The 57671-nt window shown below is 34.2% G+C and carries 47 protein-coding genes (1 of these 47 only partly in view); 36 read left to right on the top strand and 11 right to left on the bottom strand.

Annotated elements, in window-relative coordinates; translation table 11 throughout:
* The first annotated feature begins 1320 nt into the window (after positions 1–1320).
* The 6 genes from AC5YGG_RS06105 to AC5YGG_RS06080 all read left to right on the top strand — a co-directional run bounded on the left by AC5YGG_RS06105 (position 1321) and on the right by AC5YGG_RS06080 (position 9240).
* Positions 1321–1983: a hypothetical protein gene (locus tag AC5YGG_RS06105; RefSeq protein WP_496143592.1), complete on the top strand. Its 663-nt coding sequence runs from the start codon at positions 1321–1323 to the stop codon at positions 1981–1983.
* Between the two features lie 386 nt (positions 1984–2369).
* Positions 2370–3005, top strand: a complete 636-nt coding sequence (rsmG, locus tag AC5YGG_RS06100; RefSeq protein ID WP_496143591.1) for a 16S rRNA (guanine(527)-N(7))-methyltransferase RsmG — start codon at positions 2370–2372, stop codon at positions 3003–3005.
* A 62-nt stretch (positions 3006–3067) separates the two neighbouring features.
* Positions 3068–3472 (top strand): hypothetical protein, encoded by a 405-nt coding sequence (locus AC5YGG_RS06095; protein ID WP_496143590.1) that lies wholly within the window; start codon positions 3068–3070, stop codon positions 3470–3472.
* Positions 3472–4008 carry a DUF922 domain-containing protein gene (locus tag AC5YGG_RS06090; RefSeq protein ID WP_496143589.1) on the top strand — a complete coding sequence of 179 codons (537 nt, stop codon included), beginning with the start codon at positions 3472–3474 and terminating at the stop codon, positions 4006–4008. Before AC5YGG_RS06095 ends, AC5YGG_RS06090 begins: the two co-directional genes overlap by 1 nt.
* Positions 4005–6692 (top strand): PD-(D/E)XK nuclease family protein, encoded by a 2688-nt coding sequence (locus tag AC5YGG_RS06085; RefSeq protein ID WP_496143588.1) that lies wholly within the window; start codon positions 4005–4007, stop codon positions 6690–6692. The genes AC5YGG_RS06090 and AC5YGG_RS06085 overlap by 4 nt, the downstream gene beginning before the upstream one ends.
* A 181-nt stretch (positions 6693–6873) precedes the next feature.
* The gene (locus AC5YGG_RS06080; protein WP_496143587.1) at positions 6874–9240 is read left to right on the top strand and encodes a patatin-like phospholipase family protein; all 2367 of its coding nucleotides are present in this window, start codon (positions 6874–6876) and stop codon (positions 9238–9240) included.
* A gap of 100 nt (positions 9241–9340) precedes the next feature.
* Here the strand turns inward: AC5YGG_RS06080 and AC5YGG_RS06075 are convergent, their stop codons facing one another.
* From AC5YGG_RS06075 to AC5YGG_RS06060, 4 genes are all read right to left on the bottom strand, one after another.
* Complete coding sequence (locus tag AC5YGG_RS06075) at positions 9341–11299, bottom strand: T9SS type A sorting domain-containing protein (RefSeq protein WP_496143586.1); 1959 nt, start codon at positions 11297–11299, stop codon at positions 9341–9343.
* 161 nt (positions 11300–11460) lie between these two features.
* On the bottom strand, positions 11461–12639 hold the full coding sequence (locus AC5YGG_RS06070; protein WP_065397571.1) for an acyl-CoA dehydrogenase family protein: 1179 nt from the start codon (positions 12637–12639) through the stop codon (positions 11461–11463).
* A 128-nt stretch (positions 12640–12767) separates the two neighbouring features.
* Entirely contained in the window at positions 12768–13556 is a 789-nt protein-coding gene (locus tag AC5YGG_RS06065; RefSeq protein ID WP_496143585.1) for an NUDIX hydrolase, read from the bottom strand.
* Positions 13557–13572: 16 nt separating this feature from the next.
* On the bottom strand, positions 13573–14766 hold the full coding sequence (locus tag AC5YGG_RS06060) for an MFS transporter (RefSeq protein ID WP_496143584.1): 1194 nt from the start codon (positions 14764–14766) through the stop codon (positions 13573–13575).
* Positions 14767–14943: 177 nt separating this feature from the next.
* Here AC5YGG_RS06060 and AC5YGG_RS06055 point away from each other — a divergent pair, with 177 nt between their 5' ends.
* The 14 genes from AC5YGG_RS06055 (at position 14944) to AC5YGG_RS05990 (ending at position 35157) form a co-directional block, all read left to right on the top strand.
* The gene (locus AC5YGG_RS06055; RefSeq protein ID WP_496143583.1) at positions 14944–17859 is read left to right on the top strand and encodes a SusC/RagA family TonB-linked outer membrane protein; all 2916 of its coding nucleotides are present in this window, start codon (positions 14944–14946) and stop codon (positions 17857–17859) included.
* 11 nt (positions 17860–17870) lie between these two features.
* Entirely contained in the window at positions 17871–19424 is a 1554-nt protein-coding gene (locus AC5YGG_RS06050) for a RagB/SusD family nutrient uptake outer membrane protein (protein ID WP_496143582.1), read from the top strand.
* A gap of 2 nt (positions 19425–19426) precedes the next feature.
* The gene (locus AC5YGG_RS06045) at positions 19427–20851 is read left to right on the top strand and encodes a glycoside hydrolase family 30 protein (RefSeq protein WP_496143581.1); all 1425 of its coding nucleotides are present in this window, start codon (positions 19427–19429) and stop codon (positions 20849–20851) included.
* Positions 20852–20892: 41 nt separating this feature from the next.
* On the top strand, positions 20893–21699 hold the full coding sequence (locus AC5YGG_RS06040) for a glycoside hydrolase family 16 protein (RefSeq protein ID WP_496143579.1): 807 nt from the start codon (positions 20893–20895) through the stop codon (positions 21697–21699).
* A gap of 38 nt (positions 21700–21737) precedes the next feature.
* On the top strand, positions 21738–23180 hold the full coding sequence (locus AC5YGG_RS06035) for a glycoside hydrolase family 30 protein (RefSeq protein ID WP_496143577.1): 1443 nt from the start codon (positions 21738–21740) through the stop codon (positions 23178–23180).
* A 422-nt stretch (positions 23181–23602) separates the two neighbouring features.
* Positions 23603–24061 (top strand): T9SS type A sorting domain-containing protein, encoded by a 459-nt coding sequence (locus tag AC5YGG_RS06030; RefSeq protein ID WP_496143576.1) that lies wholly within the window; start codon positions 23603–23605, stop codon positions 24059–24061.
* Between the two features lie 18 nt (positions 24062–24079).
* Positions 24080–30820, top strand: a complete 6741-nt coding sequence (locus tag AC5YGG_RS06025) for an RHS repeat-associated core domain-containing protein (RefSeq protein WP_496143575.1) — start codon at positions 24080–24082, stop codon at positions 30818–30820.
* On the top strand, positions 30807–31478 hold the full coding sequence (locus AC5YGG_RS06020; protein ID WP_496143574.1) for a hypothetical protein: 672 nt from the start codon (positions 30807–30809) through the stop codon (positions 31476–31478). The genes AC5YGG_RS06025 and AC5YGG_RS06020 overlap by 14 nt, the downstream gene beginning before the upstream one ends.
* 135 nt (positions 31479–31613) lie before the next feature.
* Entirely contained in the window at positions 31614–32129 is a 516-nt protein-coding gene (locus tag AC5YGG_RS06015) for a hypothetical protein (protein ID WP_496143573.1), read from the top strand.
* Positions 32126–32272 carry a hypothetical protein gene (locus AC5YGG_RS06010; protein ID WP_496143572.1) on the top strand — a complete coding sequence of 49 codons (147 nt, stop codon included), beginning with the start codon at positions 32126–32128 and terminating at the stop codon, positions 32270–32272. The genes AC5YGG_RS06015 and AC5YGG_RS06010 overlap by 4 nt, the downstream gene beginning before the upstream one ends.
* A 219-nt stretch (positions 32273–32491) precedes the next feature.
* Positions 32492–32920, top strand: coding sequence for a hypothetical protein (locus AC5YGG_RS06005; RefSeq protein ID WP_496143570.1), 429 nt, complete (start codon positions 32492–32494; stop codon positions 32918–32920).
* 166 nt (positions 32921–33086) lie between these two features.
* The gene (locus AC5YGG_RS06000; protein WP_496143569.1) at positions 33087–33581 is read left to right on the top strand and encodes a hypothetical protein; all 495 of its coding nucleotides are present in this window, start codon (positions 33087–33089) and stop codon (positions 33579–33581) included.
* A 98-nt stretch (positions 33582–33679) separates the two neighbouring features.
* Positions 33680–34105 carry a hypothetical protein gene (locus AC5YGG_RS05995; RefSeq protein WP_496143568.1) on the top strand — a complete coding sequence of 142 codons (426 nt, stop codon included), beginning with the start codon at positions 33680–33682 and terminating at the stop codon, positions 34103–34105.
* Positions 34106–34920: 815 nt separating this feature from the next.
* Entirely contained in the window at positions 34921–35157 is a 237-nt protein-coding gene (locus tag AC5YGG_RS05990; protein ID WP_496143567.1) for a hypothetical protein, read from the top strand.
* 89 nt (positions 35158–35246) lie between these two features.
* On the opposite strand, the gene AC5YGG_RS05985 is transcribed toward AC5YGG_RS05990, so the two are convergent.
* Both AC5YGG_RS05985 and AC5YGG_RS05980 read right to left on the bottom strand, forming a co-directional pair.
* Positions 35247–36056: an enoyl-ACP reductase FabI gene (locus AC5YGG_RS05985; RefSeq protein ID WP_065394672.1), complete on the bottom strand. Its 810-nt coding sequence runs from the start codon at positions 36054–36056 to the stop codon at positions 35247–35249.
* Between the two features lie 120 nt (positions 36057–36176).
* Positions 36177–36476, bottom strand: coding sequence for a DUF883 domain-containing protein (locus AC5YGG_RS05980; protein ID WP_076552300.1), 300 nt, complete (start codon positions 36474–36476; stop codon positions 36177–36179).
* A 136-nt stretch (positions 36477–36612) separates the two neighbouring features.
* Between AC5YGG_RS05980 and AC5YGG_RS05975 the strand changes: the two genes are divergently transcribed.
* From AC5YGG_RS05975 to AC5YGG_RS05960, 4 genes are all read left to right on the top strand, one after another.
* On the top strand, positions 36613–37173 hold the full coding sequence (locus AC5YGG_RS05975; protein ID WP_496143566.1) for a DNA-3-methyladenine glycosylase I: 561 nt from the start codon (positions 36613–36615) through the stop codon (positions 37171–37173).
* Between the two features lie 252 nt (positions 37174–37425).
* Positions 37426–38703 (top strand): phage tail-like protein, encoded by a 1278-nt coding sequence (locus AC5YGG_RS05970; RefSeq protein WP_496143565.1) that lies wholly within the window; start codon positions 37426–37428, stop codon positions 38701–38703.
* A gap of 167 nt (positions 38704–38870) precedes the next feature.
* Positions 38871–39299 (top strand): MarR family winged helix-turn-helix transcriptional regulator, encoded by a 429-nt coding sequence (locus AC5YGG_RS05965; protein WP_496143564.1) that lies wholly within the window; start codon positions 38871–38873, stop codon positions 39297–39299.
* A complete protein-coding gene (locus AC5YGG_RS05960) occupies positions 39296–40066 on the top strand; it encodes a Rossmann-fold NAD(P)-binding domain-containing protein (protein WP_496143563.1) in 771 nt (256 codons plus the stop codon). Before AC5YGG_RS05965 ends, AC5YGG_RS05960 begins: the two co-directional genes overlap by 4 nt.
* A 202-nt stretch (positions 40067–40268) precedes the next feature.
* Here AC5YGG_RS05960 and AC5YGG_RS05955 read toward each other — a convergent pair whose 3' ends face one another.
* On the bottom strand, positions 40269–41123 hold the full coding sequence (locus AC5YGG_RS05955) for a nucleoside phosphorylase (RefSeq protein ID WP_496143562.1): 855 nt from the start codon (positions 41121–41123) through the stop codon (positions 40269–40271).
* A gap of 444 nt (positions 41124–41567) precedes the next feature.
* Between AC5YGG_RS05955 and AC5YGG_RS05950 the strand changes: the two genes are divergently transcribed.
* The 3 genes from AC5YGG_RS05950 (at position 41568) to AC5YGG_RS05940 (ending at position 46911) form a co-directional block, all read left to right on the top strand.
* Positions 41568–43397, top strand: a complete 1830-nt coding sequence (locus AC5YGG_RS05950) for a cytochrome-c peroxidase (RefSeq protein WP_496143561.1) — start codon at positions 41568–41570, stop codon at positions 43395–43397.
* A gap of 313 nt (positions 43398–43710) precedes the next feature.
* A complete protein-coding gene (locus AC5YGG_RS05945) occupies positions 43711–45870 on the top strand; it encodes an alkaline phosphatase PhoX (RefSeq protein ID WP_496143559.1) in 2160 nt (719 codons plus the stop codon).
* Between the two features lie 141 nt (positions 45871–46011).
* Positions 46012–46911 (top strand): leucine-rich repeat domain-containing protein, encoded by a 900-nt coding sequence (locus tag AC5YGG_RS05940; protein WP_496143558.1) that lies wholly within the window; start codon positions 46012–46014, stop codon positions 46909–46911.
* 2 nt (positions 46912–46913) lie between these two features.
* On the opposite strand, the gene AC5YGG_RS05935 is transcribed toward AC5YGG_RS05940, so the two are convergent.
* Positions 46914–47237 (bottom strand): translation initiation factor, encoded by a 324-nt coding sequence (locus AC5YGG_RS05935; protein WP_496143557.1) that lies wholly within the window; start codon positions 47235–47237, stop codon positions 46914–46916.
* 177 nt (positions 47238–47414) lie between these two features.
* On the opposite strand from AC5YGG_RS05935, the gene AC5YGG_RS05930 reads away from it, so the two are divergent.
* The 6 genes from AC5YGG_RS05930 (at position 47415) to AC5YGG_RS05905 (ending at position 53404) form a co-directional block, all read left to right on the top strand.
* Positions 47415–48350, top strand: coding sequence for a DUF2268 domain-containing putative Zn-dependent protease (locus AC5YGG_RS05930; protein WP_496143556.1), 936 nt, complete (start codon positions 47415–47417; stop codon positions 48348–48350).
* Positions 48351–48540: 190 nt separating this feature from the next.
* The gene (gene gpmI / locus AC5YGG_RS05925) at positions 48541–50082 is read left to right on the top strand and encodes a 2,3-bisphosphoglycerate-independent phosphoglycerate mutase (protein WP_496143554.1); all 1542 of its coding nucleotides are present in this window, start codon (positions 48541–48543) and stop codon (positions 50080–50082) included.
* A 150-nt stretch (positions 50083–50232) separates the two neighbouring features.
* Positions 50233–51210 (top strand): acyl-ACP desaturase, encoded by a 978-nt coding sequence (locus tag AC5YGG_RS05920; RefSeq protein WP_068943066.1) that lies wholly within the window; start codon positions 50233–50235, stop codon positions 51208–51210.
* A 99-nt stretch (positions 51211–51309) separates the two neighbouring features.
* Entirely contained in the window at positions 51310–51741 is a 432-nt protein-coding gene (locus AC5YGG_RS05915) for a BT0820 family HAD-type phosphatase (RefSeq protein WP_496143553.1), read from the top strand.
* Between the two features lie 86 nt (positions 51742–51827).
* Positions 51828–52637: a type I methionyl aminopeptidase gene (gene map, locus AC5YGG_RS05910; RefSeq protein ID WP_496143552.1), complete on the top strand. Its 810-nt coding sequence runs from the start codon at positions 51828–51830 to the stop codon at positions 52635–52637.
* Positions 52637–53404, top strand: coding sequence for a class I SAM-dependent methyltransferase (locus AC5YGG_RS05905; protein ID WP_496143551.1), 768 nt, complete (start codon positions 52637–52639; stop codon positions 53402–53404). Before map ends, AC5YGG_RS05905 begins: the two co-directional genes overlap by 1 nt.
* An 89-nt stretch (positions 53405–53493) precedes the next feature.
* Here the strand turns inward: AC5YGG_RS05905 and AC5YGG_RS05900 are convergent, their stop codons facing one another.
* Both AC5YGG_RS05900 and AC5YGG_RS05895 read right to left on the bottom strand, forming a co-directional pair.
* Positions 53494–53826 carry a DMT family transporter gene (locus tag AC5YGG_RS05900; protein WP_496143550.1) on the bottom strand — a complete coding sequence of 111 codons (333 nt, stop codon included), beginning with the start codon at positions 53824–53826 and terminating at the stop codon, positions 53494–53496.
* Positions 53827–54221: 395 nt separating this feature from the next.
* Positions 54222–54785, bottom strand: a complete 564-nt coding sequence (locus AC5YGG_RS05895; protein WP_496143549.1) for a Crp/Fnr family transcriptional regulator — start codon at positions 54783–54785, stop codon at positions 54222–54224.
* 290 nt (positions 54786–55075) lie between these two features.
* Between AC5YGG_RS05895 and era the strand changes: the two genes are divergently transcribed.
* Positions 55076–55951, top strand: a complete 876-nt coding sequence (gene era / locus AC5YGG_RS05890) for a GTPase Era (protein ID WP_496143547.1) — start codon at positions 55076–55078, stop codon at positions 55949–55951.
* A 66-nt stretch (positions 55952–56017) separates the two neighbouring features.
* Positions 56018–56446, top strand: coding sequence for a DoxX family protein (locus AC5YGG_RS05885; RefSeq protein WP_496143546.1), 429 nt, complete (start codon positions 56018–56020; stop codon positions 56444–56446).
* A gap of 54 nt (positions 56447–56500) precedes the next feature.
* Here the strand turns inward: AC5YGG_RS05885 and AC5YGG_RS05880 are convergent, their stop codons facing one another.
* On the bottom strand, positions 56501–56653 hold the full coding sequence (locus tag AC5YGG_RS05880; protein ID WP_496143545.1) for a bacteriocin-like protein: 153 nt from the start codon (positions 56651–56653) through the stop codon (positions 56501–56503).
* A 122-nt stretch (positions 56654–56775) separates the two neighbouring features.
* On the opposite strand from AC5YGG_RS05880, the gene AC5YGG_RS05875 reads away from it, so the two are divergent.
* Positions 56776–57671: the start of an alpha/beta hydrolase family protein gene (locus AC5YGG_RS05875; protein WP_496143544.1), read on the top strand. The gene runs 1507 nt beyond the window's last position; only the first 896 of its 2403 coding nucleotides appear in the window; the start codon lies at positions 56776–56778; its stop codon lies beyond the right edge, outside the window.

Raw genomic sequence — 57671 nt, 5'->3', positions numbered from 1 at the left:
TTACAACATCACCTACATTACAAATTGGGAACATACCACAATACAGAGAATATGAGAAATAAATTACTACCCTTAAACATTATCACCTTCATTATATTGTATCATATTGTATATGAATTAATTGCTTATAGCTCATTTAATAGAGATAAGGGTCTTACACCATTAGGCTATATTTTTCACAAGTTTGATAGGTTCGAAATTTCTTCATTTTTAATAATACTTATAAGCTTTATTATAAATATGGCTGTAAGTGGTGCTTTATTCTACTATCTTTATAAATGGTACAATAAAATTTCTATTTCTTTATTATTCTTTAGATTACTCTTATTCTTTTCAATTATTAGCACTTTGTTATTATTAATATTATTTTTTCTAGCATATATTACCTCAAGCCCTATTTTCTTCTTATTTATATATTACTATTTCCCTATGCCTATTTTGTTTATTTTAATATTACCACTTTTCAAACTTAACAAGTGGATATTGAGAGATAAAAATTAGAATAGTGATATTAAAGTTTGTGCTTGGAATACTTATATGCGAAATATTTTAGATTTCTGGAGCTACAGGAAAGATGATGCAACCTGAAGTCATAAGAACAAAATTTGCTGACTTCAATGCTAATTTTACAACATCACCTACAATACAAATTGGAAATATTCCGCAATACAAAGAATATGAAAAATAAGCTATTTCTCTTAAATATTATCTCCTTTATTATATTGTATCATATTGTATATGAAATTATTTTTCATTTCTTTAATTATAGTGATAACCCGACTCCTTTAGGCTTTTTAATTTTTCATTTTAAAAATACCTCGAAAGATAGATTAGATCTTTTATTCATAACAATCAGTTTTATTATTAATATTTCACTAAGTCTGTTTTTGTGGAGATATACTTACAAATGGTATGGAAAGGTAGCTTCTACAACATTAACTTTTAGGCTTTTACTTATTTTTTTTGATTATTAGTCTATTATTATTGATCATATTTTTCATATTAATGTATTTTACTAAGGGTTTAATTTTCATTATTCTTTACACGCTCTATTTACCAATGGGTATAATGATAATACTAATGGTTCCTCTTTTTAAATTCAATAAAATGATATTGGGAGATAAAAATTAATTAATCAGAAGAAATCGCAGTTGGAAGAAGTATTTTATATTTATCAACTGTCTGAAAAAAGGTAAGTCTTCAATAATTCCCATAATTTTATCAACTATGCCCAAACTGCAAAAAAATATCTTCAAGGCTGGGTCTGTTATAAAAATGGTATATCTACTCAAAGAAATTTTAATATTATAATGACAAAATATGGTGTTAAAACAATTGAATAAAGTAATAATATTGGTGGTCTTTACTATTACTGTAAATGCCTTCTCTCAATTGAAAATGATTGATATAGAAAATAAAAAAATTTCTATTAATCCAAAAACTCAAAAACAGAATCTTATAAAAATATCTGATGATAACAATTATATCATTTATTATATATTAAATAGAGAAGATTTTCTTTTAAAAAAAGGATTAGGAACAAATGGCGTAGCAAAGGTCATCCTCTTTTCTAAAAAATATAATAAAGGGATACTTGCTAATTTTGAACAGACGGTATTTCATACCAAAACAAATATCTATAATTTCAGTTTGCGTACCGGTTCTCACGATAACTATATGTTTGTTTCTTCAATGGCTATACTAGATAAAGATTTCAATTACGAGTATTTTATAAAATATCATTATATGCCACTACCTCCACCAGAAAATGAAGTTTATAAAGCTTGGATTACCATACAAGACGCTCGAAATTATTGTAATTTAATAGACATTGATCTAAAAGGAAATATTGTTTACAAAAATATAGATACTATTTTAGCCTACATTTCTGAAGTTACTAAAAATAGTACAGACAAAAATTGTAGTCCAGTAATTAACAATAAGGATATGAATGTTTTTTTTCCAAAGAAAATAAGTAAGTAATTCTGATATTTCCTCTTTTTAAATTCAATAAAATGATATTGAGAGATAAAAATTAGAATAGTGATATTAAAATTAGTATTTGGAATACTTACCTGCAAAATATTTTAGATTTCATTATTAAACTTGGTGGTACAGGAAAGATGATGGAACCTGAAATTGTTAGAAACAATATTTACAAACGTTAAAGTTCACTTTAATAAAAACAAAAAACTATTAAGAAGTGAAAGCTGTTTGTGGCAAAAGAAATATTACTTTTTATTATGATAATGGATAAAGTAGTTTTAAACTGCTTAAAAATGTTTACAAACAGAGTTTTTAATCAAAAAAAACTTTAAAGTTTGAATAAAGACAATAAAAACTTATTTTTGCAGACTATAATAATTCACATGTCTACATCGTTACTATTAAAATACTTTCCGGATCTTACAGAAACACAGCTAGAACAGTTCGCAAAACTGGAAACACTGTACAATGAATGGAATGAAAAGATCAACGTGATTTCCAGAAAAGATATGGAATCATTGTATGAAAAACATATTCTTCACTCTTTGGGAATCGCAAAAGTAATGGAATTTGCTCCGGGAACAAAAGTATTGGATATCGGAACGGGAGGAGGTTTTCCGGGAATTCCTTTGGCAATCCTTTTTCCTGAAACACAATTCACCCTGATTGATTCTATTGGAAAGAAAATCAGTGTGGTGCAGGCTGTATCAGAAGGAGTTGGGCTGGAAAATGTGACAGCAATTCACGGAAGAGCAGAAAAACTGAAAGAAAAGTTCCACTTTATCGTTAGTAGAGCAGTAACTCAGATGCCGGAATTCTTAAGATGGCTGAAGGGAAAATTTGAAAAAGAACAGTTTAATCCTAAACATAATGGAATTTTATATTTAAAAGGCGGAGATCTTGCTGAAGAACTTGCCGGACTTAAATGTGAAATTTTTAACTTAAAACACTATTTTGATGGAGAATTTTTTGATACTAAGAAAGTTGTCTATGTATCAAAAGGTAATTTTAATTCCTAATTTACACTGATTAGGGAATAATTTTTGCTAAATGTTTATTAATAATCACAAAATTAAAGGTTATGAAAAAACTTTTAAATATAGGATTGGCAACAGTATTGTTTGGTTTCACGATGATATCTTGTAATGATGATGATTACGAGACCATAGAATCCATTGATAAAATCAAAATAGACAGTGTAAAAATTGTAAATGATACCATGGATGTCTTTGCACTTCAGAGTATAAAAACATATTCCACGTATCCATCTCAGTGTCAGGGTTTTTATGGGTATGATTATATTTATAATAATAATCTTGAGAGAACGGTTACTGCCTACAAATACATTACCAATGGTCCTTGTGCGCAAAACAGCTATACGGGAGCTAATCAGATTAATTTCAGCCCGAGACAGAAAGGAAAATATACTTTCAAATTCTGGAATGGAGGAGATCATTGGATTACCAAAACCATTGTGGTAAAATAATGAAACTGATTAATATATTTTGCTTACTGACTGCCAATCTCATGTTCGGACAGAAAATTTTCTGGCAGGAAGGGCAAAAGCTGGATTGGAGTAATTTTAAAAGTCCGGTTAACAGAAAGAATAATCCTGATGTTGCTGCTTATACAAATTGCGGTTGGGAATATTCCGTAGTGAAATCTTCCAATCCAAAGTCACCGGTAAAGATTGAGATCAAGACCGTTTTTCACGAAGAGAAATCATGGAAGGATGTTAAAAAAATCAACGATTATATTCTTTTACATGAACAGAAACACTTTGATATTACAGAACTTTTTGTAAGGAAATTCAGAAAAGCGATTGATGAAAAGATCAGAAATTCCGGAGATTACGATAAGTTATTTAAATCAATTTATAGCGATATTTCCAATCAATATAAAAACTTTCAGATGTCCTATGACAAAGATACCCGTCATGGGATTGATAAAGAAAAACAGGCAGAGTATAATGCTGCGATTTCCACAGAACTAGAAAACCTTAAAAGCTACCAAGCCCTTTGAAATTCCTCAATAAGATCATCCACGAACTGTTAGCGCAAAACCCGGATCTTTCTGCGTTTAATATTATCCTGCCGGGAAAACGTCCGATTGTGTTTATCAGGCAGATTCTGGAGGAAAATAATTATTCGGGACTGTTACCGAATTTCTTTACGATTGAAGAGCTGATTAATAAAATTGCAGATAGGCAGGTTATTCAGGGAATTCCGTTGTGGCTTTTTTCATTTGATGTATACCGAAGTCTGAATTTAATTCCCAGAGACGATTTCTCAGATTTTTTGAAATGGTTTCCCACCTTACAGAAGGATTGGGATGATATTCTTAAATTTTCTGATAGTGATGTTGCAGTTTTGCAGTATATGTTTGATGAAGAAAGAATCAAAGAGTGGGCTCAGGATCTGGGTGAAGATGATGATGTTCCAAGAAAGAAATTCCTTAATTTTTGGCAAAATATGAATATTTTCCTTCCTGAATTAAAAAGCAGATTGCAGGAAAAGAATTGGGCTACGTCAGGAATGATTCACGAGGCTGCTAAAGCAAGTATCTCTGATTTTGCGAGGAATACCTCGGAACAATTTGTTTTCTGTGGATTTAATGCCTTTACACCGGTTGAAGAAAAGCTGGTGAGAAGTCTTTTACAATGGAATAAGGCGCAATGTTTCTTTCAGGCAGACCGTTATTATTTTAATGATGAAAGGCAGGAAGCAGGAAAGTTTCTCAGAAACCATAAAACATGGAAAGAATTTGATGATAACAGGGTTTTTGAATGGATTGAGGATGATTTTAACCAACCCAAAAAGATTAAGGTCTATGAAGTCTCCGGAAATGTAACGCAAACCAAAGTATTGCCGGAAATTTTTAAGGAAATCAATAATAAAACCTATTCCAATACAGCTGTTGTTCTTTTAGACGAAAATCTCCTGCCTGCAAGTCTTGATGTGATGCATGGCGTAGAAAATCTGAATATTACGATGGGGTTTCCTTTAAAAAACCTCTCTTTTTCCAACGCTGTTAAACGATTGTTTTATTTACAGAAACAACTGGAAAAGAATAAAACATCCTATTACTACAGAGATATATTCCCGATTCTGGAAGAACTTCCGAAGTCTGCTAAAGATGAATTGATTATCAATGAATTTAAGGCGAAAATAGAGGAGAGGAATATTGTTTATATTTCTAAAAAGCTTCTGAATGAACTTTTGAGTGAACTGTCTTATTTCGGGCTTTTGCAGAAAGCTGTAAGCACTAATGCTTATCTGGATATATTGATTTCATTTTGTCATCAGGTAAAGTGGCTGGAAATAGATGATATTCAATATGAAAATGTTTCTCACTTTGAAAATGCTTTCAGGATCATTAAAAACCAGTTAACGCCTTACAGCATTGAGATCAAAATGGAAACGCTGGAGATTTTGATCAATCAGCACATCAACTCCGAGAGTATAGACTTTCAGGGTGAGCCGCTGCGAGGATTGCAGATCATGGGATTGCTGGAAACCCGTTTGCTGAACTTTGAAAACGTAATTCTGCTTTCCGTGAACGAAGGAAAGCTGCCGTTGGGAAATTCACAGAATACTTATATTCCTTTTGATATCCGTAGGTTTTTTGATCTTCATACTTTCCTGGAAAATGACAGTATTTATGCCTATCACTTTTACCGACTAATTCAGGATGCTCAGAATGTTCACTTGTTGTACAATGCATTAAGTTCCGGAGTGAATACAGGAGAGAAAAGCCGTTTCATTACTCAGATTGAAATGGAAAGTTCCCACGAGATCGAGCATCTGATCATTGAGAACTCTTCTGAGCCTATTATGACCCGACCTATTGAAATTTCTAAAACGGAAATTGTAAGAGAACGTCTTCAGAAATGGAAAGGAAAAGTCTCAGCTTCACATCTTACAAGCTACCTTTATAATCCCATAGATTTTTACTTATCAAAGATTTTGAATACTTCGGAAACGGACGAAATCGAAGAAGAATTATCAGTAAAAAATTATGGAAACCTGGTGCATTATTCACTTCAAGAAGTTTATGAAATGCTTAAGGGTAAAGTTTTAAAGGAAAGTGATTTAACGAAATCAATTAAAGCAATAGATCAATATATAAATATAGCGATTGAAAAGCTTAAGCATCAGCCGGAGTTCTACGAAAAAGGAATGAACTATATCCATAAAGCCATTGCAAAAAAGGTAATTGAAAATGTGCTGAATCATGATCTTGAACTGATAAAACAAGGGAATACTTTAGAGATTGTAGATATTGAAAGGAGGTTCGAAAATATAGAATTTTACCTTGATGGAAATGATAAAATTTCTTTCATGGGATTCATTGACAGAATTGATAAGTTGAACGGAACTTTAAGAATCATTGACTATAAAACTGCCAAAATTAAAAACCTGACAGTAAAAATTGATGAAGATAATGTAGCGGAATATTTCCATAACAGTGACCGAAAACAGGCTTTACAACTTTGTATTTATCATTATGTGGTGCAGCATCTTCCCGAGTTTTGGGGATATCCTATTGAAACGGGAATCTGGAGCTTTGCCGATGCCAAAAAAGGAATGGTTTCTCTACAGTTTGACAAAGGAGATATTGATGATGCGATGAAGGCTGTAAAAAACCTTATTCTTGAAATCCTGAATCCTGATGTTAACTTTATAGAAAGCGTAAAGTCGTATTAAATTTAGCAGCAACATAAGACAACCTTAAGAGTTAAAACCTCCCTCATTAAAATCAATTTTCCTTCTATTTCTATGTTTAAGATCTTCTTGAATAGGGAAATAGATGATATTTTTTGTGGATTTTTATGGTATAATTGTATCTTTACTTTAAAATTCTGCACATTCTAAACTGGTTTTCCTTATGAAAAAGCTTCTGATATTTGTAACCATTGTTTTATCTCTTTTTCTCAAATCTCAGCAAGTAAATGACTCTCTCAAGATCAGACTGCAAAATGTTTCTAAGGATACTAAATTTGGATTAGCATTAAGCGGAGGTGGAGCTAAAGGCTTTGCGCATATTGGTATTTTGAAAATGATTGATTCTCTCGGAATTAAGGTAGATTATATTACCGGAACCAGTATGGGAGGGATTTTGGGTGGTTTATATGCTATGGGATATGATGCTGACCAATTAAAGAAAACCATCTATAAAGTAGATTGGAACAGAATTCTGAGTAATAAAATCCCTTATAGCAAAGTTAATATCAGTGAAAAGGATGAATATGATAAATACATTCTTGAGTTTCCTGTAATAAAGGGAGTTCCAACGCTTCCAAGCTCTTATATTGAAGGACAGTATATGGGAGAAGTTCTGAATACACTTACTTTTAATGCCAAACATATTAATGACTTCAGCCAATTAAGAATTCCGGTACAGCTTACTTCTTCGGATATTGAAAACGGAGGATTGATTATGCAGAAAAAAGGCTCTTTGCCATTGGCTATTCGTTCTACACTTGCTATTCCTGCAGCTTTTGCACCTGTTTATATCGACGGAAAGCTATTGGTAGACGGAGGGTTAGACCGTAATTATCCGGCGAATGAGGTGCGTCAGATGGGAGCGGATTTTGTTATTGGAGGTTATACTGGATTCAGACTTTTTACCAAAAAAGAAATTGAAAATCCCATGAAAATGATCTATCAGACCCATGCAATACGCTCTGTAGAAGATTTTAAACATCAGAAAGCATTATCCAATATTCTTGTGGATTTTGTTGACCCGTTGGGAGATATAACCACAAAGGATTTTGCAAGATTTAGAAAAATCATTAAAATTGGTGAAACAGAAGCCAGAAAACACCTTCCTGAATTTGTTGCTTTAGCAGAAGCTCAAAAAAAGCTCGGCATTACATATGAGCATAAAATGATTGAAGAAGTAAAGCTACCTACCACAAAATTTACCTTTAATGAAGAGGATGGAACACCGCTTACAGATGACGTTGAAGTTTCTGTAATCAAAAGAGAATTGGGACTTACAGAAGGGAAGTATTATGATGTGAAAACAGTAAATGAAGCGATAGACAGAGTATTCGGGATGCGACAATATGAAAAGGTATATTATACGTATACCAATGCTGGAGATGGACTTATCATGAATATTTTCGTTAAAAAAGCAAAGAAAGGAGCATTCAAACTGGCGCTTCATTATGATACGGAACAGTCTGTAGGGATCATTGTGAATTATACTTACAGAAATATTCTTGCTAACAGATCGAGGTTTTTGGCTACAATTGATATTTCAGAGCGTTTCAAAGCCAGATTGGCATATCAGCGTTTTTTGGGAAGCGGCGATCACTGGTGGGTAGATCTTGAAGCAAAAATGGTTCATCTTAAAAGTAATGATTTGACTTTTAGAGTGTTTAGTTATGAGGGTGGTGACTACAATACCAATTTTCCCAATCACATTTATAGGAATATAACGGGCAAAATTGCACTGAACTATAATATCAATCCCAATGCTTTTATTTCTGTCGGAACCGAATTCAGTACAGAAAGAATGTACAGCTTACTGGATAAAGTGGATCAGTCTAAAGTGGATAATTACAGTAAAAAACTTTATAATCACAGTAATTTTAACACATTCATTAAGTTTGAACAGAATAACCTCAATAAGAGATACTTCTTTACCAAAGGGAATCATTTACAGGTAAGTACGAGATTTTACTATGGTGACCAATATCAACTGTATGATCTTGAAACGGTACAACCTCAGTTATATCCTATTTTAAACCCTAAAGATTCTTATTATTCTTTACCTGAAAATCTGGTATCCTTTACTGTGAATGAAAATTTTGCCTATCCGATTACAAGAAGGCTTGCTGTAAAGGCTAATCTTTTTCTGGGGACAAGCTTTGGTCCGAAAAGGGAGGATACCGTTCCTTATCTTTTCCTGAATCAAAAGTATAATCTGGGAGGAAGCGAGTACAATTATGATGTATTAAACCCTGAATTTAACGGGCTTCGTCAAAAAGAACTTCCCATGAATTCCGTTGCAAAAGCAGGAATCTCACTTCAGTACAGAATCATGAAAAAGCTTTACATAACACCATCTTTCAGCTATGGGAAAGTAAGTGAAGAGTTTTCACCTTTTAATGATAGTTTTGAAATGTTTGGATATGGAGTGAATTTAGGGTATGAATCTTTGCTGGGTCCTATTAATCTTAATATTTCCAGAAACAATCAGCTTGATTTTTCAAGGATCTATTTCAGTATAGGATTTAAGTTTTAGTAAGCTCCAGCCTCCTTTTTCCTAACTTAAACATAAAAAAGCACTCCATTGCTGAAGTGCCAAAATTAACTTGAAATGATATTTATAAAAAGGATTGATGTTACAGCTTTACTTTTTTATTAATTGCTTTTCTATTTGAAAGCGTCATTTGTACAATATAAACTCCAGGCTCCAGAACTTTTGATTCAAATTGAGTTTTGTTGATCTCTTGTTGTAAAATCAGGGCTCCAGAAATACTGTAAATACTTATATTTTTAATGTCACCGTTAGATCTTGCTTTAATTTGTTTGTTTTGAGCATAGATATCTGTACTATTTTCCAAATTTTGCCCTCCAATGGCTTTGGTAAACTGTAGGTTATAATAAGAAGTTACTATTTCAAATGTATATTTCTGAGAATCCAGCCCTTGCAGATCTATCCCATTATTTTCTTTGTACTGAACTTTAGAAATGCTTTTAATCAAATTCTTATTTTCGTCAAAAATGTTTACAGCGGAAAGCTCCTCCTGATCAATTTTTAATTTTAAAAGAGTAGTATTTTCAGATTGTATGATCTCGTTTTCAGCAACTTCTTTCGGTGTGCTTTTTACAAACGGAATCATCTTGTTTTCATTGTTTTCCGATACCTTTAACAGATATACACCGTCTTTTAAAGAGGTCAGAGTGTTTTCTCTCACTAATCTGGCGGTAGATTTTTCCTGGTTGAAATCAGTTATTTCAAGCAATTGCATCTTGCCGAGATCAGGTTTAATCTGTGAAGAAAAGAGTGGGGTAGATTCCTGTAAAGATGAGTCTGAAGCCTGTCTTCCAAAAACAGATCCCAATGCAGCCCATTGATTAAAGAATCCTCCGCTTCTCAGTGTATTGAATTTAGCATTAGAAGCAAGAACAAATGGCAAAGCTCCACCTACGTGACCAATAGGTCCCCAATAAAAGGAATCTAATTTATATTTGTTTAAATCCCACCATGCATAATAACCACGCTGTACATCAATGGTTTTAGATGTATTTTCCGGCGGAATGGCAAGATCAATCGTAGAATGTCCTAAAGTCATTGGAGTTTTATTATACCAATCATAGACATCTTTAGGCTTCAGACATTGTCTGAATTTATGATTGGGATTGTTGGTTACCTCATTGATAAAATTAGTTGTGAAAAGCTTTCGCCACAGGACTGGTCCCCACAGAAGACCTCCGTTATCCTGAACAACATGATAATTGTATTTTTCAAGATATTCTGAGGAAATAACTTCTGAAATATTATTGGTATAAGTTTTATAACCTGTATTGTTGCAGCTATGAAGAACATTGGCTAAAAATGAACTAAAAGGGTAAATATCTTTTTCTAATACACCCTTTTTTAAAGTTGTTTCTGACATGTCATAAGGACCGTCTCCCATGTAGGCGTATTTAAAGTTTAAGTTGTTGGGATTAGAAACACTTAATCTTTTTAAAGTAGACATTGCAGCGTGTGCTCCCTGGGAATATCCGGTAAGGAAATACTCATCGTAGCGTTTTACGCCCTGCTGAGCCAGAACTTTATTGGCTGCTGTTACAAAATCAATGGTAGCACCAGCTTCGGTAGCATAATCTACATACGGATGCACGCCTTCTCCGTCTCCCATACCTACATAATCCGGAGCCATCAAAATATAACCATTGAGTACATAGGAAAGCTCAAGAGCAAATCCGATGGTTAAAATTCCTTTCAGGTTAGAAGGTACATTGTGTCTGCTGTCTGTAGTTCCGTGATCTGATACAACCGTGGAAAGTTTCATGTTGACATTTGGATACATAAGAAGTCCTGTAGCTTTTACAAGAACATCTTTTTCATTCTTTGTGTAGTAGGTAATTTTGTACCCTTTTAGCCCCAGATTGAAATTATTGAGGTAGCTTACAAAATCAGGATTGTTTTCATCCCCCAGACTATTGGAGATCAGTTGAATGACTCCTTGCGGTGTTAAATTAAGCTTTTGTTCTACACTTACAAGATCGCCGGCTTGCTGGGCAAAATAGACAGGTGCTGCAAGTCCTAATAAAAAAGTCGTGATTTTTTTCATATTTCAATGGTTTTTTGTGATCTTAAGGTAGGAACTTTAATGAATTTTCAAAAACTTTATGATATTAATAATTATTCATTGAATATAAATTCTCTTGAAAGTGAGTAAAATAAAAGAGTCTGATCTAAAGACCAGACTCTCTCAATATATTTTACTTTAAATTAAAAAGCGTTGATTCCCGTAATATCTAAACCGGTGATTAACAAGTGTACGTCATGAGTTCCTTCATATGTGATTACAGACTCCAGGTTTGCTGCGTGTCTCATCATCGGGAATTCACCCATGATTCCCATACCACCAAGGATCTGTCTTGATTCTCTTGCAATATCAATCGCCATTTTCACGTTGTTACGTTTTGCCATTGAAATCTGTGCAGGAGTTGCCTTATGATCATTTTTAAGGTTTCCTAACTGAAGACATAATAACTGAGCTTTTGTAATTTCCGTTAAGAATTCAGCCAGTTTTTTCTGTTGAAGCTGGTAAGAACCGATTGGTTTTCCAAACTGTTTTCTTTCTTTAGAATACTGAACAGCTGTACAATAGCAGTCGATAGCAGCACCTATTACCCCCCAGGAAATACCATATCTGGCAGAGTTCAGACAAGATAAAGGTCCTTTCAATCCTGTAACTCCCGGAAGTAGGTTTTCTTTCGGTACTTTTACATCATTGAATACCAATTCCCCTGTTTTAGAAGCTCTTAAGCTCCATTTATTATGTGTTTCCGGAGTAGTGAAGCCTTCCATTCCTCTTTCTACGATTAATCCCTGTACTTTACCTTCTTCATTTTTTGCCCATACTACTGCAATATCGCAAAGCGGAGAGTTGGTGATCCACATTTTAGCCCCATTTAAAAGGTAATGATCACCCATATCTTTAAAATAGGTTTCCATAGAACCCGGATCAGAACCATGATTAGGCTCAGTTAATCCAAAAGAACCAATCATTTCTCCTGCTGCAAGCTTTGGAAGATATTTCTTTTTCTGCTCCTCAGAACCGAATTCATTAATAGGAAACATTACCAGAGAACTTTGTACTGAAGCAGCAGAACGTACTGCAGAATCTCCTCTTTCCAGCTCCTGCATGATAAGACCGTAAGAAATCTGATCTAATCCGGAACCGCCATACTCAACAGGAATATACGGACCTAAAGCCCCGATTTTTCCTAATTCTCTCATTAAACCCGGTAGATCTGTATGATTTTGGGCTGCCTGATCAATCTGCGGCATTACAAAACTTTCCACCCAATCTCTTACAGATTGACGGATCAGTTTGTGTTCTTCAGTAAGTAAAGCATCAATTCCATAGTAATCAGGAATGCTTGTAAGAGGATAATATGACATGATTTTTTGATTTTGTTAAAAATAACATTTTTCGTGGTGTTTGAGAAATTTTTTTGAAAACTTATCTAAATGCTGGTTTTCAAACAGATAATGTAGAATTTTCCTGTTTAAGGGATAAATTTCATATTTTAAGTCTCCTCATCATTGGAGATTGGGTACTGATTGGTCGCATTATGTACTTTAGACTTGAACTTATACAGGTACGGAGCTTTGTTTGCAGAACCATCATATAATTTTTCCAATCGGTCCAGAATGTTAAGACTTAATATTTTTCGCTGGAAGTTATTTCTTCTGAATTTTTGCCCTAAAATGGTTTCATAAAGTGCCTGAAGATCCTTCATAGTAAATTTTTCAGGAAGAAGATTACTGGCTGCCACTTCGGTATTGATATTCATTCTCAGGTATTCCAGCCCCGTTTCTATGATTCTGTCGTGATCGAATGCCATTTTCGGTAATTTGCTCACTTCAAACCATTCGCAGCTTTCATTAAAGGCATCAGGAAATGTATTCGCCATGGAGAAGTCAATAAGGCTGCAATATCCTACCGTAATAAACCTTTGAAAGATCCAGTGATCCTCAGGAACTTCAATGCCTTTATTTCTGAGAAGAATTTGGTGAACATTATTTTCTGTGCGGTCAATCCTTCCAAACGTATGGAACTGTTTTAAAAACAGATCTTTAAGCTGTGTTCTTTCATAGAGCACTCTTTCCGCTGCTTCGCGAAGATCCTCATCATTGAAAACAAAACCTCCCGGAAGTGACCATAAATCCAGATCATGATACTTTAATAAAAGAACTTTCAGAATATTGTTATGAAAGCCGAATATAGTACAGTCTACAGAGATATGGGCAACGAAATCCTTTGTGTCAATTAATTCCCGGAGTGTTTCTTTGCTTTTTGTGTCTTTGATTTTCATGGTTGTAAAAATAAAACTATTTTCTATATTTTCTTTTTGAGACGTTAAAATACATTAAACTGATTACAAAAAGAAGACTTACAGAAAATAAAATATATAATGGATAAAAGTTTAATAATTGTTTTCCAAAGAGTATCGCCATAATAATTGAGCTTACAGAGCTTCCCAATGAAGAAAAAATAACAATAAGAGAAGTGAACAGATTTACTTTCTCTTTTTCTACCTGCGCAATCATTCTTGAATTGATAACAGGGTAGAGTGGTGAAAGAAACAGACCTACCACAGGAAAAAGGAAAAGAATAAGTCTGGAATCTTCCGAATCAAAATATTGAACCCCCAAAATAATCAGCAATAGAGCAATGATCAAAGAGATACAGGTGATGTAATACTTTGAAAGCTCAAACCTGCGGATGATATTTGCTGTAACAGTTCTTCCCGCATATGAAAAAATGGAAAGAAAAGAGGTCGACTGAAGTGCAAAGAATGAATTAACATTCAAGTGGTTTTTATAAAAAGACGGAAGCCAGGAGTTGAAACCCTGTTCCACAAATACAATAAAAAATACAACTGTCAGAAAAAAGGCTATTGACGGTGTTGTAAAACCCGATAGTTCCGAAAATACATTTTTGCTTTCCAAAGGTTTAGATTCCGAAATTGGTGCTTTTGAAAGTAGGAATATGGTAACCGCAGATAAAACGGCAATCATGAGAAATCCAAATTTCCAGAATTCGGAATATTGGCTGGAGATCAGCCATCCAAACCCTGTATTCACTACAAAAATTCCTATCATGAAGGACGCTTCTACACTGTTCATTGTTTTGGCAAGCGATTTTTCATCCGAAATATTATTCCTTATGATCCCGAATACACATATTTTTCCAATCCCGAAACAAGCTCCGATGATGGCAAACCACAATTTATAAAACCAGAAATCTGCAATAAAAGGAAGAAGACATGAACAGAATCCTACAATAGATAATGCTAAGATCAAAGCTTTCTTTGAACCTGTTTTATTAATGAAACCTACCGCAAAAAGTGAGATGAATGCAATGGGAAGATCTTTAAAGGACTCCAGAAATCCCAGTTCTCCATACGTGATATTGTCGTCTGCAAGCTGAAGGATAATAAGTCCCATACAGTTCAATACCATTGAAAAAATAAGAAAGGTCAATTTTAGCGGAAGAGAAATTTTTGAAAGCTTAGCGGTCATTTTCGGGGTTGACTTTATTGAATTTTTATAAGTTTTTATGAATTATCGGTGCGAAGATATGGCTTTTAACCCTCAGAAATAAACGAAATATTAAAATATTTATTAATCTAATGTTAATTAATTGAAAAAAAATATATTTTTATTGTCTCAATTTGAGAATTAAAACAATGACTGTATATGAACATAAGAATACCAACAAGCTTGGGAGTAATAGCCGCCCTTTATTTCACGGCTAATTTCAATGCCCAGACAAAGAAAGATACACTTTCTAAAGAAAACAAGATTGACGAGATTGTAGTGATCGGGTACGGGACTCAGAAAAAGAGTAATGTAACCGGAGCTATCGCAAGTATTAAATCCAGTGATATAGAGAATATACCGGCGGGGAAACCGGAACAGGTATTGCAGGGGAGAGCTGCGGGGGTTTCTGTAGTCACGAATTCCGGGCAGCCAGGTGCCGCTGCAACAGTTCGTGTGAGGGGAATTACCAGTTTCGGTGCAGGAAGCAACAGCCCTTTGTGGGTAGTGGATGGTATTGTGGTAGATAATATCGGATGGCTTAATCAATCTGATATTGAAAGTATCGAGGTACTGAAAGATGGAGCTTCATCTGCAATCTATGGTGTTTCTGCTGCAAAAGGTGTAATTCTGGTTACCACGAAAAAAGGAAAAAAAGGGAAGCTTACTCTTTCTTATAACGGCTTTTATGGTTTCTCAAATACAGCGAAAAAGCTAGATCTTTTAGATGCTAGTCAATACGCAAAGATTATCAATGAAGGATTTACGAATGACGGAAAGGCTCCTAAATTTGCTAATCCTGATTCATTCGGAAAAGGAACCAATTGGCAGAATACTATTTTCGGAACAGGTGAAAAATCTTCGCATGAGGTAAGTATTACCGGAGGAAATGAAAAATCAAGCTACTATACCTCATTTGGTTATTTTGATCAGACAGGTATCGTAATGACTGATATGTCATATTATAAAAGAATTAATGCCAGATTCAACTCTACCCATAAGGTAACAGATTATCTGACATTAGGACAAACTTTTGCTTATACACATACAAAATCTCAGGGAGTAAGTGCCAATGAAGAATTTGGAGGACCTCTTGCTTCTGCGGTTAATCTTGATCCGATCACTCCAGAGGTGGTGACAGATTGGTCAATGGTAGATCCAAGTGGTTACACTAACCCTTATATCATTCGCGATCCTTATGGTAATCCTTATGGAATTTCCCGTTATGTAAACAACGAAATGACCAATCCGAGAGCTTTCCGTGAAATTCAGAGAGGGAACTACAGCTGGTCTGATGATTTTGTAGGAAACGTGTTTGCAGAGCTTAAGTTTCTTGAACATTTTACATTCAAAACAAGTCTGAACGGTAAAAAATCTTATTGGGGAAGCCGTTCTTTTACCCCGAAATATTATTTAAGTCCTAACTTCAGCAATACAGGTTTCAACAGCCTAAACAAAGTAGACGAAAATAAGTTCGAATGGAGCATGGAAAATACGCTGACTTATCAGAATAAGTTTGGAAACCATAGCATAAACATCATGGTAGGTCAGGGAGTATACCGATATAATATATCAGGAGGAACAAGTCTCACATACAGTAATCTTCCTATTGACCATTGGTATGATGCATCTTTCAATTTTGATATTCCTCAGGATGATATTACTGCAAAAGGCTGGGACGGAATTCAGACCCGTAAAGCGTCCTATTTTGGTAGAATTATTTACGATTATGCAGATAAATATTTGTTTACAGGAACAATTCGTAGAGATGGTTCGTCGAAATTCGCTACCAATCAGCATTGGGGAACTTTCCCGTCTATGTCCTTAGGATGGAATGTTCATAAAGAAGACTTCTGGGTGGACAATAAAGTTGTCAATAGCTTAAAGCTGAGAGGAGGCTACGGTGTTTTAGGAAATGATGAAATGGAAAACTTCAGGTTTGCGAATTTTATGGTTTCAGGAAGTAACTATACGAACTCCGGGAATAATATCATCATTGGTTATGCTCCGAGTACATTAGCAAATCCACACCTGAAATGGGAACAGACCAGCCAGTTGAATATTGCCGCTGATTTTAAATTGTTCAACAATTTCACATTTACCGCAGACTGGTACAAAAAGAAAACAACGGATATTTTAAGACAGATCAATATTCCGGGATATGTAGGAATGCCGAATTTGCCTTGGTCCAACGTAGGAGATATGGAAAACTCCGGTTTGGAACTAGAATTAGGTTACAAAAAGAACTGGAACGACTTCAGTATATCGGTAAACGGGAACTTTGCCACGATCAAGAACAAGGTTTTACGATTAGAAGATGATATCGATTATTTCAATCTGGCTTCTTTCCAGACTATGGGTCCTATCTCAAGAGTGGCGGTGGGACAACCTTACGGATCATTCTATGGACAGACGTATAGCGGTGTTTTCCAGAATCAGGCACAGATTGACAGCTATGTAAATGCAAATGGAGACAGATTGTTACCTAATGCAAGACCGGGAGATTTTATCTGGCAGGACAATAATGGTGACGGTAAAATTGATGAGGAAGATAAAGTAAACCTAGGAAACTCTATTCCCAAGTATACTTTCGGACTTACTGTAAATTTAAATTACAAGAACTTCGATTTTATGGTGTTTGCACAAGGGCAGGCAGGAAATAAAATATTCCAGGGGTTAAGAAGACTGGATTTACTTGATGCGAATTATCAGACAAAAATTCTCGACAGATGGACAGGTGAAGGTTCTACCAATGAAAATCCAAGAGTGACAAGAAATGACCCTAACCATAATTATTCCTGGATGTCCAGCTACTACCTTCAGAAGGGAGATTATATACGTGTAAAGCTTATTCAGCTAGGATATACACTTCCTAAAGATGTGACGAGCCGTTTTGGGATGAGCAAAGTGAGACTGTATATTACAGGAGAAAACCTATTCACTTTCACGAAATACACAGGTTATGATCCTGAAATTGCAGGAAGAAACAATTCCGAACAGGATATTGTAGGAGTTGACAGAGCTTACTATCCACAGGCAAGAACATTCCTGCTTGGTGCCAATATTCAATTTTAAAACGTAATAACATGAAAAATAAAAGATTTATATATAAAGGACTTGCTGTTACATTATTGGCAGGTTTAAGTTTGGGTAATGTAGCATGTAGTGGTTCTTATCTTGATGAGGTAGAAAATTCCGGAGCCTTTAAAACAGAGGATTATTTTAAAAATCAGCAACAATCATTCAGTGCGTTGGTTTCTGTATATGATGTGTTAAGAAAATATTCAGGAGGTTTTGAGAATACCGTTACTTTTTTCAATGCAGGATCTGATGATTTCTATTCAGGAGGCGGACATTCTAATGATGGAGCAGGTATTCAGGGAATTAATAATTATTCATTGAATCCTAATACTATGCCCGCAAGTTACTGGAGAGATTATTATCAGGGAATAGCACGTGCCACTCTTTTAATAGAAAGAGTTCCGGGAGCTTCTATGGATGAAAACCTTAAAAAAAGATACATTGCGGAAGCAAAAGTTTTGCGTTCATTGTATTATTTTGAACTTGTAAGAATGTTTGGGAATATTCCTTTAGTTCTTAAGACAATAAAATATGATGATGATTACTGGAATATACCACAGGCAAAGCGAAGCGAAGTATATGCACAGATAGAAAGTGATATCAATGCAGCGATTCCTGATCTGATGCTGGTAGCAACGGGGAATGATAAAGGAAGAATTACTCAGGGAACAGCGAGGGCGATTTTAGGTAAAATCTATCTTTATGATAAGAAAATGCCTGAAGCAGCGGCTCAGTTTGCAGAAGTAAACGGGACACCAGGTGAAGCCAGCCAATATGGATATAAACTTGTTGAAAAGTATGAAGACCTATTCAAAGTAGGACCGGAAACGAGCGATCCTTATAAATTCTCAACAGAATCTATCCTTGAAGTAATGCACACCAACAAAGGAAATTCCGACTGGGGATTCTGGGGACAGGGTAAAGATGAAGGAAATTCTATCAACGCCATGCTGGGACCACGTTCTTATACTTTAGTTAAAAGTTTTCCTGACAATGATGCACCAGACCTTTATGCAGGGTGGGCATTTAATACCGTAACAGAAGATCTTGTTAATTTCATGCAGGGAGATCCAAGATTAAAAACAACTGTTTTCAATGCTAGACAATTTGAAACAGAAGGTAAAATTACTTATAGCCCTGCATTTGCAGACACAGGTTATTTCCTGAATAAATATTTACCCACAAACGACCTAAAAAGTTCACTTCCCGGACCAACTGAACTGAATTTCAGACAAAACTACGTTGCCATAAGACTTGCCGATACTTATCTGATGGAAGCTGAAGCTTTAGGAGCAGCAGGAGGAAGAGCCCAGGCATTACTGGATGCTGTAAGAAAAAGAGTAGGTTTATCTCCGGTACCGGTTTCTTTACAAGCGATCAAAGATGAACGAAGAAGAGAACTGGCTGGTGAAGGGCACCGTTGGTTCGACCTTGTGAGATGGGGTGATGCCCCTTCAAAACTTGCATTTAAAGGATTTAAAGCTAATAAAAACGAGATTCTGCCAATTCCTTACAACGAATTGCCGAATACCGCTATGCATCAAAATCCTGGATATTAAATATGGAGTTTCACAACTTATATAGTTTCTTTAAAGGTACTGCACTGCTATGCGGTGTAGTACTTTTTCCTTTATCATGTACATCCGTTGTTCAGAGTAAAGATCATGAAGTTCAGTACTGGCTGACAAAAGGAGATGAAAGTGTAAAATTACAACAACAGACCTCTATCAGATTTGTAAATACAACCAATAGCTTTCAGAATATTGAAATTGATGACACTCAAAAGTTTCAATATATTGATGGCTTTGGTTATACATTGACGGGAGGAAGTGTTGAGGTAATCAATCGTCTGTCATCTTCCAATAGGAAAGCATTATTGAATGAACTTTTTGGAAACAATAAAAATTCTGTTTCAATCAGTTACCTGAGACTGAGCATTGGAGCATCAGACCTTGATGGGGAAGTTTTTTCTTATGACGATCTTCCGGAAGGACAGACCGATGCTTCACTTTCAAAATTCAGTTTAGAAAAGGATAAAGCACTCATTGCAATGCTGAAAGATATTTTAGCAATAAATCCTGACATTAAAATCATTGCAGCTCCCTGGTCGCCACCAGTCTGGATGAAAGATAACGGAAAATCAAAAGGAGGAAGCCTGAAACCTGAATTTTACAGTACTTACGCAGATTATTTTGTAAAATATATTCAGGGAATGAAGAAAGAAGGAATCACCATTGATGCTGTGACTCCCCAGAATGAACCATTACACCCCGGAAATAATCCGAGTTTGTATATGCCGTCCGATCAGCAGAGAGATTTTATCAAAGGGTATTTAGGTCCTGTTTTTAAAAACAATAATCTTAAAACCAGAATCGTCGTGTACGACCACAATTGCAATAAACCCGAATATGCTCTTGATATCCTGAAAGATCCTCAAGCTTACCAATATATTGATGGTTCAGCGTTTCATCTGTATGAAGGGGATATTTCCGCATTAAGTACAGTTCACAATGCCTTTCCTGATAAAAATCTTTATTTTACTGAACAGTGGACAGGTTCTAAAGGAACTTTCAATGAAGATCTGAACTGGCATATGAAAAATGTGATCATCGGTTCCATGAGAAACTGGAGCAAAACTGCTTTAGAATGGAACCTTGCTAATGATCTGAAGTATGGTCCCCACACAGATGGAGGCTGCACAGAATGCAAAGGAGCCATTACAGTTTCAGATAGTGGAGATTTTACAAGAAATGTAGCCTATTATATTATAGCTCATGCATCTAAGTTTATTCCAACAGGTTCACAGCGTATTGCTTCAACACAAACAAAATATTTATCAACGGCAGCTTTTAAGACGCCAGCAGGAAAAACAGTGTTGATTGTTCAGAACGATCATAAGGATGTTGAAAATTTTAATATTAAATTTGCCGGGAAAACAGCTGTAATAAGCATTCCTGGGAAAGCTGCAGCAACCTATGTTTTTTAGAATGAAAAAAAAATGCAAAATCTAATATCCCTTACTTTAATATGAAGTTTATACGCCGAAATACCATTCGATTTTGTGCAGCTGTCATCGCGTTGTCTGCAGTAAGTTGTATCTCAACCAAAGCGGATTCTGGCAGAAAACTGATCTGGAATGATGAATTTAATGGTAAGGGACTTCCGGATTCTACAAAGTGGAATTATGATACGGGAGGAAGCGGATTCGGAAATGAAGAGTCTCAGTTTTATACAAAAAACAGACTTGAAAATGCCCGCATGGAAAAGGGAAATCTTGTTATTGAAGCCAGAAAAGAAAATTGGGAAGAAAATAAATATACTTCAGCGAGGCTTTTAACCAAAGGGAAATTTTCATTCCAGTACGGAACGGTGGAAGTCCGTGCAAAACTTCCAAAAGGCAGAGGAACATGGCCAGCCATCTGGATGATGAGTGAAAATATGAAAAAATGGCCTGATGATGGTGAACTTGATATTATGGAGCATGTAGGATTCAATCAAGGTTATATCCATGCGTCGGTACATACAAAAAAATATAATCACATTCATGGAACACAAAAAACAGATACGTTGTTTGTAAAAGATGCAAGCGAAAAGTTCCATGTATATAAAGCAGAGTGGAGCCCTGAAAAAATTGATATCTATATTGATGATAAGAAATTTTTCACCTATGAAAATAAGGAAAAAACTGGTGAGGCATGGCCGTTTGACCGTCCTTATTTTATCATTTTAAATCTCGCCATTGGAGGTATGTGGGGTGGAAAAGAAGGTATAGATGACAGCATCTTTCCACAAAAGTATTATATAGACTATGTGCGGGTCTATCAAAATAAATAATGAAAAAGAGGACATCGTAGTCCAAAAACAAAAAAATCATGAGAAAACTAATCGTAAGTTGTTTTGTTATGGGAATTGCCGTAAGTGTCAGTGCCCAGCAGAGTTATTGGAAAAAAAATGCAGGAAAAACAGCTAAAGTGATCCTTACTAATTCTAAGGTAAATGAAAGAATGACGGATAAAGGTTCCGTGAAATTTGAGCAGTTCGGACAGCCAAAAGAAACGGAAGCCTGTATTTTTGTTGCTCCTGATTTTAAATATCAAAAGCTGATAGGGATTGGGGGCGCTATTACAGATGCCTCTGCAGAAACATTCTACAAGATGTCAAAGAACAAGCAAAAAGAAATTCTGGATGCTTATTTTGGAAAAAATGGACTGGGATATACCGTTGTTCGTACCAATATGAACTCCTGCGACTTTTCCAGTGATTCATATACCTACGTGCAGGATAACGATACATCTTTAAAGACATTCAACCTTGCCCACGATGAAAAATATAAGATTCCAATGATCAGGGAAGCTCAGAAAGCTATCGGAAATAATTTTACCTTTTACTTCTCCCCATGGAGTCCCCCAGCTTGGATGAAATCAAACAAAAGCCTTTACAAAGGGGGACGACTTGAAAACCAATATTACCAGACCTGGGCAGACTATTATATTAAATTTATCAAGGAATACGAAAAAAGAGGAATTAATGTTTGGGGATTAACCGTTCAGAATGAGCCGATGGCAACCCAATCATGGGAATCATGTATCTACACCGCAGAGGAAGAAGGAGAGTTCCTGAAGAACAATCTTGGTCCGACACTTTGGAAAAACGGATATAAAGATAAAAAAGTAATGATCTGGGATCACAACAGAGATTTGATCTACCAAAGAGCAACCACTACGCTCAGCGATCCGGAAACTTCAAAATATGCAAGTGGAATAGGGTATCATTGGTATGAAACATGGAATAACAAAACTCAGCTTTTTGACAACCTTGCAGAAACGCATAGAGCTTTTCCGGATAAATTCCTCGCATTTACAGAAGGCTGTAAAGAACAATTTGCGATGGACAGAATCTATGATGTAAGCCTTGGTGAGCTTTATGGTAAGAATATGCTGAATGATTTCAATAAAGGAAATGCCATGTGGACAGACTGGAATATTTTACTGGATGAAACGGGTGGACCCAACCACAAAGGAAACTTCTGCTTTGCCCCGATCATTGCAGACACCAAAACAGGAGAGGTGTTCTATACTTATGAATATTATTATATAGGACATGTTTCAAAATATATCAAACCTAATGCACAAAGAATTGGATCTTCTTCAAACAGAGCTGCTTTAACGTCTTCAGCCTTCATGAATGAAAACGGACAATTGGTAACCGTAATTATGAACGATTCTGATAATGATATTGAAACCAACCTTTGGATCGAAGGGATGGCTGCAAAATTAAATGCTCCTGCCCATTCTATACAGACCGTAATTTTATAACATCATATTAATATTATTTTAAGTGGGATCGGCGGGCTCTAAAGAGCCCGCCGATTATTTTTTGTTTATATATGTTGTTTTCTTACAAAATTTTTTTCTAATTCTTTCGAAATAGGTTTTATCTCAAGTATAATGTTAAAAAAATGACTGTTTTAATGAATGAATAACTTAATAAAGATTGTAAAAAATTAAATTGACTCTGTTTTATTGTGAAAAATATATTGCTATTGTATTTAATTTGAATATTTTATAATTTTATTTTTTTTATTTTGAATGAGTTTTTAATTATATATTAATTTGATTTTCATGATATTGAGTTTTATTTTGTAGTATTTTTATATAGTTTCCGTGAAAATACGGTGTTTGGAATTGTTGTTAAATATTTAAATTAACGATGAAAAAAATAATATTTCAAAACAACAATGAAAAAAAACTATTTCGGTGCATTATTCTTATGCACTTCTTTAGGCGTATCAGCCCAACAAACAGAAGTCTATTTTAAATATGATGAAGCAGGTAATCAAAGGTATCGTGGCTTTAGTGCAAGTGCAAGACAAGAACCTGAATCTTTGGTAAAAACAGGTGACACTAACTCTCTATCTATCATGGATGAAAAAACATTCTGGAAGCAGATCCGTTTATATCCAGTGCCTGTTAATGATGTGCTGACAATTGATTGGACAGATGAAGTAAATGAACTCATAGAATCTGTTTCATTATACCAGCACAGCACGATACATTGGAAATTTCAGCAACAGATCATTCCGGAGCTTAATAAGCAGCTTAAGATCAATATGACAGGCTATGATTGGGGAGTATATGTACTTCGTTTTACTCTAAGGGATGGGCAGATTTTGAGTAAAAACATTACCAAAAGATAATCTTAAAAACACAAATTAATGAATTTTAATAGCAGAAAAATAAAATTATTTTCGAACTTGCTGTTATCCTTTATTTCGATAATAGGATTTTCACAGAATACACAAACACAGAAATTCCATGATACAAAAGGAAATATAGAGGTTACCTCAGCAGGACAGCTTCAGTATACTTTAGCTATTGAAACTCCACCTGGTATAAAAAATATGGTGCCCGATGTTAATCTTACCTATGTAAGCGGTGCCGGAAATGGACTTGCCGGTTATGGATGGAATATTTCCGGGATAGCATCTATTTCAAGAACAGGTAAAAATCTTGAAAAGGATGGAGTTATGAAAGGAATACAGTTAGATTATTCAGATTACTATAGTTTCGGTGGGCAAAGACTCATTTTAAAATCAGGAGAATATGGTAAAGACAGTGCAGAATATGTAACTGAAAAATACTCCAATATAAAGATTAAGTCAGTGGGAGCTATTGCAGGGCAGTCATGGCAGGGTCCTGAATATTGGGAGGTTACTCTTGAAAATGGTTCTCAGGTATGGTATGGTGCGACATCTTCGGGGAATAGTAATGCAAGAACTCCTTTAGATTATTATATTGTAAAATCAAAAGATACCAACGGTAACTATATTACTTATGATTATATACTGGAAAATAATGTTGCTGTCATCAATAATATTGAATGGGGAGGAAATGAAACTCAAAATACTCCGTCTATTAATAAAATGATGTTCACCTTCCAAGCAAGACCTAAGTCAGAGACAGCCTATATACAAGGGAGTGAATTTTCTCAGTCCAAATTACTTGAATCTATTACTGTTACTACAAAAGGAAAACAACATAAAAAGTATAAGCTAATCTATAAAACAGATTTTCAGAAAACTCTTTATAGGTATCTGGAAAAAATAACCGTTTTAAACAGTGATGATGAAGAAACTACCCCAGCTCATTTCATTTACGAAAAATCATATAATCCGTATACTGCAAATCTGCATGATTGGAAAGGGGGAGCAACACTAAAGCCTAATAGTGATACTGATGTAATAGGGGATTTTGATGGAGATGGCAATCTTGATTTATTAAGGTATCATTCCGTAACAACTGATAAAATACTACAAAAAGGGTTATATCTCTATAAAAATTTCTATTCACTTACCCTTGATGTTTCTAATAATATTCCACAATTTATAGAGAGTACTTTATTAGGGTTAAAAGACGCAATAGCTGTGAACTTAAAAAAAGAGAATTTAATCCATAATAGACAAGGATTTGTCATATATCAAAAAGTTAAAAATTCAACTACGTCCAAATTTGATCTTGAGCTATTATTTTATAGTATTGGAGAAAATAATCAATTGGTTTTAAACCATAGAAAAGTTATAGCGAATTCGGATTATGACAATACTTATGGAATTTCAATAGATGGGACAGTTACGACTATTAATAATCTGAAGAATATAGATTTTAATGGGGATGGCTTAAGTGAGTTAGTATTAATGCTTAATGACAAATCTTGTGAAATTTTAGAAGGACCGAATAAAAGACCAACAAAATGTGATGAACATAAACGTTATTATGTAATTGATCTAGATGAAACCATTCAGGGGAATAACTGGTTTTATCCCTTGCATCTTTCTTTTGATTATGATAAAAGAGATCAGGATGTATTTGAAATTTATAAAACTGGAGATTTCAATGGAGATGGATTGTTTGATTTCCTAAGAGTAGATTCAAATAAAAAACCATTTTTAATCACTTTTCAGAAAAATACCTCAGGGAAATATACTTCTAGTTTATCTCCTTTTAATCCTTCCAACAATGAAATCATTAAAGGAGTATGGGAAGACAGTTTAGTTGGTGATTTTAATGGCGATGGACTTAGTGATCTTATGATGACAGCTGATGTTACTTCTGCCTTGTGGTATCTCTATACATCAAAGGGAAATGGCTTTAAAGAAGAAATGATAGCTTTTGAGCGACAGGCAAAAACTCGTCAGATAATTACGGAGTCTAATGAAAATATTAAAGTTTATAATCCCCGAACATTTGTAGCATACGATATTAATAATGACGGAAAAACAGATCTTATTAACCTTCAATCTCAAAGATTTTATAACAGATATTGGGCAGGAGACAATACTTTTGGAGCAGCTTATAAAGAAGAAATAAGGTTAACATTTAAGGTTTTTTCAATTTTTGAAGGTGAATATAGTACAGTAAACGATATTTATGGATATAGCGATTATAACACGTATTTTACTGCTAATAACTATGCTCAGCAATTAGCTGTTGGTAAATCAGACTTTATAGGAGTTCCTGCTGACCTGTGGACAGGAGCGATGTTAAAAAAAATTGCGATGGGATCTATTGGAGAAGTTGATCTTGATTACGGTAAAGGGCAATATACAAAGTCATGCAATTTCTTTGATATTTCAATGGAGGGACGTATTAAGAGTATCATACAAGGAGGAATTACTACTGATATTACTTACAAGCAATTAGATAAAATGAAGAATCCAGGATTATATGACGGGGTTAAATCTGAAAACTATCCTTATGTTGAAATTAATCAATCAACAGGAATGTATGTTGTTTCAGAACTTACTCAATCTACTAATTCAGATAAGAAACTAAAACAGGATTTCAGGTATCGAGGGCTTACTTCTAATATTCTTGGAAGAGGAATGATAGGATTTAGAAAAGCAGCACGCTCATCATGGTATGCAGAAGGATTTGAAAATACAAAAGTATGGTCAGGGGTAGAGATTGATCCTGCCAATGAAGGTGTTCCTGTGAAAGAGTGGAAAATCAAGACTAATGAGGAATCCAAAATATTTCCGGAAGACCTTTCTGAAAATAACTTACAATTATTGAGTCTTTCAACCATAATTTACCAAAAGGATAAACTTTTAAACGGTGAGGTGGTAGAAAACATATCAGATGCTGACAAAGCTAAGACAGTTATATCTCTTCTTCCAAAAATAAACAGAAGTAAAGACTTTTTGACGAATGTTATTACTGAAAACACAATTACTTATGGAGAGTATTATTTGCCTTCTATTTCAAGAATTTCTGTTAATGGAGATTTCGGTGTATCAAGTCAGCAATTTGGATACGCTAACAATCCTTCCGGGCAAGGTAAAGATTATTATATAGGAAGAGTTACTATTAAAGTAAACGAGAACAATGCATATTCTGATAATCATAGAACAATGGAATTATACACTTACGAAAATAATCTTGTGAAAACGGTTGGGATTATTCCAGAAGCAAATATTCATGCTCTAAATAATGGTATAACGAATGAGTTTATGTATGATGGATTTGGAAATATTATTAAAAAGACAATCAAAATAGGTAATAACAATGCTATCAATGTAAATGATGGCCCCATACAAACTGAAAGCTCAGAATTTGATTCTACTGGTAGATTTGTTATAAAGAAAACTGATAAGTTGGGACTGGAAACAAATTTCACCTATAATGATTTAGGGCAGATATTAACACAAACAGACCCATTGGGGAATATCATTACAAATACATATGATAATTGGGGTAAACTTTTAATCTCGACCAATAATTTGAAAGGAACAAGTACTTATATGTATGATAAGGATACTAATTATAATGTTACTATTACCCAGAATGAATCCGATGGAAATATTACGAAAGTATTTACTAATAAACTGGGGCAAGAGTATCGGACTTCTACAAAAGCTTTTGAGCAAGGAAAATTTATATCTAAAGATACTCAGTATGATATATTGGGAAGAAAAACAAAAGAATCTGAACCTTATTTTGAAGGACAGAGCGCAAACCAATGGAACACTATTATTTATGATGATTCTGTATTCCCTGCCAAAGTTACGACTACAGCTTTTAATGGTAAACAAACAGAAACTATGGTCTCAGGTTTGGCAACAACTGTTAAAGAGCTTAATATTAATGGATACCAGAGAACAACCTCCAAAACAGCAGATGCTTTAGGTAATATCATTGCCACTACAGATAAAGGAGGAACAATACATTTTTCCTATAATGCCATCGGAAAGCAAATTCAGGCTAAGTATGGAGAAAATATAGTGACTACAAAATATGATAAGTGGGGAAGAAAATCTGAGTTTAATGACCCTTCAAATGGGCTATACAAATATCAGTATAATGGGTTTGGTCAGCCTGCCAAGATCATAAGCCCTAAAGGAACTAAAGAATATATCTATAACAAATCAGGACAGTTGATTTCTCAAAAAGAACTTTCTATAGCAGACGCAGGACAAGCAACCAATAAAACTATTTCTTTTGTATATAATTCTAAAGGTCTGCTTATTAAAAAATCTGGTATTGCACAGGGACAGGAGTTTAGTTCTGATTTTACATATGATCCTCAGGGAAGATTGATATCAACTTCAGAAAATAGTTACGGAAGAAAGTATACTCAAAAAGGAATTATCTATGACGATAAAGGGAGGATCATTTCCTTTGAAAAAGAATTACAGGGAGGTGTAATTACCAAGGCTACTATAGAAAATGTTTACAGCGCATGGAACGGAGAGCTTTATCAGGTCAAAGATAAAAATTCTGGTAAAGTCTTATGGGAGCTTAAAGAAACTAATGTTAAAGGTCAGGCGTTAAAAACAAAATTAGGAGAAGCAGAAATTAAGAATTCTTATGATGTAAATGGTTTCTTAACCGATACGAATCATTCATCAGCTATTAAGCCTTCCATTCTTCAATTGTCTTATTCTTTTGATGCTATAAAGAACGAGTTGAGAGCCAGAACAACAAGCGGAGACTTTAATATTACTGAATCTTTTGATTATGATGATAATAATCGCCTTATCAACTGGAGTAACCCAATAACCGGAATTAAACCATCTTCAGATAGAAATGTTTATGATGTTAAGGGAAGAATTACCCAAAATGATCAGATAGGAAATATTAAGTTTGAAAATTCTGATAAAATTTACCAACCAACGGGTATGACTTTAAATACGGCAGGAACGCAAAATTATAATGGTGATTTGATTCAAACCATTACTTATAATGAAAATAACGATCCGGTACAGATAAATGGAGAAAAAGCCCGTATTAATTTTGGTTATGGACTAGAAAGTATGAGACAGAAGGTAAATATTATTGAATTAAAAATGTCTCCAATGCCCTCTGGTAAACCACAGTTTACATGGCAAGATACTTTTACTAAATTTTATAGTGAAGACGGTAGTTTTGAGATAGTAATAGATCTTATTAACCAAAAAGAAAAGCACATTTTATATATCGAGGGAAGTCCTTATGAATCAAACATCGTATATTTGAAGGACTTTGGTCAGACAGAAGGATCTTATAAATTTCTTCACAAAGACTATTTAGGAAGTATCCTCGCTATAAGTGATGAATCAGGGAATAGGCTTGAGCAGAGACACTTCGATGCCTGGGGAAATCTTACACATTTACAGTACGGAAACACACCTGTTATCACTGATAAAAATGTTATTGACAATACCTTATTATTAGTTGACCGTGGCTATACCGGTCATGAACACTTTGTAGAGGTAGGGATTATTCACATGAATGGCAGGTTGTATGATCCATTATTAAGAAGATTCCTAAATGCAGATGAGAATATACAAGACCCTACCAATACCCAGAATTATAATAAGTACGGATATGTGATGAATAATCCGTTAATGTACAACGATCCTGATGGAGAATTCTGGATGTGGTTAGCAGGAGCATTAGTAGGAGGGTATTTAAATGGTGTAGCTGCCAATAATGGTAACTGGAATCCTACAAAATGGAATTGGCAGAAGTCATGGAGTGCAGTAGTGGGAGGCGCTATTGGTGGGGCGGCAATTGGAGGTACTATAGGTAATATATCCAATAATGCAGGAGCTATTAAGAATTACTTACCAGGAATTGTTTCAGGAGGATTAAATTCTGCTTTTAGTGGAGGAAATTTCTTGGGTGGTGCTATTGGAGGTTTATCTTATACTGGCAATCTATCTGGTAATAGTGTAACTTCCACTAATGTCGGGTATAAGTATATTGTTTCTCCTGATGAAAATACATCAGGTGGTGGATGGGATGATCTGACAAAGAATATATTGCTCAATTATGTAAAGGATAATTTTTGTGCTGCTTGTTCTTATGGAGCATTACAACAAATGGCAGGTACTAAATTTGAAAATGCTTTTAATGCAATTATGGGTGCAGACTTGGCTTCATTTAATTATATAGGTAATGATAAAAGAATTGCCGGTATGTATAAAGGTAGGCCAAGAAATACAATTCCAGACGGAGTGTACGATCTGGTACGGGATGAGATGGAATATAGAAAGGATAATTTCAAGATTGGTCCTTTTAATATCCGTATCCCAATTCCTACAGGATTGAATACAAGAAGATATTCTGGTGTACAATATGCGGAAGTAAAAGCAATAGATGGTACACTATATACTAGCTCCAATCAAGGTCAATTGTCTGCCATGATTACTTCCATGCACACAAATAATGGTGTTAATAGTTATGGTGGACAGTTTTTAATAGGGACTACTTCAGACACTGTTATATCACCTAGTATTTATACACTAGGAGCAAGCTTTGGAAAAAGTGCAATTAGCATATGCAGGTCAGATTTTCTCAAGGATGGGGTCGTGTTACAAGTACAGCTTATATTAAATAATTTAAATTATGAAGAATTTATTAGTCTTCTCAATATTTTTTATTTTAAAAACAAATATTATAATGGCACAGAATAATTTTAAGATTTTAACAAAAGTTGAAGAGCAAGGAAGTTATAATCTAAGAGATTTAAGGTTTTACAAGATGTCATCTTATAATGAGAGTATTGCGTATTTCATTGATGATTCTAATTTGCTAGTGCAACCGAATGTTCCTGCGGCTGAACATTCTTTGATACTTAGTCTATCTGATTTTAATAATGATAAATTTCCCCTATTGCCAGAAAACGACACTCCTTATTATAGATATAAGGAATTAATGAATAAAGAGGGTTTTTCAAAAGAAAACATGTTGAAAATATTAATTGAATTAAATTTCAATTATCAAGAAGATACATTTTATGCAGATGCAGAAAAATTTGTAAAGACACTCTCTTTAGATGATAAAAAGAAGTTTTTTATTCCAGTGCTATTTTTTATAGGTGAGGATTTACACAAACTTTGTCCTAATGCAGAATGGGATTTTAATGTTCTGTATTATTTTCATCCATTTTCTGACGTAGGTCTTTATTATGAGAAACGAAATTTTTCATTCTATGATTTAAATCTATTATTAGAGGGCAAGCTGTTCAATAATAAGAATATAACATTTAAAAGTATTTATCATAAAATTGAAAAAAAATTAATGAAAGATAAAGAGTTATGGTGGGACTTTGGAAATATTAAAGGTGATTAATATGAAAACTAATCTCTTTCAATATAGAGTAAGCAAAAGCAGGAATTCCTGCTTTTGTTATCTTTATTACACAGGAATTATGAAAAACATATTATTTCTTAATTTAGTAATATGATGTGCCAGAAATATGTAATAATGGATAAAGTTGAAGCCTTTAATAAATATCCTTTGGAAACATTAAGAAAAGTAGAGAAACAATCAAAATTTAATCTTGCCACAGCAACCAAGGTTGAAGATAATCTTTATTTAATAGAACCTATGGAGGGAGACAAAAGTATTTTTGCACCTAAAGAAGTGTATGAGGAAATATTTTCTAAAAATTGTTTTCCTGTATTTCATGATAATGATACCCCTTATTATAGATATAAGGAATTGATGAATAAAGAAGGCTTTAAAAAGGAAAATATGTTAGCTATATTAAATGAGTTAAATTTTGATTATTATCAAGACTCATTTTATGCAGATGCTGAAAAATTTGTAGAGACGCTTTCATTAGATGATAAAATGAAGTTTTTTATTCCAGCACTATTGAGGATTTACATAAGCTTTGCCCAAATGCATAATGGGATTTTAATCTTCTGTATTATTTCCAGCCATTTGCCGAAGCTGGTTTGCATTATGATAAGTATAATTTTTCTTTTTATGATTTGAATATATTCTTAGAAGATAAGCTATTGAAGAACAAAAGCATCAAATTCAAAGATATTTATAAACGTCTTGAAAAGAAGTTTAATAAGGAAAAGTATGACTGGAATTATACTATTGAGTTGGTTCCAAAAAGTAAGGACGAATAAATAAATATTAACTAAAAGTAGGACGGTTTCTGCTTTTGGTTTCTTTATTATAAAGGAGCTTCATTGCTCGTGGGTAATACCGGACATTACAAGGGAATATCCACATGAATAGAAGATTGTAATTCAGATGGCAGCTGTGGTGCTTTGACAAAGAGTATATTGCGTAACTATGTAAAGGATAATTGTTCCTATGGATAATTGCAGCAAAAAGCAGGTACAATGTTTGAGAATGCATTTCATTCAATATTGGGGACTGATTACTCAACTTTGAACTATGAAAGTAATGTAAAGAAATTTCCAGGATTTTATAAAGGCAGAGCTAGAAATACAATACCTGATGGTGTTTACGATTTGATAAGAGATAATTATTATTCATGGGAAATTGGAAACTTAGTGATACCAACACCAATTCGTAAAAGTAGTATAACTTTTACAGGGGTTCAGTTTGCCGAAGTTAAAGCCATGGATGGTACTCTATATAGTAGTTCAAATCAGGGACAACTTTCTTCGATGCTTTATTCAATGAGTAAAAATCCTGGAGTTAGTAAATATGGTGGACAATTCATTATTGGAACAACTTCAGACACAGTAATTTCACCAAGCTTATTGCACAAGGATTGTTATATAAAATACAATTTATCCAAATGACTGCTCAGTATAGAATGATAAGAGGATTAATGGAAATGAGATTATATAATCACGGTGCAAGCCCAAGTACCAGTTTTGTTAAATAAAACTAAAATATAAAATGAAAAATACCTTAATTTTAATATTTGTCTTTATGAACACTTTCTTATTTTGTCAAAATAATAAAATGAATGAACAATTACGAAAACTATTTTTGGATTTAGAATTAGCTGGAAATCCTCACGAAATTGCAAAAAAATCAAAGCTAAAGTTTGAATCCGGGACTAATCGAACTATAAGTTGGGGACGTTCTGATGATATTTCCGATTACGTAGTAAGTTTTGATAAAAATCCTTTTATTGAATCCAAAATAAAAAAAGGGATATTGACAATTATACTCAAAACTTCGGATATTAGAAATAATGTTTTCTCAGTAAATGAAAGAATTTGGCTTTATAATGTAGACGACATGCAGAAAGAATTTATAAAAATAGGCTCGATATTTGAAAAATTAGCATTAAGAGTTAAAAATACTGCTATTCAGAATGAAAATTTTGAAACAGTATCTGAAAGTACTGAAATCAAATTTGATACTAACCAGAAGCTAACAATCGGTTATCATCTACCTGTTAATAATGAAAAGAATAAGGAGTATTCTATAGTATTCATATATGATAACTAGTAATCTTTGATTGATAAAATTGCAAGAGCTGTTGCTAAGCCCAAGGACTACTGGATTACTATTAAGTGGATTCAAACAATTATTATAAAAAATAAAGAATGGGAAAGATTACAATAATTTTAATGCTATTTCTAATTATCAGTTGTGATAGGAGCAATAGTTATTCAAAAAATAATAAGAATTTAGGCGTATTTGTTAAGGAAAATACATTTATTAACTCGCCTGGAATATATTATTTCAGAGATTTTAATATTGTTGTAAAAGAATTCAAGGATGATACAATTATTTATGGGGTTTTCGACTATTACAATAATTTATTATATCAAAGAAATATTAATATTCCAATTAGTAATTATATGAAATGGACTATTTATATTGATAATCAAGGTAAAGTATGGTTCTATAATGCAGATTATCAAGAAACTAATGTCTTTGTTGTAGAAGGGGATAAAACAACTTTTATTAAAGATTTGAGAGAACTACCTCCAATACCGGATGAACTTTCAAAATTTATAAAGGAGTAAAATGAGGGCTGTCAAAAAAGGCAACCCTTTCTTAAAGATAATATTCAAGAATATTTTTAAACTTAATTTCAGAAAGCTAAATCTATAGCATAGCCTACAATCATTAAATTTAAATTATGAAAAAAATTGTTATACCACCTTTTTGTCTTTTGTTTATTTATTGCTCGAATCAAATTAAATTGAATAAGGAAAAAGATGTTGATATTATATTTCTATTAACCCACATTGATTCCCAATCACAGAGGTCATAGAGGAGATTATAAAAAATAATACTAATAATACCTATATTATTGATCCTTTAGGTTTTTATGGTAAATCTTTTGTTCTGGAAAATGGGAAAATATTAGATCCATATCTGTATTTTAAAAATGGGTATTATTCTAGAAACGATACATCATGTCGTGAAGATTTGATTATTTTAAATCCATTTCAAACAATAAATCATTCAATAATCTTCGATAAAAACAATCGAGCTGTTTTTAAATATACTAATTCGAATAAGTACGAGCAGATTATTAAATCTTTTCATAACAGATATAATGCAATAATTTTAGGTTGTGATTATTATATTAAGGAATTAGAGTCTAAGGGATACAAAGTTTTAGAAGATAGTATAGTAACTAAAATTCCTTTAAAACCTTAGGGAATACATCCTTAATTAGTATGAAAGCATTTATTTTTCTATATACTGTAAATGAAACTATATATGAAAAATCTTATTTAAAAAGTAAATATTATGCAGGCTATAAAATAAAAGTTTCTAATAACATTTGGCTACTTTGTTATTTACATCATTTTGATTTACATAGTGAGAATTGCTTTGGACAATTTATGATTCCCGGAATAAAGTAATAAAATCAAATTTAGTAATTGCAAGTTGGAATGAATCTACTGAAAAAAAGATTAATTATTTTGACGGTAAACATATTTCAATAACAAGTTCATACGGAAGAAATTTTAAAGATGGAATAGAGGAAGATAATAGTATACCTATCGAAGTATCTGAAATTTTTGAAATTGATAAAGAGTATCGATTCAGGGAAATAAAATAATTTTAATACTATCGGATTCCATAAAACAAACCCGCAATACATTTTAATAATGTATTGCGGGTTTAATTTATTTAATATATTGAAAAATATTATTCAGCGTCATATTTACTGATCACTTTCTGAGTAACACCTGTACTGCTGAAACCTCCATCATGGAAAAGATTCTGCATTGTTACTTTCTTGGTAAGATCAGAGAATAAAGTTACACAGTAGTTGGCACAGTCTAAAGCTGTAGCATTTCCTAGTGGAGACATATCATCAGCATATCCAAGGAATCCTCCGAAACCTTTCACTCCGCTACCGGCTGTAGTAGGAGTAGGAGACTGAGAAACCGTGTTTACACGTACTTTTCTTTCACCCCAGTAGTTCCCGAAAGTTCTAGCAATACTTTCAAGATAAGCTTTATTGTCAGACATATCATTATAGTCAGGGAATGTTCTCTGAGCCGCAATATAAGTAAGAGCAAGGATGCTTCCCCATTCATTCATACAGTCTTTTTCCCAAGCTACACGCATTACTTTGTGGAATGATACAGCAGAAACGTCCCAGCCTTTTTCCAACCAGTCGTAATTCATTTCTGTATAATGTTTCCCTTTTCTTACATTTACGGACATTCCTATAGAATGAAGAATAAAGTCTATTTTACCAAATTTAGCAACAGCAGCATCAAAAAGCTTCTCAAGATCTTCTATAGAAGTAGCATCTGCACCTATTACTTCAGATCCTGTTTTTTCAGCTAAAGCATTAAGTTCTCCCATTCTCATAGCGATAGGAGCGTTTGATAAGATAAACTCCGCGCCTTCTTCATGACATCTTTCAGCAACTTTCCATGCGATAGATTGTTCATTAAGAGCTCCAAATATAATTCCCTTTTTGCCTTTAAGTAAACCGTATGACATAATTTTTTAATGTTTATTGAACTACAAATGTAGGAATAATTGTAGTTATGACATAATAAAAATGGAGCCTTATCTATGATAAGCTCCATTTATCTTGAAAATATTTATATGACTGAAATTTTAATTGGTTTTCTTATTCCATTCCGCCTTTACATCCTCTGCAGCATCTTTGGTTTTTTCCCATGCCTCATCAGCTTTATCCTTAATATCTTCCCAGGCATCTGATACATTAGCTTTTACCCTGTCCAGCCAATCCTCCTGACTTGCTTCCTGGTCATTATTTCGTTTTTCATTGATGTAGTCCTTGGCTTTGTCTGCCAATTCATTGATTTTCCATTTCGTGTTATCCGCTGCATTCTGTAAAGAGTTTTCTACATTGTTTACTGCATTTTCCGCTTTGTTGTAATCTGAATTGTTCATAATATTATAAATTAGGTTTGGTAGTATTGATTAAACAATAACCATTCCTAAAATCGGCGAGCTTTGTTAAACTTTTCATAATCTTTTGTTATCTTTTTCTAAATCAGCTTACCTTTATCTGGTAAATCTGATAATTATGGAAAAAATACGTTGTGGCTGGTGCGAGAAGGATGACCTTTACAGAAAGTATCATGACGAAGAATGGGGGAAACCTGTATATGATGATGAAACATTATTTGAGTTCCTTGTTCTTGAAAGCTTTCAGGCAGGTTTGAGCTGGTATACTATTTTATCTAAAAGAGAAAACTTCAGAGAAGCATTTGATCATTTTGATTATCAAAAAATTGCTGCTTATTCAGACCAAAAAATTGCACAGTTAATGGACAATGCAGGAATTATCAGAAACAGGCTCAAGATTCTGGCAACTGTTACCAATGCTCAAAAGTTCATGGAAATTCAAAAAGAATTCGGCAGTTTTTCAAAATACATCTGGGATTTCATTGATGGAAAACCATTAGACAACACACCTAATACATTAAAAGAAATTCCGGCTACTACAGAAATCTCCGATATAATCTCTAAAGACCTTAAAAAAAGAGGATTCAAATTTGTAGGTTCTACAGTTGTTTATGCTCATATGCAGGCTACAGGAATGATAAATGATCACATTGAAAGCTGTTTTACAAGGAAAAAATAAATTGTATTTTATTCTTTTTATGGTGATTTTTTTATGGATTATATAATTGTTGATTATTAAATATATATGGCTTGATTCGTTCAAACACTTATCATGAAAAGAGTTTTTAAATCATTGTAAATTAGTATTTTTCATCTTTCGGTGAGTATTGGATTGTTTACTCACCTTGAAGTGTTTTAAATTATTGAATTTTTAATAAAAATAGGTGATTATTGAAAATTTTGTATATTTGCATCCTCAAAAAACACACTGATGCAGAAAAAATACAAACAATATTTACGCCTTCTTTTTTTATTATTTACTATGATGATGAATGCTCAGATTGGGATTGGATTACCAAGTCCTGATCGTTCAGCAATGCTTCATGTAGATGCTAAAGATAAAGGAGTGCTTCTGCCAAGTATTGCTTTAACATCGGCAACGGATAATACTACAATTTCATCTCCGGCAGATGGTCTTATTGTATGGAACAACGGGAAAGCCGCACTTACAGAAGCCGGTTTTTATTATTGGTATGAATCAAAATGGAATAAAATATCTACTGCTTCCAATACAACGAATAAAACCGATAACGCGACAGGATGGAATACCACAGGAGAGAACAGCGGAAATTATAGCGGATCAAATACAGCCTTGTCATTGGGAACAAAGACAATGGATGACCTGATTTTTAAAGTAAACGCTTCCATCGCAGGAAGATTGGGAGTAGATAACTCTGTAAGTTTTGGATTGGGAGCCAATGCCGGACAAAATGGTATTGCTATCGGAAGTTCCAGTTCTGCTTTTCAGGGAATCTCTATTGGGAGTGCAGCTGCAGTTACTGCAAATGATGCCTTAGCAATAGGGAATAAATCGACTGCGGGAGCTTTTAAATCAACTGCAATCGGATACAATGCCCAAACGAGTAAAAATGAATCAACTGCAATCGGAAATAATGCGTCTGCAGGAGGCTTTCAATCTATCGCATTGGGATATAATGCGAAAACAAATACAAATAGTGAAACAGCGTTAGGATATAATACTGTAACCAATAAAGAAAATTCAACTGCTGTAGGCTCAGAAGCTAATGCTTTGGGACAATATTCTACAGCTATAGGATATGGAGCTGCCACCTCACAAGCCAATGCCATTGTTTTGGGGAATAATAATGCGAATGTAGGTATTGGCACTGGTGCTCCGAATACTTCTGCAAAGCTGGATGTAAGCGGACAATATAAACTTGGTGAAAAGGGAAGTGTACAGAAAAATCAGATTACTTTTGAAGTATGGGCTGATGTTTCTATTAATAATTTGCCGCCGGGAAAATCTAAAACACTTGAAGTTGCTGTTCCGGCAGGATTTCAACCAGGTTCTACAAGAGCGGTAGTCGTAGTTTCTCCGGCAGGAGATTTTGCAGGAAATACAACGTTTTCCATTTCCAATCCAAGGCTGACATCTACTTCGAGTATTGCCCTCAATCTTACCAATATCTCAGGTAGTGCCAATAGTTTATACTCAAGTCATTTTTATGTGATGATCAATGAGTTTTAATTTGATAATAAGTTTTATTATAGTTGATATGGTGTTAAGGCTTCCTGCTTGGGAAGTCTTTTTTTATTTTTTATAGATTAATACGAGCCGAATAGATCGTAAAAATATTTGAAACAAATATATCGTGCACAAAGTAATTTGAGTATTTTTGTACTTTAAAATAATTTATGATAGCCTTCTCAGAACATTTATGCTTTAAAACCTATGCTGTTTCAAGGTATATTACAGGATTATACAAGCCTTATCTGGATGAGGTTTCCCTCACATATCCTCAATATCTCGTGATGCTGATTTTATGGGAAAACGGAGAAATGAATATCAGTAAAATCGGTGAACATCTTCATTTGGATAACGGAACATTAACTCCTTTGCTAAAAAGGATGGAGAAAAACGGACTGCTCAACAGAACCCGAAATATAGATGATGAAAGAGTAGTGCTCATCAATGTAACAGAAAAAGGAAAAATGCTTAAAGAAAAGGTAAAGCATATCCCAGAAGCAGTTCAGAGCAGTTTTCATCTCGATGGAGATCAAAGAAAAGAATTCATGAATACTTTGGACGAAATATTATTAATGCAAAATCAATCAGAAATATGAAAAAAATAGGGATAATAGGCTATGGATGGCTTGGAGAGAGAATTGCAGATTCTTTGTCCGGTAAATTTTTCATATATACTACTACAACTTCTCATGAAAAATCAGAGCAAATCAATGCAAAAGGATTGAACGCGACTGTAGCAAGTTTCCCGGATTATCAACTGTCTGATCCTATTTCAAGATGGAATGTACTGGATGACATTGATATTTTAATTATTACCATTCCGATTTCTGGGAAAAGATGTTGTGCAAGCTCTTTATACAATAGAATTCAAAATTTGTCAGCATTTATCGGTGATTTTCAAGGACAGATGTTTTTAATGAGTTCTACAGGCGTATATCCGGATCTTTCAAAAGACTTTACAGAAGAAGATGTTCCTGTAGAGCAAGTTTCAGGAGAAAGAATGATGAAGAATAAATATCCGCATATCAATATTTTAAGATTAGGCGGGTTGATGGGGGATAACAGACTTCTGAAGAACTATAATATTAGCAATCCTGATCATGTGGTTAATCACATTCACTATAAAGATATTTCCGGTAGTATCTTAAAGATGATTGAAAAAGGAAGTAGTCACAAACTATACAATATCACTGCCCCCATTCATCCAGTAAAATCGCAGGTGATGAATGCCCAGAAAAATATTGAAGATCCAGAAGAAATAACAGCAATGAAAGGAAAGAAAATTTTATCCTCGAAGCTTATCAAAGAACTGGAATATGTTTTTCAATATCCGGATCCGAGGAAATTTCATGAGATTTTATAAATTGAAAGATTGAAGCCTTTATAAACCCAAACCCAAAAATAAAATCTGCGTTATCAGCAAGGTCTGTGTGAATAAATATTCAATAGGTGCTGACTTTAGCCCGCTCAAAAGAAAAATAAAAACCATTGGCTTTAGCCAAACGTAATAAAAAAAGCTATCCTCACCTAAGAGAATAGCCTTTATTATATATTGATTTCTGTAATTACTTAATAATTCTGTCAAGTACCCATTCAATAAGTTTTTTCTCAGAATTATGGTGGTCTGCAGAGAACTCTCCACGTCTTCTGTTGGCAATTACGTTATTTACAGTAATCGCTTTGTGACCTAATAATTTTGAAAGAGCATAGATTGCAGAAGTTTCCATTTCGAAGTTGGTAACACCAAGGTCGTTCAATGTTTCAAGGAATTTATCATCTACAGCCTTTAGACGAAGCTGTCTTCCCTGTGGAGCATAGAATCCTGGGAAAGTAGCTGTATTTCCGTGATATTTTGCATCCTTGTAATATTCACCCATTTCTTCAGCCCAGTCTGCAAAATAAAGCATTGGCTTGATTTTTTCGTAAGGGAATTTTTCCATGAAACTTCTTGAGAAATCATTTTCGAAGTTGTAATCCTGATAGAAATGCATAAGACCATCTAATCCTACTACATTTTGAGTTACAAGCATATTATCAACCTGTACGTCAGGATTTACACTGCCACAAGTTCCCATACGGAATAGTTCAAGAGCTTTGTGTTCCGTTTTAAACTCTTTGTTTTTAAGATCGATGTTTACCAAAGCATCCAGCTCATTCATTACGATATCGATGTTCTCAGTTCCGATACCTGTAGACATTACCGTGATTCTTTCTCCACGAAGAGTCCCTGTATGAGTGTAAAATTCTCTCTTGTTTTTTTTGATCTCTACAGTATCAAAATATTTTGAAACCTTTGCCACTCTGTCCGGGTCACCCACAAGGATGATTTTGTCAGCAATATCTTCAGGTAAAAGATTTAAGTGGTATACACTTCCGTCTTCATTCAGAACAAGTTCTGAAGCAGCAAGTTTGTTTAGCATAATTTATATTTTTTTGTTTTAATTAATGAAAAATTGCCTCTCTATAAGAGAAACCATAAGTTGATTTAACGATTTTTTATTTGTGATGTGATGGTTTGGAAATGATTATTTATTAAACACAAAGATTATTCCTGATTCCTGTTTTTCTGTTGAAAAAATTCAGTAAAAGAAAGAAAACCTGCTGTAGCAGCAAACAATAATTTTGTTTTCATAATACTATTTTAATTTGATGTGTTGAATTTAATTAAAAATAATCCTCCTCCCAATAACCTCTCGCCATTATTTTGCCGGTATTTCAGAATAAACCGTTCTCCTAAGAATAATGAATCTGATTTCGGGGTTTAAAATTAGTGAAAAATTATTGTACGGGAAATATAAACATTATTTAATCTGCTATTAAAGTTAGGATAATATTTGATTAATAGTTTTGCCGCTAAAAAATTCATGAGATCTTATCCACTGCTTATTGTTGCCCTTCTTATAGGATTTGCAGTAATGTCTTTTAATCCTGTTTACAAAGGAAAAGAAAGTGAGAATACATTTATTAATAAAGGTTTAGCTGACTTCAAAACAAAGCTTGAACGGTTAAAATCAGATGTTCATCAGTTTTCCGAAGACCGTATTTCTCTTGAAGAATTACAGAAATCACTGAGCAGTACCAGAAATTCATTTAAAGAAATAGAGTTTTATATCGCTTATCATTATCCGGAATTTACCAAAACTCACCTTAACGCAGCTCCTTTATTCCATATTGAAGCGGCAGGAACTTCGGCTTACACTCTTCCGCCGGAAGGATTGCAGGTATTGGATGAACTGATTTTCTCAGAAGATGCTTCCAATGAAAAAGAAAAGATCAAAACCATTACTGATTTTTTACATAACAGCTATTCAGGTTTTTATTTAAGTGCTGTAAAAAATGGGTTGAGTAAAGGAAATAATAAAACATTACCATTGCGAATAGAGCTGATCAGGATATACAGTCTTGGAGTAACAGGTTTTGATACGCCAGGGTCTCTTAATATTGCAGAAGAAGCGAGCCATGCTCTTTCGGGGATGAGAAAATACATCAATGATGATCCCTATTTTAAAAATTATAATACCCAAAAAGCAAATCAGACCTTAGCGGAAGCTGTTGATTATCTTTCAAAGAATACCAATTTTGAATCTTTTGACAGAATTGAATTTTATAAAAAATATATTCAACCCTTATATGAAGAATTGGGGAAATGGGACGGAAGACCTGATGATCTGAAAGAGTTTTCAGGTTGGAATGTCAATAACAAAGACTTTTTCAGCAGTGATTTTTTAGACCCTTATTTCTATACTTTATTGAAAGCTTCAGAGGATAATCCTGATCTTCGAAACCTTGGGAAATCTATTTTCTATGATCAGAACTTAAGTGGTAACGGAAAAATGAGTTGTGCCAGCTGTCATCTTCCTGAGAATGCTTTTACAGATCTTAAAGCTAAATCCCAAAGTAATGTTGAAGGAAAAACAGTGTTGAGAAACTCTCCCTCTTTATATAATGCAGTTTTTGCCAAAAGATTTTTCTATGATCTGAGAGCTTTTTATCTGGAACAGCAGGCTGAACATGTTATTTATAATGAAGAAGAGTTTAATACAAGCTATGAAGACATCATTCAAAAGCTTAAAACCAGTCCTGACTATAAAAAAGCATTCCGTTCTGCCTTTAAAGATGGAAAAATAAACAAAGAAAATTTTTCTAAAGCTTTAAGTTCTTATGTGGCTTCGCTATATTCTTTTGATAGTGATTTTGACCGTTTTATGAGAAATGAGAAAAACGTTTCCGATGATGTGAAAAAAGGTTTCAATCTGTTTATGGGGAAAGCGAATTGTGCAACCTGTCATTTTGCACCACATTTTTCAGGTTTGGTTCCTCCTTTTTTTAATGAAAATGAATCTGAAGTGCTGGGCGTAACCACAAAGCCGATCAAACAGCTTCCTATAGAGCTTGATCAGGACCTTGGAAGAGGAAACAGCCCTGTGAAAAAGGAAAAATCATGGATCTATGATTATTCATTTAAAACGGTGACGGTTAGAAATATTGCGCTTACAAAACCTTATTTCCATAACGGAGCTTTTAATACATTAGAAGAGGTTCTAGATTTTTACAATGAAGGTGGAGGAGAAGGTTTGGGATTACAAATGAAAAACCAGACGCTTGCTCCGGATAAATTAAACCTTACCCAGACAGAAATGAATCAGATAATTGCTTTTTTAAATGCACTTACGGACGTGAGTAAAGCGAAGTAGGCGGCATTTATATTTCAGGATACAGAAGCTGTACAATATTTTTAAACTATATCTAAATTCATAATTAAACCTAACAGGTTTCTAAAACCTGTTAGGTTTTTTGTATACGAAATAGAGTCTTCATAATAATAAATATCCTTTCTGTTTATATCTCAATAATTATTAATAAATGGCTGCTATTTAACAAAAACTTAATCCCCTTAACATTCGGTTTTAAATTAATTAATATTCCTCTAATTATATTTAAAATCCTATTAACAGACAAAAAGCCTTTAAAAAATAGATTTGCAAAGTCTAATAAATCAAAATTAAAATGAAGAAAAAACTACTAACAATTGGAGCTTTGGCTCTGCTTGCAACTTCTGGTATCAAGGCGCAGCAAACAATCTTATTTGATAAAGGTGCCTCTTGGAGCTATAAAGATAACAATCAGGCAGAACCGGATACCTGGAAAACAAAAACCTACGATATTTCAACCTGGGCGGTTGGGAACGGACCATTAGGATACGGAGATCCTGTAACCACTACGATTAATTCCGGACTTTACGCAGCCTATTTTGCCAAAGATATCAATGTAGATCTTGCTACTCTTTCTGATACTATGGAACTTGGAGTGATGAGAGATGATGGGATCGTAGTATATCTGAACGGGGAAGAAGTGGTAAGAGATAATATGCCTGCGGGTAATATTACTTTTAATACATTCTCAAGTACTATAATTGACGGTGCGGCAGAAAATGTATATAATATTTTTTCTATTCCTAAATCAAAATTCGTAAACGGAACAAATAGAATTTCTATTGAATTGCATAACAGAAGTGTAACAAGCTCAGATCTTAGAATTGATGCTTATCTGAAAACACCTTCTAATATAACACCACCAGTTGTAAACTGTAACGGAACCCACATCAGCTGTTTTACTTCAATTGTCCCTACTGCACAAACCAATAAACTGATTATTCCTGCTGAGCATAAATATCAGCTTATCTTAAAAGAAGGAGATAATTATACAGAAGGAGGCGGTTTAGTGGGCGGACAGAATGACTTTACAGCTTACGTGGGAAAAGCGGGAAGCAGCACAAACGGATATCTTTCGGTAAACCATGAAACCAATCCTGGTGGAGTTACTATGGCGGAAATTAATTATAATCCGTCTTCAAAACTTTGGCAGCTGACAAAATCAAGAGCAGTAAGCTTCTCAGATCCTAGTTTGGTACAGACCATAAGAAACTGTTCAGGAGGAATAACCCCTTGGGGAACTATAGTAACGGCAGAAGAATCTGTTACGGCTAACGATATAAATGGTGACGGATACAAAGATTACGGATGGCTTGTAGAAATTGACCCTGCTACAGCTCAGGTTGTTTCTAAAAACCCTGACGGTTCTAAAGGTAAACTTTGGCAAATGGGAATCATGAACCATGAGAACGTAGTCATTAATAATACGGGAACTGTAGCATATTACGGAGAAGACGGAGGTACTCATATGGTATACAAATATGTAATGGATACCCCGAACAACCTTTCATCAGGAAACCTTTATGTGCTAAAACTGGATCAGGGATTAACAGTGGCAGGTGATCCGGCAGGGACTACGGCAACATGGGTTCCGGTTCCGAATAAAACCAAAGCAGATCAGAATAACACAGCAAACCTTGCACAATCTGTAGGAGGAACTAGATTCAATGGAGTAGAAGATGTGGATATCAGTCCATTAGATGGGAAAATTTACTTTACGGCAAAAGGATTAGACAGAGTTTACCGATTAAAAGATGACGGAACAACAGCTTCACAGGTAGAAACATTTGTGGGTGGAGGTTCTACGGTATATTCATTCAATACTCCGCAGGGACCGAAAACGGAAGCTTGGGGAGATGGAAATGATAACCTTACATTTGATGAACTTGGAAACCTTTGGGTACTTCAGGATGGTGGTAAAAACTATATCTGGGTAATTGCTCCGGATCACACGCAGGCAAACCCTAAAGTAAGATTGTTTGCTTCTATGCCGGCAGGATCTGAGCCTACAGGTTTAACGTTTACTCCGGATCATAAATTTGGATTCTTCTCTATTCAGCATCCGGATGCTACAATATCTACAGATGTTGATGCAACAGGAAATACAATTGATTACAGAGGAAAATCGGCAACTGTAGTTATTGCTCTTAAAGCAAACCTTGGAACAGAAAGTTCTCTTGGAACTATTGAAAACAAAGCAGCCGAAAATACAGTCACTGTAGCTCCAAATCCAACTTCAGGAATTGTGAAGATCAATTCAGTAAAAGGACTGAAAGATATTTCAGTAACTGCTTACAGCATGGATGGGAAAATTGTGTATACTAAAAAGTTCAATGGTACAAACAAAGCCCTGGATCTTGATTTTACACAGCAATTGGAAGTATCTCGTATCTTACTGTTGAATATTGAAGCAGAAGGAGGTTTCCAGAAGACGGTAAAACTTTTAAAAAAATAAATTATTTATAATTCCTGTCTGTCGGTAGCTTTTGTTGCCGGCAGACATTTTTTATTTATGAAATTTCCATCATTGGTAAACCTAAACATTGATTTAGAGGGTGCAATTGCATATGATCTTTAAAACATTAAACATTTTCACATGAAAAAACTTTTCCTTCTTATTTCCATAGTGTCACTGGCTGAGGTTAATGCTCAGATTGATCCTGTTAAATATCCTACATTTACGAATATTGATGAGGCGTTGAACAGTAAAAAAGCCGTTTACAGTATGAGTTTCAGAGAGAAAAGACTATTTAACCTTCCTCCTGAGATTGTAAAGCTGGATTCTTTGTTCTTTTTAAATATTATGGCAAATAAACTTGAAAAAATGGATCAGGAGTTATTTGAACTAAAAGAACTTGAATATTTAAATGTAAACGAAAATAGCATCAAATACATCCCTGATGAAATAAGCAAGCTTACAAAGCTCACCTCTTTCTCCATGAATTTGAATAGTTTGACAAGCATTAATCCAAATTTTGCAAAACTTCAAAGCCTTAAGGTCGCCCTTTTTGATGCCAATAACCTGAATACTTTTCCCGAAGCATTAATGGAAATTCCTGCATTGGAAGAGATTAATTTACAGGGAAACCAGATCAGTTTCATTGCAGACCGATTAGATAGGATCAAAAACCTGAAATTTTTAAACCTTTCCAATAACCAGATCAATGACATGGGAAACCTGTCATTTCCAAAAAATATAAAATATCTTGAATTACAGCAGAACGCCATTATAAAGCTCCCTGAAAACCTTTTTAAAGCTCAGCAGCTCGAATTTCTGAATGTAAGCGATAACAATATCACAGAAATTTCATCCGGGATAAAAGGATTGAAAAATATCGTCAGCATGAACCTTGCTAACAATAATCTGAAAGATATTCCTGTAGAAATCAGTCAGCTGAAAAATCTCAAAACCCTGATTCTTACAGGAAATCCTATAGAAAAATCTAAAATTGAAAAATTAAAAACCTTACTGCCGGAAACCCAGGTTTATTTCTAATCCTATCCGCCAACACGTTTGGTTTTATAGCCCATATCTTTAAGGATAGTCATTATTTTATCACGGTTATCCCCCTGAATGATAATCGTTCCATCCTTCTCAGAACCGCCTATTCCTAAGGTGGTTTTTATTTTCTTTGAGATCTTTTTCAGATCTTCATCGCTCCCTTCCCAGCCCTCAACAATAGTAACAGGTTTACCGTTTCTTCCTTTCTTCTCAAATTTGCATACCAAAGGCTCTTTCTGCTTGAATTGTTCTTGAGGCATTTCAAAATCCTGCTCTTCATGTTCAGGAAAAAGATTCTTCAATTGATCACGTAAGTCCATAAAGCAAAATTAAAAAAGAATTATGGAATTACAGAAGAAATGCTTTCAAAATTATAAAACCTTTCCATTTACTTATTGTAAAACAGTATGTTTCTTTTTCCCGCTAAAAATAATTTTTTAAAACCTATATTATATTCCTGTTTTTCATATTTTAGCTTGCTAATTTTTAAAACTGATATGAAAACCAAAATTATTCTACCAGCCTTATTTCTGGCTTTCGGAATTACAAATGCTCAAACAGGTTTTTCAGGAGATCCGCTTCATGCAGTCTTTGAAACAAAAGATACAGACAGCTTCTGGAAAGCATTCGATAAAATGGAAACTTCAAAGCAAAACCCTTTTTCAGATTATGTAAAAGAAGGAACTGCAGGAGTTCAGGGGTTTATGAAAAACAGAATAATCAATGCAGATTCATTATACTCAGTAGTAAAAAGGAGAAAAGAAGATTATCTTAAAAGCCGTAACGTACTAGCTGGGATCAATCAAAAGGAAAAAAGAACAAGAGCAAGTTATACAGCTTTAAAATACTGGTATCCTGAAGCAAAATTTCCACCTGTATATTTTGTATACGGAAGATTTAATTCAGGCGGAACCATTTCTAAAGACGGAATCATTATCGGAACAGAGAAGTTGACCAATCTTGATGGCATTGTACCTCTTATTGCACACGAGCTGATTCATTTCCAGCAAGAAAATGTAGGAAAAGATATTCTGATAAAGTATGTTCTGAAAGAAGGAAGTGCCGATTTTATCAGTGAATTGATCTCAGGAGATACCACGAATACAAGCACTCCGTACTACCAATATGGTGCAGCTCATTCTGATAAATTATACAGAGAATTTGTAACGGCATTAAAAACAGCTGATTCTGTAGACTGGCTTTACGGAACCAGCAAAAAAGATGACCGTCCCAATGATTTAGGATATTGGATGGGATATAAAATTACAGAAGCCTATTTCAACAAACAGTCAGATAAGCATAAAGCTATCCACGATATTTTGAATATCACCGATCCTTTATTATTCTTAAAAGAAAGTGGGTTCTTAGATGCTTACATAAAAGAATATACAAATAAGAATAATATAAAATTTGATGACTTTTTTAAAGGATAGAATAACCTTTTAAATAATGTAGAACAAATTATAAATCTGCGAAATCAGCAAGATCTGCGGGAATACTATAACTCTCAGATTATGCAGGTAACGCAGATTTTTTCTTTTTGGTCTGAATAATAAAATTCAGAACTTCAAATTCGTCTATTCATCGGAAATTCGATAAATTTGTATACTAAAGTTTTACAAAATGTCAAAAAAAGCAATATTAGCAATCCTTGACGGATGGGGACTAGGAACAAACCCTGACGTTTCTGCCATAGACAAAGCCAATACACCATTTATAGATAGCTGTTATCAAAAATTTCCTCATACGACCCTTGAAGCAAGCGGTTTAGCTGTAGGTCTTCCTGCAGGACAGATGGGAAATTCTGAAGTAGGACACATGAACCTTGGAGCCGGAAGAGTAGTTTACCAAAACCTGGTAAAACTGAATATGGCAGTTGAAAACGGAACCCTGGGACAGGAAAAAGTAATTCAGGACGCTTTTGAATACGCTAAAAGAGAAAATAAAAAAGTACATTTCATCGGATTGGTTTCCAATGGAGGAGTACATTCACATATCAATCACCTGAAAGGATTACTGACTGCAGCCAAAGAATTCGGTTTAAATGAAAATGTTTTCGTACATGCATTTACAGACGGAAGAGACTGTGATCCACACTCAGGATTAGGTTTCATTGAAGAGCTTCAGAATCACATGGAAGCTACTACCGGAAAACTGGCTACTGTTGTAGGCAGATACTACGCAATGGACAGAGATAAAAGATGGGAGCGTGTGAAACTAGCCTATGATGCCCTTGTAGAAGGAGTAGGTCTTGAAACTACAGACGCTTTAGCTGCTATTAAAGATTCATATAATAATAATGTAACGGATGAATTCCTTAAACCAATCATTTTAGTTAATACCACCGCTACAGGAAACGTTGTGCCGGTAGCAAAAATTATTGATAATGATGTAGTAATCTGTTTCAATTTCCGTACAGACAGAGGTAGAGAAATTACGGAAGTTCTTTCCCAAAAGGATTTCCCGGAATATTCTATGAAAAAACTGAACCTTTATTATATTACATTAACCAATTACGATAAAACATTCCAGAATGTTCAGGTAGTTTTTGACGAAAATGTTTTAACGGAAACAATGGGTGAAGTTCTTGAAAAGAACGGCAAAACTCAGATCAGAATCGCTGAAACAGAAAAATATCCACACGTTACTTTCTTTTTCTCTGGAGGGAGAGAAGAAGAGTTTAATGGTGAGAAAAGATTATTATGCCCAAGTCCGAAGGACGTTCCTACTTATGATTTAAAACCCGAAATGTCCGCTTATGATATCACCAATGCCATTGTACCGGAATTAGAGAACGGAACGGCTGATTTTGTATGCTTAAACTTTGCCAATACAGATATGGTAGGACATACAGGCGTATTTGAAGCTGCAGTAAAAGCCGCAGAAACAGTAGATGCTTGTATCGAAAAAGTTGCTACAGCAGCCTATGAAAACGGATATGCAGTATTTATTCTTGCTGACCACGGAAATTCAGATGTCATGTTAAATCCTGACGGAACACCAAATACCCAGCATTCAACAAATTTAGTTCCTTTTATTGTAATGGATAAAGACCATACATGGAGCTTAAAGCCTGGAAAACTGGGCGATGTAGCACCTACCATTTTAAAGGTAATGGGCGTTGAAATACCAAATGCAATGACAGGAGATATTTTAATTAAATAAAATTCAATAATATTGTTAAAAAAATGCCGTTATAACTATATATCGGCATTTTTTTATGATTTATGTCAGATAAGGTATGAGTTGCATACTTTATTATGCGTTAAATAATAAATAAATCATATCTTTGCTAATTAAAAACTGAATATAAAAATGTATCAAAAGCTTGTTAGGAAAGAAGTAATGGGAATATTGGAAAAGGAAGTAGGTTCTTTTCTTGATAAATTTTTAACGCCAATTGAAAAAATTTGGCAGCCTTCAGATTATCTACCAGATCCTTCAAGCGAAGAATTTAAACATGATTTAGAAGAAATTCAGACTTTTGCCCGTGAAATGCCTTATGATCTGTTTGTAACATTGATCGGCGACTGTATCACGGAAGAAGCACTTCCTTCATATGAGTCTTGGTTAATGGGAGTTGACGGTATCAACCAGGAGGAAAAATTAGGTTGGGCAAATTGGGTGAGAGCCTGGACAGCAGAAGAAAACAGACACGGAGATTTATTAAACAAATATCTTTATCTGTGTGGTAGAGTAAACATGAGAGAAGTGGAAATCACTACTCAATATCTGATCAATGATGGTTTCGATCTTGGAACCAGCATGGACCCTTACAGAAACTTTATTTATACAAGTTTCCAGGAAACGGCTACCAATATCTCTCACAGAAGAGTAGGAACATTGGCAAAACAGTCAGGAAACGGAAAGCTAGCTAAAATGTGTGGCGTAATTGCAGCTGATGAGGCAAGACATGCAAAAGCTTACAAACATTTCGTAGCTAAAATCCTTGAAATAGACCCGTCAGAAATGATTCTTGCATTCGAAGATATGATGCGTAAAAAGATCGTAATGCCAGCTCACCTGATGAGACAATCAGGACAGAAGGCAGGAGAGCTTTGGGGGCATTTCTCAGATGCTGCGCAAAGATGTATGGTGTATACAGGTCAGGATTATATCAATATTATGAAAGATCTGCTAGACGAATGGAAGATTGAGCACGTAAAAGGTCTTACAGAAAAAGCAGAAAAAGCTCAGGAATACCTGATGAAGCTTCCTGCAAGACTACAGAAGATCACAGACAGAGTTTCTACTCCGGATCTTCAGTTCCAGTTTAACTGGGTTAAGAGCTAGTAGCCCATATTATTATTTTAAATTATAAAAGTATTGAGTGCCTTTCTTTTTGGCACTCTTTTTTATTTCTTATCTTTGCAAAGCTAAAAAAAGAACAAAATGTTAAATAATAAAAAGATTGCTGTTGACTTTGACGGAACCGTTGTGGATGATGCTTACCCGGGAATCGGGAAGCCAAAGATCTTCGCTTTCGAGACCTTGAAGAGACTTCAGGCAGAAGGATACAGGCTTATTCTTTGGACATACAGACACGGAAAAACGTTAGACGAAGCAGTAGAATTCTGTAAAAAAAATGGGGTTGAATTTTATGCAGTAAACTCAAGCTTTGAAGGAGAAGTTTTTGATCCTCAGACTCAATCAAGAAAGCTGGATGCAGACTGGTTTATCGATGACAGAAACATCGGTGGATTCCCTGGATGGGGCGAAATCTATAATATCATTCAGGAAAGAATAGAATTCCGTGTAGAAGGAAAAGAAGTTCTGCCTTATTCAAAAATGAAAAAAGAAAAGAAAAAAGGACTTTTCTGGTAGAATAAAAATATAACAATTTAACAGTGTACCAATTTATCAATCTATATTGTTACACTGATCTATTAATACATTGGTAAATTAATACAATGATTCAATTAAAAACAATAGACGAACTGCGTCTGATGAAGGAGAGTGCCCGATTGGTTTCTAAAACATTGGGAATGTTGGCAAAAGAAATAAAACCGGGAATTACTACTTTATATTTGGATAAATTAGCTCACGACTTTATTAAAGATCATGGTGCACAACCTGCGTTCTTAGGATACGGAGGTTTTCCAAATTCTTTATGTATTTCTCCGAATGAGCAGGTAGTTCATGGTTTTCCGAATAATGAAGTGGTGAAAGAAGGAGATGTTCTTTCTGTTGACTGTGGAGTTATTCTTAACGGATTCGTAGGTGACCATGCATATACTTTCGAGATCGGAGAAGTGAAACCTGAAGTGAAAAAATTATTAAAAGTAGCTAAAGAATCTCTTTATAAAGGTATCGAACAATGTGTCAGAGGAAAAAGAATCGGGGATATTTCTCATGCGATTCAGGCGCATTGTGAAAAAGAAGGATACGGAGTTGTAAGAGAACTTGTAGGACACGGTTTGGGAAGACAGATGCACGAAGATCCACAAGTACCTAATTATGGAAGACAAGGAAGCGGAAAAGTGATCAAAGACGGTTTGGCAATTGCTATTGAACCGATGATCAACCTTGGTACTGAAAAAGTAAAATTCCATAACGATGGATGGACGGTAACTACTTTGGATAACCTTCCGTCTGCTCACTTTGAGCACGATGTAGCGGTAATCAACGGTAAGCCGGTATTGCTTTCAACATTTGACTATGTTTATGAAGCTCTTGGAATCGTAAGTGATGAAGAAAAAGCATTCCAACTGGACTTTTAATGAAGAAGTTAACAAAACTTTTACTGAATAAAATTCCACGCCCTATGCTTATTAAAATGAGTATTTGGGCAAGACCGCTTATTTATCAGTTCTTTAAAGGAGATCAGTTCCTGGACCCGATTGATGGAAGATCATACAGAAAATTCTTGCCTTATGGGTACGGAAAACAAAGAGAAAATGCTCTTTCTCCTGGAACTTTAAGTCTGGAAAGACACCGCCAAATGTGGCTGTATCTTCAAAATGAAACAGATTTTTTTATTAAGAATTATAAAGTTCTGCACATCGCTCCCGAACAGGAATTTTTGAGGAAATTCAAAAGAATGAGCAATCTGAATTATATTTCGGCAGATCTTTATTCTCCCATCGTAGACGTTAAAGCTGATATTCTTAACTTACCTTTTGAAGATGAAAGCTTTGATATTGTCTTCTGTAACCATGTTCTGGAACATATTGAAGATGATGCAAAAGCAATGAGTGAGCTGTTTAGAGTAATGAAACCAGGCGGATGGGGAATTCTTCAGGTTCCTATGAAAAATTCATTGGAAAAAACCTACGAAGACTTTACCATTACAGACCCAAAAGAGCGTCAGAAACATTTCGGACAATATGACCACGTTCGTTGGTACGGAATGGATTATTTTGATCGTTTGAAAAAAGCAGGTTTTGAAACAGACGTGAATTTCTATTCACAGAAATTTTCAGAAGAAGATATTAAAAAGTACGGATTAAGAAGTAACGAAATCTTACCTTTAGTATTCAAAAAATAGTGTAGCAATAAAGCTGAAACATATAAAACAAAACCGTCTTCATTACGAAGACGGTTTTATTTTTAAATATAAATAGAAGTTTATGCTTGTTAGTGTGATGAAGATACTGCTTTTAATCCTACAACAGATCCAATAAGAGTCACAATAAAGAAAACTCTCCAGAAACTTACAGGATCTTTAAAAAAGATAATTCCCATTAAAGCAGTTCCTACAGCTCCGATTCCTGTCCATACAGCATAAGCAGTACCGATGGGTAATGTTTGTGTAGCTTTTATAAGCAGAACCATGCTGATAGTCATGGTTATCAAGAAACCTGCATACCATAAATACATTTCAGTTCCTGATGTTTCTTTTGCCTTTCCTAAACATGATGCGAAGGCAACCTCAAATAATCCTGCGATAACTAATATGATCCAATTCATTTTTAAATTTTTCTACTGCAAATTTCAGCATTTTGAAAGAAAAAAAATTTTACAATTGTTAAAAAATGATGTTTAAGGTTTGGAAGCTGAAGGCTGGGAGAGGGAAGTTATGACAGTTTATCAAAATTGAAATCATTTACACCATAATATCAATAGGAGCGGACTTTAGTCCGCTCTCACTATAAATATATTCATTGGCTTTAGCCAAAACTTAAAACGTCTTTGAATTAAAAGTATTATGTATTATACTACAGTAACGGTTATCTAATTATTTTGAATGATAATGATGTAAAAATTATATTGAAATATTATTGATTAATAAAGCGGAAGTAATTCTACATACTGTCATAAACTTCCATCTTCCATCCTCCAACTTCCAGCTTTCCTCAAAAAACTCACTTAATTTCCGCCCGGATCCTGCTCAGACTAACCTGCGTAATTCCCAGGTAAGAAGCAATATGTCCCAGTTGAACTCTTTTAAGCAAATCCGGTTGATACTGTATAATATCTTTGTACCGTTCCAGAGAGGTTTTAAACTGTCTCGAAATAATAAGCTCCTCGGATTTTATCATTTCCGCTTCAGCAAGTTTCCTTCCCCAATTCGCAATGTGTATGTCTTCGTTAAATAATTTTTTGAGATTAGCGGTTTCCAATCTGTATAATTCGCAGTCTTCAAGTAGTTCTATGCTCTCATAACCCGGTTTATCTTCCACATAACTTTTCATAGAAAGCACACATTGCCCTTCGCTTCCAAACCAAAATGTAATATCATTGTCTGTAGTGGAAGAATAAGCGCGTGCAATTCCTTTACGGATAAAATAAACATAAGGAACAACTTTCTCTGCTTCCATAAGACAATAGCCCTTAGGATGAGAAACTTCCGTAATATATGCCTTTAAGCTGTTTTTAGAAGTTTCCGGAAGGATGTAAATATGGTCAAGAATCTGGTCTATATTCATAAAAGATGAATTCTAAGATTCAAAAATATCAGTTTTAAGTAATGCAATACAAAATATTTTATAGTTTTTTTAGAAAGGAAACAGAGATTATAAAATTAACTGAGCTATTAAAAACTTTGTGACTTTAAGGTTAAAATATATAAGTTTAGAATTTAATAACTTAACCCATATAAAACTTCCTCAGAAATGTTCTGTAAAGAAAAATAACTCTCTTTTTTCTTTTAATTATCCAGATTAACTGTAAAGACCAATTTTGTTTTACTAACTTTGCAGTTCGTAATATTATTTTTATGCACAAAGCAGGATTTGTAAATATAGTTGGAAAGCCCAATGCCGGAAAATCAACACTTCTAAACCAATTGATGGGGGAGAAGCTGGCGATTGTAACGCAGAAAGCTCAGACAACCCGTCACAGAATTTTTGGTATTTATAATGAAGAAGACCTTCAGATCGTATTTTCTGATACTCCGGGAGTATTGGATCCAAAGTACGGATTGCAGGAAAAAATGATGGATTTTGTAAAGGATTCCTTACAGGATGCCGATGTTTTCCTTTTTATTGTAGATGTAACGGATAAAGCTGAGCCGTCAGAATTCCTAATTGATAAATTAAATAAAATCCCTGTTCCTGTATTGTTGTTACTAAACAAAGTAGATCAGACTGATCAGGCAGGGCTTGAAAAATTAGTAGAAGATTGGCACAATAAGATTCCAAAAGCTGAAATTCTTCCTATTTCTGCACTGAATGCCTTCAATACAGAAATCATTTTACCTAAAATAAAATCTTTATTACCTGAAAATCCACCTTATTATGATAAGGACCAATTTACAGATAAGCCGGAAAGATTCTTTGTAAACGAAGCGATCCGTGAGAAAATCCTTTTGAATTATGATAAGGAAATTCCATATTCTGTAGAAGTGGTTACTGAGCAGTTTAAAGAAAAAGAAGGAATTATTTTCATAGATTCTATTATTTATGTAGAAAGAGATACTCAGAAAGGAATTATTATCGGTCATAAAGGAGAGGCGATCAAGAAAGTAGGGACAGATGCAAGATTAGACCTTGAAAAATTCTTTTCAAAGAAGATTCACCTTAATTTATTTGTAAAGGTGAAAAAAGACTGGAGAAAGAATGACAGAGACCTTAAAAATTTCGGGTATAGATAAACTAAAAAGCCTGGAATCCCGTTGTATTAAAAGATTTTTATTACCTTAGTCTAAATTTTTTAGTAAATGAACTATAATAATTCAAATTCAAGCTCAATACCTAAAGATATTATTTTATTAGCAGTGAGAGTATTTGTAGGTTTTGCAATGCTTTCTCATGGTTATCCAAAGCTCCAGATGTTATTGGCTGGTGGAAAAATTGAGTTTTTCGATTTTTTAGGAATGGGTCCACAGATTACCCTTATTCTTACGGTAGTTGCTGAATTTGTTTGTTCAATCTTACTGATATTAGGACTTTTTACCAGGATTTCCTTAGGATTTCTGATTTTTACAATGGTTATTGCCGGATTTGTAGTTCATGGTGCAGACCCTTTTGAAAAAAGAGAAATGAGTCTTATCTATCTTTCCGTATATCTTCTGCTGATGATTATGGGAGCCGGGAAGGTCTCAGTAGATCATATGATTGAAAGGCGAAAAAGAGCTTCAGACTGGTAAAATATAAACAGATACAAAATAAAACGGCACTCTTAAAGTGCCGTTTTTTTGTTATTAATAATTACAATGAGGTAAGCATTCCCAAATTGGAGAACCGTTTCCGTCTTTACCTACTCTGCAAGCCATGTATCCTGATTCACATAAAGGAGCACTTCCACCGTTAATCGTTTTCATGTTCTTTTTTGATAATTTTCTTAAATTTTTCATATTATTTTTTAATTTGTAAGATAAAAGTAATAAAAAAAGTTATTATGACACTTAAAAGTGTCTTATTATTTAAATTTTATAAATCTTTTAAATTTCACTACTTTCGTAGAAAATGAATTTATATGAAGATAAAACTGACAATTTGCCTTTTGGCATTTCTCAATTTTTATGATGCTCAGGAGAATATTACTTATCAAAAACCTTCTGCCGAAATTCTGAAACTGGCAGATTATGAAAAACCACCATCTGTTTTGATGAATAGCAAAAAAGACTGGGTAGTTTTCACTTACAAGCCCACCTATAAGACATTAGAGGATCTTAATCAGCAGGATATGAAACTTGGTGGATTAAGAATTAATCCGGTGACCAATATAGAAAGTACTACGGTCTATTTCAATAATCTTAAAATTAAAAAGATTAGTGATAAAAAAGATATTCAGGTTAAAAATTTACCATCAAATGCAAAAATAGCACAGCTTTTATTTTCTCCGGACGAAAAGAAGCTTGCCTTTACAAATACCACTGATAAAGGAGTAGAGCTATGGATTATAGACATGGAGACTGCTGCTGCCAAAAAGGTTACAGAAGATGTCCTTAATGCCAATCTTGGAACTCCGTATATTTGGTATAACGATTCTAAAAGTTTGCTGATCAGGATACTTCCTAAAAACAGACCCGCATTAATAGATTCTAGTAAAGATCTTCCAACAGGACCTATTGTTTCAACATCAGACGGGAAAGTTTCGCAGAACAGAACTTATCAGGATCTTTTGAAAAATCCGCAGGATGAAAAGAACTTTGAAACTTTAATTACTTCAGAAGTTTATAATGTAGACCTGAACGGCGGATTGAAAAAAGTTATGAATCAGGATATGTATTCCGGTTTGAGCTTTTCTCCTGATGGAAATTATCTGATGGCATCTGTCATCAAAAAACCTTTTTCGTATATCGTTCCATTGAACCGATTCCCGCAGGTAACTACTGTTTATGATGCCAATGGAAATGTGGTAAAAGTTGT

This window comes from Chryseobacterium sp. CS2K3 (genome assembly GCF_059515185.1).
This window is presented reverse-complemented; position numbering and strand designations above follow the sequence as displayed.

Bases quoted from the DNA above. Each gene is read 5' to 3' on its own strand.
- AC5YGG_RS05920 (WP_068943066.1), top strand. From the start codon at position 50,233: ATGTATCAAAAGCTTGTTAGGAAAGAAGTAATGGGAATATTGGAAAAG.
- AC5YGG_RS05980 (WP_076552300.1), bottom strand. From the start codon at position 36,476: ATGAACAATTCAGATTACAACAAAGCGGAAAATGCAGTAAACAATGTA.
- AC5YGG_RS06035 (WP_496143577.1), top strand. From the start codon at position 21,738: ATGAGAAAACTAATCGTAAGTTGTTTTGTTATGGGAATTGCCGTAAGT.
- AC5YGG_RS06070 (WP_065397571.1), bottom strand. From the start codon at position 12,639: ATGTCATATTATCCTCTTACAAGCATTCCTGATTACTATGGAATTGAT.
- AC5YGG_RS05935 (WP_496143557.1), bottom strand. From the start codon at position 47,237: ATGGACTTACGTGATCAATTGAAGAATCTTTTTCCTGAACATGAAGAG.
- AC5YGG_RS06080 (WP_496143587.1), top strand. From the start codon at position 6,874: ATGAAAAAGCTTCTGATATTTGTAACCATTGTTTTATCTCTTTTTCTC.
- AC5YGG_RS05945 (WP_496143559.1), top strand. From the start codon at position 43,711: ATGAAGAAAAAACTACTAACAATTGGAGCTTTGGCTCTGCTTGCAACT.
- rsmG (WP_496143591.1), top strand. From the start codon at position 2,370: ATGTCTACATCGTTACTATTAAAATACTTTCCGGATCTTACAGAAACA.
- AC5YGG_RS06105 (WP_496143592.1), top strand. From the start codon at position 1,321: ATGGTGTTAAAACAATTGAATAAAGTAATAATATTGGTGGTCTTTACT.
- AC5YGG_RS05985 (WP_065394672.1), bottom strand. From the start codon at position 36,056: ATGTCATACGGTTTACTTAAAGGCAAAAAGGGAATTATATTTGGAGCT.
- AC5YGG_RS05915 (WP_496143553.1), top strand. From the start codon at position 51,310: ATGTTAAATAATAAAAAGATTGCTGTTGACTTTGACGGAACCGTTGTG.
- AC5YGG_RS05885 (WP_496143546.1), top strand. From the start codon at position 56,018: ATGAACTATAATAATTCAAATTCAAGCTCAATACCTAAAGATATTATT.
- AC5YGG_RS05895 (WP_496143549.1), bottom strand. From the start codon at position 54,785: ATGAATATAGACCAGATTCTTGACCATATTTACATCCTTCCGGAAACT.
- AC5YGG_RS05930 (WP_496143556.1), top strand. From the start codon at position 47,415: ATGAAAACCAAAATTATTCTACCAGCCTTATTTCTGGCTTTCGGAATT.
- AC5YGG_RS06045 (WP_496143581.1), top strand. From the start codon at position 19,427: ATGGAGTTTCACAACTTATATAGTTTCTTTAAAGGTACTGCACTGCTA.
- AC5YGG_RS06055 (WP_496143583.1), top strand. From the start codon at position 14,944: ATGAACATAAGAATACCAACAAGCTTGGGAGTAATAGCCGCCCTTTAT.
- AC5YGG_RS05905 (WP_496143551.1), top strand. From the start codon at position 52,637: ATGAAGAAGTTAACAAAACTTTTACTGAATAAAATTCCACGCCCTATG.
- AC5YGG_RS06025 (WP_496143575.1), top strand. From the start codon at position 24,080: ATGAATTTTAATAGCAGAAAAATAAAATTATTTTCGAACTTGCTGTTA.
- AC5YGG_RS06005 (WP_496143570.1), top strand. From the start codon at position 32,492: ATGTTTGAGAATGCATTTCATTCAATATTGGGGACTGATTACTCAACT.
- AC5YGG_RS06000 (WP_496143569.1), top strand. From the start codon at position 33,087: ATGAATGAACAATTACGAAAACTATTTTTGGATTTAGAATTAGCTGGA.
- AC5YGG_RS06075 (WP_496143586.1), bottom strand. From the start codon at position 11,299: ATGAAAAAAATCACGACTTTTTTATTAGGACTTGCAGCACCTGTCTAT.
- AC5YGG_RS05940 (WP_496143558.1), top strand. From the start codon at position 46,012: ATGAAAAAACTTTTCCTTCTTATTTCCATAGTGTCACTGGCTGAGGTT.
- AC5YGG_RS06020 (WP_496143574.1), top strand. From the start codon at position 30,807: ATGGCACAGAATAATTTTAAGATTTTAACAAAAGTTGAAGAGCAAGGA.
- AC5YGG_RS06015 (WP_496143573.1), top strand. From the start codon at position 31,614: ATGGATAAAGTTGAAGCCTTTAATAAATATCCTTTGGAAACATTAAGA.
- AC5YGG_RS06060 (WP_496143584.1), bottom strand. From the start codon at position 14,766: ATGACCGCTAAGCTTTCAAAAATTTCTCTTCCGCTAAAATTGACCTTT.
- AC5YGG_RS05955 (WP_496143562.1), bottom strand. From the start codon at position 41,123: ATGCTAAACAAACTTGCTGCTTCAGAACTTGTTCTGAATGAAGACGGA.
- AC5YGG_RS05900 (WP_496143550.1), bottom strand. From the start codon at position 53,826: ATGAATTGGATCATATTAGTTATCGCAGGATTATTTGAGGTTGCCTTC.
- AC5YGG_RS06030 (WP_496143576.1), top strand. From the start codon at position 23,603: ATGAAAAAAAACTATTTCGGTGCATTATTCTTATGCACTTCTTTAGGC.
- AC5YGG_RS06050 (WP_496143582.1), top strand. From the start codon at position 17,871: ATGAAAAATAAAAGATTTATATATAAAGGACTTGCTGTTACATTATTG.
- AC5YGG_RS06090 (WP_496143589.1), top strand. From the start codon at position 3,472: ATGAAACTGATTAATATATTTTGCTTACTGACTGCCAATCTCATGTTC.
- gpmI (WP_496143554.1), top strand. From the start codon at position 48,541: ATGTCAAAAAAAGCAATATTAGCAATCCTTGACGGATGGGGACTAGGA.
- AC5YGG_RS05970 (WP_496143565.1), top strand. From the start codon at position 37,426: ATGCAGAAAAAATACAAACAATATTTACGCCTTCTTTTTTTATTATTT.
- AC5YGG_RS05995 (WP_496143568.1), top strand. From the start codon at position 33,680: ATGGGAAAGATTACAATAATTTTAATGCTATTTCTAATTATCAGTTGT.
- AC5YGG_RS06095 (WP_496143590.1), top strand. From the start codon at position 3,068: ATGAAAAAACTTTTAAATATAGGATTGGCAACAGTATTGTTTGGTTTC.
- era (WP_496143547.1), top strand. From the start codon at position 55,076: ATGCACAAAGCAGGATTTGTAAATATAGTTGGAAAGCCCAATGCCGGA.
- AC5YGG_RS05975 (WP_496143566.1), top strand. From the start codon at position 36,613: ATGGAAAAAATACGTTGTGGCTGGTGCGAGAAGGATGACCTTTACAGA.
- AC5YGG_RS05960 (WP_496143563.1), top strand. From the start codon at position 39,296: ATGAAAAAAATAGGGATAATAGGCTATGGATGGCTTGGAGAGAGAATT.
- AC5YGG_RS05950 (WP_496143561.1), top strand. From the start codon at position 41,568: ATGAGATCTTATCCACTGCTTATTGTTGCCCTTCTTATAGGATTTGCA.
- map (WP_496143552.1), top strand. From the start codon at position 51,828: ATGATTCAATTAAAAACAATAGACGAACTGCGTCTGATGAAGGAGAGT.
- AC5YGG_RS05965 (WP_496143564.1), top strand. From the start codon at position 38,871: ATGATAGCCTTCTCAGAACATTTATGCTTTAAAACCTATGCTGTTTCA.
- AC5YGG_RS05880 (WP_496143545.1), bottom strand. From the start codon at position 56,653: ATGAAAAATTTAAGAAAATTATCAAAAAAGAACATGAAAACGATTAAC.
- AC5YGG_RS06065 (WP_496143585.1), bottom strand. From the start codon at position 13,556: ATGAAAATCAAAGACACAAAAAGCAAAGAAACACTCCGGGAATTAATT.
- AC5YGG_RS06040 (WP_496143579.1), top strand. From the start codon at position 20,893: ATGAAGTTTATACGCCGAAATACCATTCGATTTTGTGCAGCTGTCATC.